At 73.5% G+C, this 56153-nt stretch carries 52 protein-coding genes and 1 pseudogene (1 of these 53 running past the window's edge); 35 read left to right on the top strand and 18 right to left on the bottom strand.

All coding sequences use genetic code 11. From position 1 onward, the window contains the following. From prcA to AB0D10_RS27940, 19 genes are all read left to right on the top strand, one after another. Positions 1–726, top strand: the 3' portion of a protein-coding gene (gene prcA / locus AB0D10_RS28030) for a proteasome subunit alpha (protein ID WP_360261618.1). 30 nt of this gene lie to the left of the window's left edge; the window shows 726 of its 756 coding nt (coding positions 31–756); its start codon lies off the left edge, out of view; the stop codon is at positions 724–726. Between the two features lie 121 nt (positions 727–847). Further along, positions 848–2209: a Pup--protein ligase gene (pafA, locus tag AB0D10_RS28025; RefSeq protein WP_350523844.1), complete on the top strand. Its 1362-nt coding sequence runs from the start codon at positions 848–850 to the stop codon at positions 2207–2209. Between the two features lie 134 nt (positions 2210–2343). Then, the gene (locus tag AB0D10_RS28020) at positions 2344–3330 is read left to right on the top strand and encodes an FKBP-type peptidyl-prolyl cis-trans isomerase (RefSeq protein WP_360261616.1); all 987 of its coding nucleotides are present in this window, start codon (positions 2344–2346) and stop codon (positions 3328–3330) included. A 204-nt stretch (positions 3331–3534) separates the two neighbouring features. Then, positions 3535–4848: an FKBP-type peptidyl-prolyl cis-trans isomerase gene (locus AB0D10_RS28015; protein WP_360261614.1), complete on the top strand. Its 1314-nt coding sequence runs from the start codon at positions 3535–3537 to the stop codon at positions 4846–4848. Between the two features lie 176 nt (positions 4849–5024). After that, complete coding sequence (locus AB0D10_RS28010) at positions 5025–5408, top strand: FKBP-type peptidyl-prolyl cis-trans isomerase (protein WP_360261612.1); 384 nt, start codon at positions 5025–5027, stop codon at positions 5406–5408. A 245-nt stretch (positions 5409–5653) separates the two neighbouring features. After that, positions 5654–6634, top strand: coding sequence for a WYL domain-containing protein (locus tag AB0D10_RS28005; RefSeq protein ID WP_360261609.1), 981 nt, complete (start codon positions 5654–5656; stop codon positions 6632–6634). Further along, entirely contained in the window at positions 6631–7587 is a 957-nt protein-coding gene (locus AB0D10_RS28000) for a WYL domain-containing protein (protein ID WP_360261606.1), read from the top strand. Before AB0D10_RS28005 ends, AB0D10_RS28000 begins: the two co-directional genes overlap by 4 nt. 54 nt (positions 7588–7641) lie before the next feature. Further along, the gene (locus AB0D10_RS27995) at positions 7642–7821 is read left to right on the top strand and encodes a hypothetical protein (protein ID WP_360261603.1); all 180 of its coding nucleotides are present in this window, start codon (positions 7642–7644) and stop codon (positions 7819–7821) included. Between the two features lie 21 nt (positions 7822–7842). Further along, positions 7843–8022, top strand: a complete 180-nt coding sequence (locus AB0D10_RS27990; RefSeq protein ID WP_360261601.1) for a hypothetical protein — start codon at positions 7843–7845, stop codon at positions 8020–8022. Between the two features lie 196 nt (positions 8023–8218). Next, entirely contained in the window at positions 8219–8518 is a 300-nt protein-coding gene (gene tatA, locus AB0D10_RS27985; RefSeq protein WP_360261599.1) for a Sec-independent protein translocase subunit TatA, read from the top strand. Positions 8519–8639: 121 nt separating this feature from the next. Next, positions 8640–9584, top strand: coding sequence for a twin-arginine translocase subunit TatC (gene tatC, locus AB0D10_RS27980; RefSeq protein WP_360261596.1), 945 nt, complete (start codon positions 8640–8642; stop codon positions 9582–9584). Between the two features lie 132 nt (positions 9585–9716). Next, complete coding sequence (locus tag AB0D10_RS27975) at positions 9717–10877, top strand: FAD-binding oxidoreductase (protein ID WP_360261594.1); 1161 nt, start codon at positions 9717–9719, stop codon at positions 10875–10877. Positions 10878–10971: 94 nt separating this feature from the next. Then, positions 10972–11292, top strand: coding sequence for a (2Fe-2S)-binding protein (locus AB0D10_RS27970; protein WP_360261754.1), 321 nt, complete (start codon positions 10972–10974; stop codon positions 11290–11292). Further along, a complete protein-coding gene (locus AB0D10_RS27965; RefSeq protein WP_360261591.1) occupies positions 11273–12712 on the top strand; it encodes an NAD(P)/FAD-dependent oxidoreductase in 1440 nt (479 codons plus the stop codon). Before AB0D10_RS27970 ends, AB0D10_RS27965 begins: the two co-directional genes overlap by 20 nt. Positions 12713–12799: 87 nt before the next feature. Then, entirely contained in the window at positions 12800–13708 is a 909-nt protein-coding gene (locus AB0D10_RS27960; RefSeq protein ID WP_360261589.1) for a dihydrodipicolinate synthase family protein, read from the top strand. Between the two features lie 98 nt (positions 13709–13806). Next, positions 13807–14811 (top strand): proline racemase family protein, encoded by a 1005-nt coding sequence (locus AB0D10_RS27955; protein WP_360261587.1) that lies wholly within the window; start codon positions 13807–13809, stop codon positions 14809–14811. A 38-nt stretch (positions 14812–14849) separates the two neighbouring features. Continuing rightward, a complete protein-coding gene (locus AB0D10_RS27950) occupies positions 14850–16223 on the top strand; it encodes an aldehyde dehydrogenase family protein (protein ID WP_360261752.1) in 1374 nt (457 codons plus the stop codon). Then, positions 16223–17251 (top strand): proline racemase family protein, encoded by a 1029-nt coding sequence (locus AB0D10_RS27945; protein WP_360261584.1) that lies wholly within the window; start codon positions 16223–16225, stop codon positions 17249–17251. The genes AB0D10_RS27950 and AB0D10_RS27945 overlap by 1 nt, the downstream gene beginning before the upstream one ends. Positions 17252–17280: 29 nt before the next feature. After that, entirely contained in the window at positions 17281–18195 is a 915-nt protein-coding gene (locus AB0D10_RS27940; protein WP_360261581.1) for an ornithine cyclodeaminase family protein, read from the top strand. Positions 18196–18199: 4 nt separating this feature from the next. Here AB0D10_RS27940 and AB0D10_RS27935 read toward each other — a convergent pair whose 3' ends face one another. Continuing rightward, a complete protein-coding gene (locus AB0D10_RS27935; RefSeq protein ID WP_360261578.1) occupies positions 18200–18526 on the bottom strand; it encodes a hypothetical protein in 327 nt (108 codons plus the stop codon). A gap of 152 nt (positions 18527–18678) precedes the next feature. Continuing rightward, positions 18679–19278 carry a TetR/AcrR family transcriptional regulator gene (locus AB0D10_RS27930; protein WP_360261575.1) on the bottom strand — a complete coding sequence of 200 codons (600 nt, stop codon included), beginning with the start codon at positions 19276–19278 and terminating at the stop codon, positions 18679–18681. Between the two features lie 374 nt (positions 19279–19652). Here AB0D10_RS27930 and AB0D10_RS27925 point away from each other — a divergent pair, with 374 nt between their 5' ends. After that, the gene (locus tag AB0D10_RS27925; protein ID WP_360261572.1) at positions 19653–20363 is read left to right on the top strand and encodes a GntR family transcriptional regulator; all 711 of its coding nucleotides are present in this window, start codon (positions 19653–19655) and stop codon (positions 20361–20363) included. 100 nt (positions 20364–20463) lie between these two features. Beyond that, entirely contained in the window at positions 20464–20931 is a 468-nt protein-coding gene (locus tag AB0D10_RS27920) for a Uma2 family endonuclease (protein WP_360261569.1), read from the top strand. 105 nt (positions 20932–21036) lie between these two features. Here AB0D10_RS27920 and AB0D10_RS27915 read toward each other — a convergent pair whose 3' ends face one another. Both AB0D10_RS27915 and AB0D10_RS27910 read right to left on the bottom strand, forming a co-directional pair. Continuing rightward, positions 21037–21720, bottom strand: a complete 684-nt coding sequence (locus AB0D10_RS27915; protein WP_360261566.1) for an ABC transporter ATP-binding protein — start codon at positions 21718–21720, stop codon at positions 21037–21039. After that, positions 21717–22793, bottom strand: coding sequence for an ABC transporter permease (locus AB0D10_RS27910; RefSeq protein ID WP_360261563.1), 1077 nt, complete (start codon positions 22791–22793; stop codon positions 21717–21719). The genes AB0D10_RS27915 and AB0D10_RS27910 overlap by 4 nt, the downstream gene beginning before the upstream one ends. A gap of 163 nt (positions 22794–22956) precedes the next feature. Between AB0D10_RS27910 and AB0D10_RS27905 the strand changes: the two genes are divergently transcribed. Genes AB0D10_RS27905 through AB0D10_RS27895 form a run of 3 tightly spaced genes read left to right on the top strand, consistent with a single transcriptional unit; the run spans position 22957 to position 25857 of the window. Next, on the top strand, positions 22957–24162 hold the full coding sequence (locus tag AB0D10_RS27905; RefSeq protein ID WP_360261560.1) for a sensor histidine kinase: 1206 nt from the start codon (positions 22957–22959) through the stop codon (positions 24160–24162). Beyond that, a complete protein-coding gene (locus AB0D10_RS27900) occupies positions 24159–24791 on the top strand; it encodes a response regulator transcription factor (protein ID WP_360261557.1) in 633 nt (210 codons plus the stop codon). Before AB0D10_RS27905 ends, AB0D10_RS27900 begins: the two co-directional genes overlap by 4 nt. Before the next feature lie 43 nt (positions 24792–24834). Further along, positions 24835–25857, top strand: coding sequence for a nitronate monooxygenase (locus AB0D10_RS27895; RefSeq protein ID WP_360261554.1), 1023 nt, complete (start codon positions 24835–24837; stop codon positions 25855–25857). 169 nt (positions 25858–26026) lie between these two features. On the opposite strand, the gene AB0D10_RS27890 is transcribed toward AB0D10_RS27895, so the two are convergent. After that, positions 26027–27478: an aminopeptidase P family protein gene (locus tag AB0D10_RS27890; RefSeq protein ID WP_360261551.1), complete on the bottom strand. Its 1452-nt coding sequence runs from the start codon at positions 27476–27478 to the stop codon at positions 26027–26029. A gap of 165 nt (positions 27479–27643) precedes the next feature. On the opposite strand from AB0D10_RS27890, the gene AB0D10_RS27885 reads away from it, so the two are divergent. The 5 genes from AB0D10_RS27885 to AB0D10_RS27865 all read left to right on the top strand — a co-directional run bounded on the left by AB0D10_RS27885 (position 27644) and on the right by AB0D10_RS27865 (position 33406). After that, positions 27644–29395, top strand: a complete 1752-nt coding sequence (locus AB0D10_RS27885) for an ABC transporter substrate-binding protein (RefSeq protein ID WP_360261548.1) — start codon at positions 27644–27646, stop codon at positions 29393–29395. Between the two features lie 13 nt (positions 29396–29408). Further along, positions 29409–30371, top strand: coding sequence for an ABC transporter permease (locus tag AB0D10_RS27880; protein WP_360261545.1), 963 nt, complete (start codon positions 29409–29411; stop codon positions 30369–30371). After that, positions 30368–31354, top strand: a complete 987-nt coding sequence (locus AB0D10_RS27875; protein ID WP_360261542.1) for an ABC transporter permease — start codon at positions 30368–30370, stop codon at positions 31352–31354. Before AB0D10_RS27880 ends, AB0D10_RS27875 begins: the two co-directional genes overlap by 4 nt. Continuing rightward, entirely contained in the window at positions 31354–32355 is a 1002-nt protein-coding gene (locus tag AB0D10_RS27870) for an ABC transporter ATP-binding protein (RefSeq protein WP_360261539.1), read from the top strand. Before AB0D10_RS27875 ends, AB0D10_RS27870 begins: the two co-directional genes overlap by 1 nt. 73 nt (positions 32356–32428) lie before the next feature. Continuing rightward, positions 32429–33406: an oligopeptide/dipeptide ABC transporter ATP-binding protein gene (locus tag AB0D10_RS27865; protein WP_360261536.1), complete on the top strand. Its 978-nt coding sequence runs from the start codon at positions 32429–32431 to the stop codon at positions 33404–33406. Between the two features lie 161 nt (positions 33407–33567). Here the strand turns inward: AB0D10_RS27865 and soxR are convergent, their stop codons facing one another. The 5 genes from soxR to AB0D10_RS27840 form a co-directional block, all read right to left on the bottom strand. After that, the gene (gene soxR, locus AB0D10_RS27860; RefSeq protein ID WP_360261534.1) at positions 33568–34020 is read right to left on the bottom strand and encodes a redox-sensitive transcriptional activator SoxR; all 453 of its coding nucleotides are present in this window, start codon (positions 34018–34020) and stop codon (positions 33568–33570) included. 263 nt (positions 34021–34283) lie between these two features. Continuing rightward, entirely contained in the window at positions 34284–36653 is a 2370-nt protein-coding gene (locus AB0D10_RS27855) for an immune inhibitor A domain-containing protein (protein ID WP_360261531.1), read from the bottom strand. Between the two features lie 191 nt (positions 36654–36844). After that, positions 36845–37222, bottom strand: a complete 378-nt coding sequence (locus tag AB0D10_RS27850) for a YrdB family protein (RefSeq protein WP_360261529.1) — start codon at positions 37220–37222, stop codon at positions 36845–36847. 156 nt (positions 37223–37378) lie between these two features. Next, positions 37379–37756 (bottom strand): YrdB family protein, encoded by a 378-nt coding sequence (locus AB0D10_RS27845; RefSeq protein ID WP_360261527.1) that lies wholly within the window; start codon positions 37754–37756, stop codon positions 37379–37381. Positions 37757–37841: 85 nt separating this feature from the next. After that, positions 37842–39908 (bottom strand): prolyl oligopeptidase family serine peptidase, encoded by a 2067-nt coding sequence (locus AB0D10_RS27840; RefSeq protein ID WP_360261524.1) that lies wholly within the window; start codon positions 39906–39908, stop codon positions 37842–37844. 96 nt (positions 39909–40004) lie between these two features. Here AB0D10_RS27840 and AB0D10_RS27835 point away from each other — a divergent pair, with 96 nt between their 5' ends. Continuing rightward, the gene (locus AB0D10_RS27835) at positions 40005–41177 is read left to right on the top strand and encodes an aminotransferase class V-fold PLP-dependent enzyme (protein WP_360261522.1); all 1173 of its coding nucleotides are present in this window, start codon (positions 40005–40007) and stop codon (positions 41175–41177) included. 161 nt (positions 41178–41338) lie between these two features. Here AB0D10_RS27835 and AB0D10_RS27830 read toward each other — a convergent pair. Together AB0D10_RS27830 and AB0D10_RS27825 are read right to left on the bottom strand one after the other, a co-directional pair. Continuing rightward, positions 41339–41656: pseudogene (locus AB0D10_RS27830) on the bottom strand (metalloregulator ArsR/SmtB family transcription factor); the annotation flags it as partial. 31 nt (positions 41657–41687) lie between these two features. After that, positions 41688–42062, bottom strand: coding sequence for a hypothetical protein (locus tag AB0D10_RS27825; RefSeq protein ID WP_360261519.1), 375 nt, complete (start codon positions 42060–42062; stop codon positions 41688–41690). A 354-nt stretch (positions 42063–42416) separates the two neighbouring features. Between AB0D10_RS27825 and AB0D10_RS27820 the strand changes: the two genes are divergently transcribed. Beyond that, on the top strand, positions 42417–45272 hold the full coding sequence (locus AB0D10_RS27820; protein WP_360261750.1) for a DEAD/DEAH box helicase: 2856 nt from the start codon (positions 42417–42419) through the stop codon (positions 45270–45272). Between the two features lie 55 nt (positions 45273–45327). Here AB0D10_RS27820 and AB0D10_RS27815 read toward each other — a convergent pair whose 3' ends face one another. The 3 genes from AB0D10_RS27815 to AB0D10_RS27805 all read right to left on the bottom strand — a co-directional run bounded on the left by AB0D10_RS27815 (position 45328) and on the right by AB0D10_RS27805 (position 48313). Further along, positions 45328–46230, bottom strand: coding sequence for a 5'-3' exonuclease H3TH domain-containing protein (locus AB0D10_RS27815; protein WP_360261748.1), 903 nt, complete (start codon positions 46228–46230; stop codon positions 45328–45330). Between the two features lie 59 nt (positions 46231–46289). After that, positions 46290–47360, bottom strand: a complete 1071-nt coding sequence (locus AB0D10_RS27810; protein ID WP_360261517.1) for a cation diffusion facilitator family transporter — start codon at positions 47358–47360, stop codon at positions 46290–46292. A gap of 194 nt (positions 47361–47554) precedes the next feature. Next, positions 47555–48313: a gamma-glutamyl-gamma-aminobutyrate hydrolase family protein gene (locus AB0D10_RS27805; RefSeq protein ID WP_360261515.1), complete on the bottom strand. Its 759-nt coding sequence runs from the start codon at positions 48311–48313 to the stop codon at positions 47555–47557. 175 nt (positions 48314–48488) lie between these two features. On the opposite strand from AB0D10_RS27805, the gene AB0D10_RS27800 reads away from it, so the two are divergent. The 3 genes from AB0D10_RS27800 (at position 48489) to AB0D10_RS27790 (ending at position 52187) form a co-directional block, all read left to right on the top strand. Further along, the gene (locus tag AB0D10_RS27800; protein ID WP_360261513.1) at positions 48489–49919 is read left to right on the top strand and encodes a glutamine synthetase family protein; all 1431 of its coding nucleotides are present in this window, start codon (positions 48489–48491) and stop codon (positions 49917–49919) included. 129 nt (positions 49920–50048) lie between these two features. Next, on the top strand, positions 50049–50849 hold the full coding sequence (locus tag AB0D10_RS27795) for a 3-oxoacyl-ACP reductase (protein ID WP_360261510.1): 801 nt from the start codon (positions 50049–50051) through the stop codon (positions 50847–50849). 111 nt (positions 50850–50960) lie between these two features. Further along, a complete protein-coding gene (locus AB0D10_RS27790) occupies positions 50961–52187 on the top strand; it encodes a DUF2510 domain-containing protein (protein ID WP_360261508.1) in 1227 nt (408 codons plus the stop codon). Positions 52188–52335: 148 nt separating this feature from the next. Here the strand turns inward: AB0D10_RS27790 and AB0D10_RS27785 are convergent, their stop codons facing one another. The 3 genes from AB0D10_RS27785 to AB0D10_RS27775 form a co-directional block, all read right to left on the bottom strand. Continuing rightward, the gene (locus AB0D10_RS27785) at positions 52336–53250 is read right to left on the bottom strand and encodes a lytic polysaccharide monooxygenase (protein ID WP_360261506.1); all 915 of its coding nucleotides are present in this window, start codon (positions 53248–53250) and stop codon (positions 52336–52338) included. Positions 53251–53492: 242 nt separating this feature from the next. Beyond that, entirely contained in the window at positions 53493–53912 is a 420-nt protein-coding gene (locus AB0D10_RS27780; RefSeq protein ID WP_360261503.1) for a hypothetical protein, read from the bottom strand. 62 nt (positions 53913–53974) lie between these two features. Continuing rightward, a complete protein-coding gene (locus tag AB0D10_RS27775) occupies positions 53975–55186 on the bottom strand; it encodes an amino acid deaminase/aldolase (protein WP_360261501.1) in 1212 nt (403 codons plus the stop codon). 91 nt (positions 55187–55277) lie between these two features. On the opposite strand from AB0D10_RS27775, the gene AB0D10_RS27770 reads away from it, so the two are divergent. Further along, positions 55278–56051 carry an SseB family protein gene (locus AB0D10_RS27770; RefSeq protein WP_360261499.1) on the top strand — a complete coding sequence of 258 codons (774 nt, stop codon included), beginning with the start codon at positions 55278–55280 and terminating at the stop codon, positions 56049–56051. Positions 56052–56153 lie beyond the last annotated feature (102 nt).

Here is a 56153-nt window from a genome sequence, read left to right as displayed (position 1 = left end):
CAGGCCATGGCGGACCGCGCGGAGTACGCCCGCAAGGGCATCGCGCGCGGCCGCAGCGTGGTCGTGCTCACCTACGCCGACGGCATCGTCTTCGTCGCGGAGAACACCTCCAGGGCGCTGCACAAGGTCTCCGAGATCTACGACAAGATCGCCTTCGCGGCGGTCGGCCGCTACAACGAGTTCGAGAACCTGCGCATCGGCGGCGTCCGCTACGCCGACCTGCGCGGCTACTCCTACGACCGGGCCGACGTCACCGCCCGGGGCCTGGCCAACGTGTACGCCCAGACCCTGGGCACCATCTTCTCCTCGGTCGGCGAGAAGCCGTACGAGGTCGAGCTGATCGTGGCCGAGGTCGGCCGCGGCAGCGACAACGACCAGATCTACCGGCTCACGCCGGACGGCTCGGTCGTCGACGAGAAGAACTACGTGGTGGTCGGCGGCAACGCCGACTCGATCGGCAACTACCTGGGCCAGCGCCACCGCGTCGGGCTGAGCCTCACCGAGGCGGTGAAGGTCGCGGTCGACTCGCTCGCCCGCGACCCCAACGGCGGCAGCCCGCGCAGCCTCACCCCGGAGCAGCTGGAGGTCGCGGTCCTCGACCGGCAGCGGTTCCAGCAGCGCAAGTTCAAGCGGATCCTGGGCAACCAGCTCAGCCGGCTGCTCGACGGGGACCAGTCCGCCGAGGCGGACGACGAGGACGACCCGGCGCACACCGCGCCGGAGTAGCAGTGCCTGCGGAGTCCCGTACGGCGGCCGGACCGCCGTCGTACGGGGGCTCCGGTGCCCCTGCGGCGGCCCAGTCGTCGTGGAGGCGGTTTCGGACAGCTCCGACCAGAATGGAGTGCTCATGGACCGCCGGATTTTCGGGCTGGAGAACGAGTACGGCGTGACCTGCACGTTCCGCGGGCAGCGACGGCTGTCGCCGGACGAGGTCGCGCGGTACCTGTTCCGCCGGGTCGTCTCCTGGGGCCGCAGCAGCAACGTCTTCCTGCGCAACGGCGCCCGGCTCTACCTCGACGTCGGCTCCCACCCCGAGTACGCCACGCCCGAGTGCGACGACGTGGTCGAGCTGGTGACGCACGACAAGGCGGGCGAGCGCATCCTCGAAGGCCTCCTGGTGGACGCCGAGCGGCGCCTGCACGAGGAGGGCATCGCGGGGGACGTCTACCTCTTCAAGAACAACACCGACTCCGCCGGGAACTCCTACGGCTGCCACGAGAACTACCTGGTGGCCCGGCACGGCGAGTTCTCCCGGCTGGCGGACGTGCTGATCCCCTTCCTGGTCACCCGCCAGCTGATCTGCGGCGCGGGCAAGGTGCTGCAGACCCCGCGTGGCGCGGTCTACTGCGTCAGCCAGCGGGCCGAGCACATCTGGGAGGGCGTCAGCTCCGCCACCACCCGTTCGCGGCCGATCATCAACACCCGGGACGAGCCGCACGCGGACGCCGAGCGCTACCGTCGGCTGCACGTGATCGTCGGCGACTCCAACATGTCCGAGACCACCACGCTGCTCAAGGTCGGCGCCACCGACCTGGTGCTGCGGCTGATCGAGGCCGGCGTGGTGATGCGCGACCTGACCCTGGAGAACCCGATCCGGGCGATCCGCGAGGTCAGCCACGACCTCACCGGCACCCACCAGGTGCGGCTCGCCAACGGCCGCGAGGCCAGCGCGCTGGACATCCAGGAGGAGTACTACTCCAAGGCCCTGGAGTTCGCCGACCGCAAGGGCATCAACACCGGCACCATCGCCCGGGTCCTCGACCTGTGGGGCCGCACCCTGGAGGCCGTGCGCTCCGAGCGGCTGGACGGGGTGGCCACCGAGATCGACTGGATCATGAAGTACAAGCTCATCGAGCGGTACCGCGAGAAGCACCAGATGAGCATGTCCAACCCGCGGGTGGCCCAGATCGACCTCGCGTACCACGACATCCACCGTCGCCGCGGCCTGTTCTACCTGCTCCAGGGCAAGGGCCAGGCGCAGCGGGTGACCACCGACCTCAAGACCTTCGAGGCCAAGTCGATCCCGCCGCAGACCACCCGGGCCCGGCTGCGCGGGGACTTCATCCGCCGGGCGCAGGAGCAGCGCCGGGACTTCACGGTGGACTGGGTGCACCTGAAGCTGAACGACCAGGCGCAGCGCACCGTGCTGTGCAAGGACCCGTTCCGTTCGGTGGACGAGCGGGTGGAGAAGCTCATCGCCGGGATGTAGCCCGGTCAGCGATCGAGCCGTCGTGATCACGGCGGCGTCCGGCCCCGGTGGTGCCTACCGGGGCCGGACGCGTGCCGGGCATACGCTGTCCGTCGAGTCAGGAGAGCCGACTTCGACCGACAGTTAGGACCACCGTGCGCCGCACCGCCGGTTTGCTTCTCACCCTGCCGCTGCTGCTGGCGGTGGCCTGCAGCAGTTCCCCCAAGGCGGCCGGTCCGGCGACGCCGTCCGCGGCGAGCGCCGCCCCGACGGTGCCGGCACCGGTGTCCGAGGCGTCGCCGATGCCCACTCTTTCGGGTGGCGGTTTCGGCAGCAAGGCCACCATCACGATCCCCGACGGCCAGCCCAGCGGGCAGTTCGTGGTGAACACGGTCAGTGAGGGCGATCGGGCGACCGTCAACAAGGGCGACTGGGTGACGGTCAACTACAGCGCGAAGGACTGGACCACCGGCAAGGAACTGCCCAGCTCGTACGACCCCAACGGCAAGCCGCAGCTCTACCAGGCCGGCAGCGGGCAGCTGGTGCCCGCGCTGGACCAGAGCGTGATCGGCAAGAAGGTGGGCAGCCGGCTGCTGGTGGTGGCCCCGCCGGCGGCCGCCTTCGGCGACCAGGGCTCCGGCCAGCTGGGCGTCAACAAGAACGACACCGTGGTGTTCGTGCTGGACATCATGGAGAGCCTGCCGCAGGACTCCACGCTGAGCGGGAACATGACCCAGCCGCCCGCGACGCTGCCCCAGGTCAAGGACAACGGCAAGGCGCCGGTGACGATCACCATCCCGGCCGGGCAAGCCCCGCCCACCGACCTGCAGCAGGCGGTGCTGATCAAGGGCGAGGGCAAGCCGGTCAAGAGCGGGCAGACCCTGGTGGTGCAGTACACCGGGGTGCTGTGGAGCAACGGCCAGCAGTTCGACTCCTCCTGGACGCACGGCGGCGCGCAGGCGGTGCAGATCGGCACCGGCAGCGTGATCGAGGGCTGGGACAAGGGCCTGGTCGGGCAGACCGTCGGCAGCCGGGTCATGCTCGTGGTGCCGCCCGCGCTCGGCTACCAGGACAAGGCGCAGGGCGCCGTCCCGGCGAACTCCACGCTGGTCTTCGTGATCGACATTCTGGAAGCGGTCTAGGAAGTGACCCGGGGGATTCCGTACGCTTGGGCGGACGCTCGTACAACGAAGCGTCCGCCCTCATCCTGAGCTGTCATAATGCCCTCGCGCTGTGGCAGGTGCCGTCCGGCGCCGAAGGTCCGGGGCGGGCGGTGCGACGGCAGGCCGGCGTTCAGCACGCCGGGCGCAGACCTGGAAGACCTGTGGCGAGATGGATGGGGAGTCATGACTGAGAAGACGCCGAGCCCGGGCGGGGCCGGCACCGCGGCGAACGACAGCCCTGCGGGTGACCCGGCCGCCTCCCGTCCCGGCGGCCCGCTTCCGGGGGACGGCGAGTCGATCGTCGTCCCGCCGTCGATCCTGAAGCAGCAGGCCGGCTGGGCCCAGCCCGGTGAGGCGCCGCGTGCCGCGGGCGGGACGAAGACCGACGACACCCCGCAGATCTTCGCCTCCACCGTGCGGCGGTCCGACACCTCCGAGGCCGGGTACGACGAGAACCCGCCCGGGGTCGGCCGGCTCGGTGTGATCCTCGGCACGGTGCTGACCCTGCTGCTGGCCGGCAGCGCCGTGACGCTGTACCTGGTGAACAAGGACGGCGGCAAGGACACCAGCGCGGCCAAGCCGGACGCGGCGAAGACCGCGCCGCCCACGCCGAGCGCCGAGCCGGTGCCGCCGATCAAGGACAGTGCCAAGGTGCTGCCGACCGTCACCGGTGACTTCGGCAAGAAGGCCGACATCCAGGTGCCGGGCGAGGCCTCCGACGGCTCCTTCGTCGTCAAGGTGCTCTCCGAGGGCTCCGGCGCCAAGGTGGACAAGAACTCCTGGGCCTCGGTGGACTACACCGCCAAGGACTGGAACACCGGCAAGGACATCCCGAGCTCGTACGACGCCAACGGCAAGCCGCAGATCTTCCAGGCCGGCACGGACTCGCTGATCCCGGCGCTGGACCAGGCCGTGCTCGGGAAGAAGGCCGGCAGCCGGCTGCTGGTGGTGGCCCCCCCGGCCGCCGCGTTCGGCTCGCAGGGCAAGGCCGACATGTCGATCGGGGCGAAGGACGACCTGATCTTCGTCATCGACATCCGCAACGCCAACGCGCCCGACTCGGTGGTCAGCGGCACGGTCACCCCGCCGCCGGCGGACTTCCCGCAGGTCAAGGACAACGGCAAGAAGCCGGCCGACATCACCCCGGTGGCCGGCGCCAAGGACCCGACGGAGCTGAAGTCCCACGTCCTGATCAAGGGCACCGGGCCGAAGGTGGAGAAGGGCGAGAAGGTCGTCGTCCAGTACACCGGCGCGCTGTTCAAGGACGGCAAGGTGTTCGACTCCTCGCTCAGCAAGGGCCAGGCGTTCACCTTCCCGGTCGGCGGTGGCCAGGTCATCCCGGGCTGGGACCAGGGCCTGGAGGGCCAGACCGTGGGCAGCCGGGTCGAGCTGGTGATCCCGGCCGCGCTGGGCTACGGCGACAAGGGCCAGGGCGACATCCCGCCCGCCGCGACGCTGGTCTTCGTCGTGGACATCCTCGACGCGGGTCAGGGCTGATCCACTTTCGGGTGACAATGGTGTGCGTGTGACCTTCGGGTCCGGCCGCGTGGCCGGACCCGGACGGGCGGCGGACGCCGGTACCGTGGTCCGCCCGCACTGTCGTCCGGGTGGACCGAGGTGCGGGCGTCCGCCGCTTGGTCGTGAATGCAACGCGCAACGTGAGAAGAGGGACTGTGAGCGTCAACCTCAACGAGAAGCCCGAGATCGACTTCCCGATCGGCGACGCCCCGGCGGAGCTGCAGATCCGCGACATCGTCGTCGGTGACGGCGAGGAGGCCAAGAAGGGCCAGAACGTCAGCGTCCGCTACGTCGGCGTGACCTTCGAGACCGGCGAGGAGTTCGACGCCAGCTGGAACCGGAGCCCGAACGAGTTCCGCTTCCCGCTCGGTGGCGGCCGCGTCATCAAGGGCTGGGACCAGGGCGTCGTCGGCATGAAGGTCGGCGGCCGCCGCGAGCTGACCATCCCGGCCCGCCTGGCGTACGGCAACCAGTCGCCGACCCCGGCCATCCCGCCGGGCTCGACCCTGATCTTCGTGGTCGACCTGCTGGCCGTCTGAGCCCGATCGCGCCGTGGGCCGGACCCCTCCGGGGGCCCGGCCCACGGGCGTGTCCGGGCCCGGCGGGCACCGCCCGGCGGCCGGGCGCGGACCGGCTCGGGGACCGGGTGCGGCACGGCTGCGGGACCGGGTGCGGGACGCCGCTTTTGCAGTGCGTACCGCGACCGGTACGGTCGGTCCCGCCGGGTGGTGATCGCCCGGTTGGCGCACCCCGCGCGCGGCGCGGCACACCGGAAGGGTCAGCGATGGCGATCGCCAAGGCAGAGCGGCTGATGAATCTCGCCCTGTGCCTGATGAACACCAGACGTCCGCTCTCCAAGAAGGAGCTGCGGGAATCCATCGAGGCGTACCGCGAGGCCTGGCAGGGCAGCAGCGAGGACGCCTTCAACCGGATGTTCGAGCGGGACAAGGACGACCTGCGCGAGCTCGGCCTGGTGATCGACGTCGACGAGAGCACCCTGGACGGCGAGCTCGGCTACCTGGCCCGCGCCGACCGCAACCGGCTGCCGGAGATCGCGCTGGACGCCGAGGAGGCGGCCGCGCTGACCCTGGCCGCCCGGGTCTGGCAGCAGGCCAAGATGTCCGGAGCGGCCAGCGGCGCGCTCCAGAAGCTGCGCGCGGCCGGTGTGCCGTTCGCCGAGGCCGAGGGCCGAACCGCCCTGGAGCCGCGCATCCCCGCCCGGGAGGCCGCGTTCGAGCCGCTGCTCACCGCCGCCCGGGACCGCCGTCCGGTCGGCTTCGAGTACCGCAAGGCCGGCGCCGCCGCCGTCGAGCAGCGCAGCGTCGAACCGTGGGCGCTGGAGTGCTGGCGCGGGCACTGGTACCTGGCCGGGTACGACCGTGACCGGGGCGACGCCCGGGTGTTCCGGCTCAGCCGGATCACCGGCAAGGTGCGGGCCAGGAGCGGGGCCTTCCTCGGCACCGTGCCCGAGCACGTGGACGTCCGGGCGACCGTGGCGAAGTTCGCGGGGGAGGGCGCCACCGCCACCGCGACCGTCCGGGTCCGCCGGGACGCCGGCTTCCCGCTCCGCACCAAGGCGCTGACCAGCAGCCGGGTCGACGAGGCCTGGGACGAGCTGGAGATCCCCTACGGCAACGGGCTGGGCGCCGACCTGGCGGAGTTCGGGCCGGACGTGCTGGTGCTCGGGCCGGAGGAGCTGCGGGCGGATGTGGTCGACCGGCTGCGGGCGGTCGCGGGGCTGGATGTGGAAGGCGTGCGGGCATGAGCAATGCGATCGACCAGACGCGACGGATGCTGTCGCTGGTCACCTATCTGCGCGAGCGGCCCGGGGCCGAGGTCGCCGAGGTCGCCCGGGCCTTCGGGATCAGCGAGCGCGAGCTGATCGGGGACCTCAACGTGCTGCCGATGTGCGGCACCAGTTTCCGCGGCGGCGACCTGCTCGACATCGACACCGACGGCGAGCGGATCTGGTGGCACAACGTCGACGACGTGGCCCAGCCGCTGCGACTGGCCGCCGACGAGGCGACCGCCCTGCTGGTGGCCGCCCGCGCGGTGGCCGGCCTGCCCGGGCTGCGGGCCGGTGACCGGGAGGCACTCACCCGGGCCGTTGCCAAGATCGAGAACGCGGCGGGCGAGAGCGCCGAGGGCAGCGCCCGGGTCGGCGTGACCTTCGAGGCGGAGAGCCACGTCTTCGCGGACATCGACCGCGCGCTCAGCGAGGGCCGCCGGCTCTGGCTGCGCTACTATTCGCACGGGCGCGGCGGGATGACCGAGCGCGAGGTCGACCCGATCCGGCTGCTCACCGAGGGCCACACCTACCTCGAGGCCTGGTGCCGCACCTCCGAGGACCACCGGATGTTCCGGCTCGACCGGGTCGCCGAGATCCGTGTCCTGGACGTCCCGGCCGACCCGCCCCGGCGCGAGCCGCGCGACCTGAGCGGTGGACTGGTCAACCCGGCGGCCGACGACCCCGAGGTGGTCGTCGAGGTCTCCTCCGGCGGGCGCTGGGTGGCCGAGTACTACACCCACGACCGGGCCGAGGAACTGCCCGACGGCGGACTGCGGATCACCCTGCGCAGCGCCGACCCCTCCCAGCTGCGCCCGCTGGCGCTGCGGCTGGGCCGGGACGGCCGGATCGTCTCGCCGCGCGAACTGGCCGAGCAGGCGCGCTCGGCCGCGCGGGAGGCGCTGGCCGCCTACGGGGAGGGGCAGGTCTGAGCGGTGGAACCCGGGACGAGATTCAAGGTGTACTGCTCGGAGTGCCGGGAGAAGGTGGAGCTCCCGGCTGAGGCGTTCCGGCTGACCCTCGGTCGCACCCCGGCCCAGGCGCACTACAGCTTCGGTTGCCCGCTGTGCGGGGCGGCGGTGCGCAAACCGGCCGGGGAGAAGATCGTCGAGGCGCTCACCGCGGCCGGAGTGCGCACCATGCGGCTCGTCCCGGCCGAGGGGTAGGGCCCGTATAGGGTGGGGCGCATGTCCTGGATGCTCGTCGCCGCCGTCCTGCTCGCCACCGCGGGCCTGCTGGTCCTCGGGGTCCTCGCGATCCGGCTCTGGCTCGACGTGCGGGCGCTCGCCAAGGGCGTGGACACGGCCTCGCGGGCGCTGGCCGCGGCGGCGGAGGAGCTGGCCGACGCGGTGCCGAGCCGGGCCTGACGCCCCTCCCCGCAGCCCCCGCCGTACGGGGGCTGCTGTGTGCGGGCAGGGGCGGGTTACGCTCTCAGTCGGCTCCTGGATCCGAGTGCCGGGGGCCGTTGTCCTGTTCGGGCGGCCGTCGTCGTGGCGTCATCCGCAGCGGTTACCATCCGCAGCGGACGGCCCGTCGGGCCGCCGTGACTGAAGGTGGTCGCGCATGCGCATCTCGATGACCGCGATCGTGGTGATCGTGGTACTCGCCATCGTGCTGTTCGGAGCCAAGCGGCTGCCGGAGGTGGCGCGGTCGCTGGGGAAGTCGCTGCGGATCCTGAAGAGCGAAGCCAGGGCGATGCGCGCGGACGGCGCGTCCGAGCCGCCGGAGCGGCCCGCTCCGGCGCCGGTGGACGGCTCCTCGGCCAGGACCGTCCAGGCGGCTCCGGGGGCGTCGGCCACGGCCCGTCCGGTGACCGAGCCCGCGGCCGGGTCGTCCGCGCCCGACGGCGACCGCCCGCACTGAGCACGGCGCACGTGAGGCACGCGACACACGTGAGACGTGCGACGTCTGCGACGCACGCGGCGTACACGACCATGGAGGCCCGCCGCCCGGCGGGCCTCGACGCACGAGTTGAGGACCGGGGTTGAGCAAGCTCTCCAAGGCGCCGAAGGCGTCAAAGGATCCTGAGGGGCGGATGGCCCTCGCCGACCACCTGCGGGAACTGCGCAACCGCGTGGTCAAGTCGGTCCTGGCGATCGTGCTGATCACCATCGTGGCCCTGATCTACCACAAGCAGCTCGAAACCCTTCTCCTCAAGCCGCTTCCGCAGTGCACCAAGGAGACCGCGGGCCAGTACCACGGCAAGTGCGCCCAGGTCTCGACCATCGGTCTGACCTCGGGTTTCACCTGGATGCTCAAGGTCGCGCTGACGGCCGGCGTGGTCGGTTCGGTGCCGATCTGGCTGTGGCAGGTGTGGGCGTTCGTGGCGCCCGGTCTGCACCGGCACGAGAAGAAGTACACCGTGATCTTCATGCTGTGCGGGGCGCCGCTGTTCCTGGCCGGTGTGGGCGTCGCGTTCCTGGTGCTGCCCGCCACGATCGAGGTGTTGATCTCGTTCACGCCGGACACCACCACGCCGATCCTGCCGCCGGACGACTACTTCGACATCGCCACCCGGATGGTGCTGGTCTTCGGCCTCGCCTTCGAGTTCCCGCTGCTGCTCGTGATGATGAACCTGGTCGGCATGGTCAGCGGCAAGCGGCTGCTCGGCTGGTGGCGCGGGATGATCATGGCGATCACGGTGTTCGCGGCCTTCGCCACGCCGAGCGCCGACCCGCTGACCATGCTCGCGCTGGCCGCGCCGATCTGGGGCCTGTACTTCATCGCGGTGATCATCGCGCTGGCCTTCGACAAGCGCAAGGCGCGCCGCAACCCGGACGCCCTGCTGGACGACGAGGAGGCCTCGCACCTCGACCTGTCCGTGCAGCCGGTGGCCGGGGCGGAGTCCGTCCGGGCCTCGGCGGCCCCGGCGGCCTCCAGCGCCCCGGTGCCGGCCGCGCGCCACGAGCAGATGGACGACATCACCTGAGCCGGTGGGTCCTGAGGGAGCCCCGGTCCGTCGCTGCGAGCGGCGGGCCGGGGCTTTTCGCTGGTCGGGGGCTTCCTGGGGTTTCGGTGGGGTGCCCTTGGCAGGGTGGATGGCATGTGACATATTACTGACGTGCTGAAGACCGAGAGACCTCCCCTGGATGTCGTCGTGGTCGGCGCCGGTGTGGTCGGCGCCGCCTGCGCCTACTACGCCGCCCGTGCCGGGCTCACCGTCGCCGTCGTGGACCGCGGGCCGGTGGCCGGTGGTACCACCGGCGCGGGCGAGGGCAACCTGCTGGTCTCCGACAAGGAGCCCGGACCCGAACTCGACCTCGCCCTGCTCAGCACCCGGCTCTGGCGCGAACTCGCCGAGGACCTCGGCGCGGCCGTCGAGTACGAGGCCAAGGGCGGTGTGGTGGTCGCCTCCACCGCAGCCGGGCAGGAGGCCCTGCGGGCCTTCGCGGCCGCGCAGCGCGCCGTCGGGGTGGTCGCCGAGGAGGTGCCCGGCGAGCGGCTGCGGGAACTGGAACCGCACCTGGCCCCCGGCCTGGCCGGCGGCTTCCACTACCCGCAGGACGCCCAGGTCCAGCCCGCCCTGGCCGCCGCCCACCTGCTGCGCGCGGCCCGGCGCGGGGGCGCCGAGCTGATCACGGGGGAGACCGTGACGGCCGTCGACCGGGGGCCCGACGGCGCCGTGTGCGGCGTGCGGACCGACCGCCGCCGGCTGGCCGCGCCCGCCGTGGTCAACGCGGGCGGCACCTGGGGCGGCGAGCTGGCGGCCCTGGCCGGGGTGCACCTGCCGGTGATGCCCCGGCGTGGCTTCGTCCTGGTCACCGAGCCGCTGCCGAGGGTCGTCCGGCACAAGGTCTACGCCGCCGACTACGTGGCCAACGTGGCCAGCGGCTCGGCCGGACTGGAGACCTCCGCCGTGGTCGAGGGCACCCCGGGCGGGCCGGTGCTGATCGGCGCCAGCCGGGAACGGGTCGGCTACGACCGCACGCTCTCCCAGGAGGTGCTGCGGCGGCTCGCCGGCCAGGCTGCCGACCTCTTCCCGGTGCTCGCGGACGTCACCGTGCTGCGCGCCTACCGGGGCTTCCGCCCGTACCTGCCGGACCACCTGCCGGCCATCGGGGCGGACCCCCGGGTGCCCGGGCTGTACCACGCCTGCGGCCACGAGGGAGCCGGGATCGGGCTGGCCCCGGCGACCGGGCTGCTGATCAGCGAACAGCTCACCGGAAAGCAGCCGGAACAGGACCTCACGCCGTTCCGCGCGGACCGGTTCCCCGCCGCCTGAGCCCGCCCGGCCCGCCGGGCGAGGCCGTCCGCCCGGGGCTCCCGCCCGGGTTCCGTTCCCCATGAGATTCCGTCCTGGATTGGAGACGCCGCCGATGCGCCGCCGCCGCACCCCCGCCGGGCTGGTCGAGGCCGAGCCCGGGCCCGCCCACCACATCGAGTTCGACGGCCGGCCCGTCCCCGCGCTGCCCGGGCAGTCCATCGCCGCCGCCCTGTGGGCCGACGGCGTGCTGGCCTGGCGCACCACCCGGGTCGGCGGGACGCCGCGCGGGGCGTTCTGTGGCATCGGCAGCTGCTTCGACTGCCTGGCCACCGTGGACGGCCGTCCCAACCAGCGCACCTGCCTGCTCCCCGCCGAGCCGGGCACCACCGTCACCACCCAGGAGGGCCACGGCCGTGCCGACCTCGCCGTCTGACCCCGCGCCGATCGACCGCGCGCCGTTCGACCTCGCCGTGGTCGGGGCCGGCCCGGCCGGGCTCGCCGCCGCCGTCACCGCCGCCGACCTCGGGCTGCGCTGCGTCCTGCTGGACGGCGGACAGCAGACCGGCGGGCAGTACTACCGCCACCCCGCGCCCGGCCTTGGCGCGGCCCGGCCGGACCGGCTGCACCACCACTGGTCCGCCTACACCGGCCTCGCCGACCGGCTCGCCGCCCACGAGCGGGCCGGGCGGGCCGTCTTCCGGGGCGGACACCAGGTCTGGGCGCTGGAGCGCTCCGACGGCGGCTTCGCGGTGCACGTCACCCGCGGGCCCGGGAGCACCGACCGGGCCACCGTCCGGGCCCGGTCGGTGCTGCTCGCCACCGGTGCGTACGAGCGGCAGCTGCCGTTCCCCGGCTGGACCCTGCCCGGGGTGGTGACCGCGGGCGGCGCGCAGGCCATGCTCAAGGCCGGACTGGTGCTGCCCGGACGGCGGATCGTGGTCGCCGGGAGCGGGCCGTTGCTGCTCGCCGCGGCGTCCTCGCTGGTCACCGCCGGGGCCGAGGTGCCCGCCGTGGTCGAGGCCACCGCCTACCTCGGGTACGCGCGGGGGCCCGGTGTGCTGGCGGGCGTCCCCGGCAAGCTGGTCGAGGGCGCCGGGCACGGCGGGGCGCTGCTGCGGCACGGCGTGCGGCTGCGCCCGCGCAGCGCGGTGGTCGAGGCACACGGGACGGACCGGGTCACCGGCGTCACGGTGGCCCGGCTGGACGCCGACTGGCGCCCGGTGCCCGGCACCGGGCGGCGGATCGACTGCGACGCGCTCGCCGTCGGCCACGGTCTGCTGCCACAGATCGACCTGGCCACCGAGCTGGGCGCGCGCACCCGGACCGGGCCGGACGGCGCGGTCTCGCTGGAGGTCGACGCCCGGTTGCGCACCAGCGTGCCCGGCCTGTGGTCGGCCGGGGAGACCAACGGCGTCGGCGGCGCCGACCTCGCGCTCGCCGAGGGTGAACTGGCCGCGCACGCGGTGGCCGGGGCGCTGCCGGAGGCCGCGCTGCTGCGCCGCCGCTCGCGGCTGCGGGCCTTCGCCGAGCTGATGGCCGCCGCCCACCGGCCCGGGCCGGGCTGGACCGGGTGGCTGCGTCCGGACACCGACGTCTGCCGGTGCGAGGAGGTGCCGGTCGCGGCGATCCGGGAGGCCGTGGACGAACTGGGCGCGGGGGACCCGCGCACCGTGAAGCTGCTGACCCGGGCCGGGATGGGCTGGTGCCAGGGGCGGATGTGCGGTCCGGCCGTGGCCTGCCTGGCCGGTCCGGCTCCGGGGTCGGCGTCGGGCGGTCCGGGGCCCGACCGGCGGCCGCTGGGCTGCCCGGTGCCGCTCTCGCAGCTGGCGGCGGGGCCCTCCCCGGAGTCGTGACGGCCCGTCCTCGAACCGGTGGGCCGGGGACCTTGTCTCCGGCCTGCCCCCACCTATAAAATGTCACACCTCACCAAGGAGTACACCGTGTCCATCACCCCGCACGACACCACCCGTCCCTGGCGCGGCATCATGGTCGCCACCACGATCCCGCTGCGCCCGGACCACTCCGTCGACTACGACGCGTACGCCGAGCACGTCCGCTGGCTGATCGACTCCGGCTGCGAGGGCGTCGTCCCCAACGGCTCGCTGGGCGAGTACCAGACGCTCACCGCCGAGGAGCGCGCCCGGGTCGTCGAGGTGGCCGTCGAGGCGGCCGGCGACGGCTCCCGGGTCATGCCCGGGGTGGCCGCGTACGGCAGCGCCGAGTCCCGCCGCTGGGCCGAACAGGCCGCCGAGGCCGGCGCCGGCTCCGTCCTGCTGCTCCCGCCGAACGCCTACCGGGCCGACCACGCCTCGGTGCGCGCGCACTACGCCGAGGTCGCCCAGGCGGGCCTGCCGATCGTCGCGTACAACAACCCGATCGACACCAAGGTGGACCTCGTCCCCGCGCTGCTCGCCCAACTGCACGGCGAGGGCTCGATCGTCGCCGTCAAGGAGTTCAGCGGGGACGTCCGCCGGGCGTACGAGATCGCCGAACTGGCCCCCGGGCTGGACCTGCTGATCGGCGCCGACGACGTGCTGCTGGAACTGGCGCTGGCCGGCGCGGTCGGCTGGATCGCCGGCTACCCGAACGCGCTGCCGGAGGCCTCGGTCGCGCTCTACGACGCCGCGGTGGGACACGACCTGGAGACCGCGCTGCCGCTGTACACGTCGCTGCACTCGCTGCTGCGCTGGGACTCCAAGACCGAGTTCGTCCAGGCCATCAAGCTCTCCATGGACATCGCCGGGCGCCCCGGCGGTCCGGTCCGGGCCCCGCGCCAGCCGCTCACCCCGGAGGTCGAGGCGGCCGTCCGCGCCGCGACCGAGAAGGCGCTGGCCGAGGGCCTCGCTTAGGGCTTGTCGGCCAGTACCCCTCCCGGCCGGCTGCGGGAGCAGCCGGCCCGGCCCCCTGAACCCACCGACCATCCGAACCTGTACGGGAGTTGTGACCCATGCGCAGCCGTCACGTGTTCCACGCCGTCGACTCGCACACCGAGGGCATGCCGACCCGGGTGATCACCGGCGGCTTCGGCGTCATCCCCGGCGCCACCATGGCCGAGCGCCGGGTGCACTTCCAGCAGCACCTGGACCACTTCCGCACCCTGCTGATGTACGAGCCGCGCGGCCACGCGGCGATGAGCGGCGCCATCCTGCAGCCGCCCACCCGGCCGGACGCCGACTTCGGCGTGCTCTACATCGAGGTCTCCGGACTGCTGCCGATGTGCGGGCACGGCACCATCGGCGTCGCCACCGTCCTGGTCGAGACCGGGATGGTGCCGGTCGTCGAGCCGGTCACCACCGTGCGGCTGGACACCCCGGCCGGACTGGTGGTCGCCGAGGTGCACGTCGAGGACGGCGCCGCCAAGGCGGTCACCATCCGCAACGTGGCCTCCTACTCCGTCGCACTGGACCGCAAGATCGAGGTGCCCGGCTACGGCACGGTGACCTACGACCTCGCGTACGGCGGCAACTTCTACGCCATCCTGCCGCTCGCCGAGTTCGGGCTGCCCTTCGAACGCGAGCGCAAGCAGGAGATCCTGGACGCCGGCCTCGCGATGATGGACGCGATCAACGCGGGCCCCGACCGGCCGGTGCACCCGGAGGACCCGTCCATCCACAGCTGCCACCACGTCCAGCTGCTCGCCCCCGGCTCCACCGCCGAGCACTCCCGGCACGCGATGGCCATCCACCCCGGCTGGTTCGACCGCTCGCCCTGCGGCACCGGCACCTCGGCGCGGATGGCCCAGCTGCACGCGCGTGGCGAACTCCCGCTCGGCCAGGACTTCCGCAACGACTCCTTCATCGGCACCACCTTCACCGGGCGGCTGGTCGAGGGGACCGAGGTGGCCGGGCGGCCCGCCGTCGTGCCGACCGTCACCGGGCGGGCCTGGGTCACCGGCACCGCCCAGTACTTCCTCGACCCGAGCGACCCGTTCCCGGCGGGCTTCCTGCTGTAGGCCGGGCCCCGAGCCTGCTCCGAACCTCCCCTGAAGGGCTGCCAGTCGTGACCATCACCTCGTACAACCCCGCCGACCCGGACGACCTCGTGACCGCCGTCGAGGAACCCGGCGCCGACGCCGTCCGGGCCGCCGTCGGGCGGGCCCGGAGCGCCCAGGCCGGCTGGCTCGCGGCCGGCGCGGGCGCCCGCGCGGCGGCGCTCGGCCGGATCGCCGACGCCGTCGAGGCGCACGCGGAGGAACTGACCGCGCTGATCGTGCGCGAGGTCGGCAAGCCGCTCGCCGAGGCGCGCGGCGAGGTCGCCCGGACCGCGGCGATCTGGCGCTACTACGCGCAGGCGCCGTACGCGGCCTCGGGGGCGGTGCACGAGCCCGCCGCCGGGCCCGGGCTGCTGCTCACCCGGCGCCGCCCGTACGGGGTGGCCGGGCTGATCGCGCCGTGGAACTTCCCGCTGGCGATCCCCAGCTGGAAGGCCGCGCCGGCGCTGGCGGTGGGCAACACGGCGGTGCTCAAGCCGGCACCCGAGGCGACGGCGTGCGCGCTGCGGCTGGCGGAGCTGACCCGTGCGGCCGGACTGCCCGAGGACGTGTTCACGGTGCTGCCCGGCGGGGCCGAGGAGGGCGCGGCACTGGTCGACGCGGCCGACGTGGTCTCCTTCACCGGCTCGACCGGCGTCGGCCGGGCCGTGGTGCGCGCCGCGACCGGGCGCGGAGTGCCGGTGCAGGCCGAACTCGGCGGGCTGAACGCCGCGCTGGTGCTCCCGGACGCCGACATCGACCAGGCCGCCGGCCACCTCGCGGCCGCCATCGCGGGGTACGCCGGGCAGAAGTGCACCGCCACCAGCCGGGTGATCGCGGTCGGCGCCGCGTACGAGCCGCTGCGTGACGCCCTGGTCAAGGCGCTGGCGGCGGTCGACGACGCGGTGTGCGGGCCGGTGGTCGACTCCGGCGCCCGGGACCGGCTGACGCTCGCGGTCGCCTCGGCCGTCGAGGCCGGGGCGAGCGTGCTCACCGGCGGCGCGGTGCCCGAGCGGGCCGGCTGGTACGTCGAGCCGACCCTGCTCGCCGAGGTGCCGGCCGAACACCCGCTGGCCCGCGAGGAGTTCTTCGGCCCGATCGCCGTGCTGCACGCCGTCGCCGACCTCGACGAGGCGATCGCGCTCGCCAATGACACCCCGCACAGCCTCGCCACCTCGGTCCACACCCGCAGCCTGGACGTGGCCCTGGCCGCCGCCGACCGGCTGGACGCGGGCATGATCCGGATCAACGCCCCCTCCAGCGGCGTCGACTTCCACCTGCCCTTCGGCGGCGCCAAGGGCGCGAGCCACGGCGACCGCGAACAGGGCCAGGCCGCCCTGGACTTCTACACCGTCAGCCGGACGGTCAGCGTGCTGCCGGGCGGAGGTGCCTGATGTTCGTCCGCACCGTCGACTACCACACCGCCGGCGAGCCGTTCCGGATCGTGCTGGACGGCACGCCGGCCATCCCCGGCGACACCGTCGCGGAACGCCGGGCCATCGCGCTCGGCGCGGGCGGCAGCGCCACCGCTCCCCGGCCCAGCGCACTGGACGACGTCCGGCGGCTGCTCACCCGCGAGCCGCGCGGACACGCCGGGATGTACGGCGGCTTCCTGGTGCCGCCGGACGACGACGAGGCCCACCTGGGCGTGCTGTTCTGGCACAAGGACGGCTACTCGACGGCCTGCGGGCACGGCACCATCGCGCTCGGCGCCTGGGCGGTCGAGTCCGGACTCGTCGCCGCCCCCGCGGACGGCGTGGCCCGGGTGCGGATCGACGTGCCCTCGGGCCGGGTCACCGCGCTGGTCCACCGGGCCGGCGGGCGCACCACCGGCGTCACCTTCCGCAACGTGCCCAGCCGGGTGAGCGCGCTGAAGCTGCCGGTGCGGACCTCGCGCGGAACGGTCGAGGTCGCGGTCGCGCACTCCGGCGCCTGCTACGCCTCGGTGCCGGCCGCTTCGTTGGGGCTGGCGGTGGAACCGGCGCAGCTGCCCGAACTCACCGCCGTCGGGCGGGAGATCCGGGCGGCGCTGGCCGGCGAGGACGCGGTCGAGCACCCCACCGACCCCCGGCTGTCCGGCGTGTACGGGGTGATCCTGCACGACGAACTCCCCTCCGACCACGACGTGTTGAACCAGCGGAACGTCACCGTGTTCGCGGACGGGCAGATCGACCGCTCGCCCTGCGGCTCCGGCACCTCCGCCCGGCTCGCGGTGCTCACCGCCGAGGGCCGGCTGGCCCCGGGGGAGCCGCTGCGGCACGAGTCGATCATCGGCACGGTGTTCACCGGCCGGGCGCTCCCCGGCGGGGATCCGCTCGGTGGGGGCGTCGTCACCGAGGTCGGCGGAACCGCCCACCGCACCGGCGAGCACGGCTTCGTCCTGGAGCCGGGCGACGAGCTGGGGACGGGGTTCCTCCTGTGAGACCGACCGCACCGCCCGGAACGGCTGTTGTGCCGCTCCAGTACGCCGTACCGGGCACCGGCGGAGTCGGGCCCGCCGGTGCGGTGGGGGCGATCGAGCGGGTGCTGCTGGACGGGTTCGACCCGGAGGCGGCACCCGCCCGATCGGCCGTGCCGGTGCCCGCCGGCGAACTGCTGCTCATGCCCGCGGCCGCCGGGCCGTACGCCGGAGTCAAGATCGCCGGGGTTGCGCCCGCCAACCCCGGGCACGGGCTGCCCCGGATCACCGGCAGCTACCTGCTGCTCGACGGGCCCACCCTGCAGCCGATCGCCCTGCTGGACGGCGCCGCGCTCACCGCGCTGCGCACACCCGCCGTCACCGCTGCGGCGCTGCGGCGACTGGCCGTGCCGGAGGCGGCACACCTCGTCCTGTTCGGCTCCGGGCCGCAGGCGTACGGGCACCTGGACGCCCTGCTGGCCGTCCGGCCGCTGACCCGGCTCACCGTGGTGGCGCGCCACGCCGGGCGCGCCGCGGCGCTCGCCGGGTACGGGCAGCGGCTCGGGCTGGCCGCCGCCGTCGCCGGGCCGGAGGCCGTCGCGGACGCGGACCTGGTGGTCTGCTGCACCACCGCCCGCACGCCGCTGTTCGACGGCGCGCTGGTGCCCGCGCACGCGGCGGTGGCCGCCGTCGGCTCGCACGAACCGGACGCCCGGGAGGTGGACGGGACGCTGGTCGGGCGCGCCGAACTGTACGTCGAGGCCCGGTCGGTCGCGGGCCGCGAGGCCGGGGACCTGCTGATGGCGGGCGTCGCCGGGCGGCAGCTGTGGAACCTGGCCGAGCTGGTGCGCGGCGACGCGCCGGTGCCGACCGGGCGGCCGCGGTTCTTCAAGAGCGTCGGGATGGCCTGGGAGGACCTGGCGGTCGCGGCGGAGGTGTACCGGGCGGGCCGCGTCGCGTCGCCGTAGCGGCTCAGTCGCCGATGAAGCAGATCCAACTGCCCGGGATCGCGGCACAGTTCGCCAGCAGGTTCCGCAGGTCGCGGACGGCCGCCCGCTGCGCCTCGGTGGTGCAGCGGGCGAGCAGTGCGGTGGCTTCCTCGAAGGTGGCGGCCGCGTCCTGCTCGTTGAACCAGGTGTCGCCGTACGGGTCGACCCGGCCGAGCCGGTGGTCGGGCGGGCGGGCGTGCTCGGCCAGGGCGTCGGCGAGCGCGTCGCCGTGGTCGTACGAGAGGTGCAGCATGCCGCTGCTCCGGCCGCTGCCGGGGCGGCCGTCGTACAGGGCGAGGTCGATGCCCAAATCCGTGGCTCCTGACGGTGTTCGGGAGTGGTGAGGCCGGAGCCGGCCCGGTGGGAAGGGATCCCCCGTCGGGCCGGCTCCTTCGCGTTCCGGTGCCGGCGCCCGCTGGTCCGGCGCCGGTCGCGGGTGTCCGGAGGCCGGTTGCGGGTGTCCTAGCGCTGCGCGCCGGTGTAGGTCCCGAGCAGTCGGGCCAGGTGTTTGCCGCTGACGAGCAGGGGCTCCTCGCTGCAGGCGATCCGGGCGGCGAGCTCGGCGCCCTCCAGGGTGCAGATGACGGTGCCGGCCAGCTCGGCGGCGTCCTGCGTGCCGATGCCCGCCGCGACCAGGTGGTCCACCACGATGGCCCGCCAGTTGGCGTAGGCCGCGGCCACGGCCCGCTCGATCTCGGGTGCGCGGCCGGCCGTCTCCAGGGCGGTGGTGCTGACCGGGCAGCCGTCCTGCCAGTCGGAGGCGCGCAGCTCGCGCGCGAGCATCCGGGTGCAGACGAGCACCGCCTCGCCGGGGTCGGGCGAGGAGCCCAGTCCGGCGCGCAGCAGGACGGCGAACTCCTCGTCCCCGTGCCGGATCGCCTCGGCGGCCAACTCCTGCTTCCCGCCCGGGAAGAAGTGGTAGACGGAGCCGAGGGTGGCCTCCGCCTCGCGGGAGATCTGCTTGACCCCGGTGCCCTCGTACCCCTGGCGCTGCAGCAGCCGGGAGGTGGCCCGGACGATCCGCTCGCGGGTGCCGACGGTGGTCCTCTCGGGCGTCTTCACGGCGTGATCGTAGCCGATGACATGAATAGAGCGTTCGTTCCAGAGCTGTGTCAGCGTCAGCCCCGTCGCTCTGGATGGAGCGTTCGTTCCGGGGAAGGGGTGGGCGCATGCCCGTCGAGCAGCGACAGTCGGGGCGTTCCCGGCGCGGCGTCGGCCGGGCGCGGGTGCGGCGAGCCCGAGTGCGATGGTGGGGCGGTTGCGCCGGGGGTGGGCCCCGCGGTGGCAGATCGTGTGCCGTCGGCCGTTGTCACGGCCGACGGCCGCTGCCACCATGGCTTTCGACGCCCGGCAGAGTGCTTGAATCGCGGACTGTTGCCTACGCAACGTAACGTGACATTGTACACTGGTGTTCTGCACCCACCCGGAGGAACACCATGGCCGACCTCAAACCCCGCACCCTGATCTCCGTCCAGGAGCGGCTTCGCGACCAGGTCGCCCACGCGCTCCGCGCGGCCCTGATCTCCGGCGAACTGCGCCCCGGCGTCGTCTACTCCGCCCCCGCCCTCGCCGCCGACTTCGGCGTCTCCGCCACCCCCGTCCGCGAGGCCATGCTCGACCTCGCCCGCGAGGGCCTGGTCGAGGCCGTCCGCAACAAGGGATTCCGGGTCACCGAACTCACCGAACGCGACCTCGACGACTACACCGAGATCCGCGCCCTGATCGAGGTCCCGACCGTGGGCCGGGTCACCCGCAGCGCCACCAAGGACCAGCTGGAGCAGCTGCGCCCGCAGGCGGTTGCCATCGTCGCCGCGGCACGCAAGCACGACCTGATCGGCTACCTGGAGGCCGACCGGCAGTTCCACCTCGACCTGCTCGGCCTCGCCGGCAACGCCCGGCTGGTCGACGTCGTCGGCGACCTGCGCAAGCGCTCGCGGCTCTACGGGCTCAACCGGCTCGACGAGCGCGGCGAGCTGGTGTCGTCGGCGGAGGAACACCTGGAACTGCTCGACCTGATGATCTCCGGCGACGCGGAGGCGGCCGAGGCCTGCATGACGCGGCACCTCAGCCACGTGCGGTCGCTCTGGGCCGGGCAGGGCGAGGCGGCCGAGCCGGAGCGGCCGGCGCTGCGGCTGCGGGCCCGGTAGGGGCCAAACCGCTCGTTCGGGTGAAGACTGGGGATCGGGCGTCGGGGGACGCCCGGGTCCTACGATGATGCTCTCGACATCGGCAGCCAGGAGGAACTCCATGTCCGCCGCGGCAGTGGAAGAGCCTTTCGAGCAGATGACGCTGCTCGAAAGCGCGGAGCTGATCTCGAAGCAGCTCCCCGGCCACCGGGTCGAGATCATCGGGAGCGAGATCACCGTGACGCCCACCCCGGACATGTCACATGACCGATCGGTGAGGCGCTTCGACCGTGCGTTCAACCGGGCTGGGCTCGACGGCGGCGAGACCGAGGTGTGGCAGAACATCGGCATCTGGCTGCCTGACGGACCGTTCGACTACGCGCAGCCGGATCTGGCGATCACCGACGCGGATTGCGACGACCGGGTCCTGGACTACGGGGCCTACGACCCCGCGATCTTCCGGCTCGTGCTGGAGGTGACCTCGGCGGCGCTGTGCAGTGACCTCACCAGGAAATCCGCCGCGAACGCGATGGCCGGGGTGCCGCCTACGTGGTCGTCGACCGGATCGGCCGGCGGGTGCTGGTGCTGACGGAGCCCCGGGACGGGGAGTACCGGAAGCGGGTGGTGTGCGGTCCCGGGCAGTCCTTCGTGCTGCCCGGGACACGGTGGTCCTGGAGGTGGACGACCCGTTCGCCTAGCCGACCGCCGCGGGCAGGGTCAGCCGCCCGTCGTGGACCTCGGCGACCTGGTCGACGGCCGTCAGGTGGGTGCGGTCGTGGGTGACCAGGACCGTCGCCGTGGCCCGGCGGTGGGTGAGTTCGGTGATCAGGTCCAGGACGGCGGCGCCCCGTTCGTGGTCGAGGGCGCTGGTCGGCTCGTCCACCAGGAGGACCGTGGGGTCGTTCATCAGGGCGCGGGCGATGTTGACGCGCTGGCGCTGGCCGCCGGAGAGCTGGTGCGGGCGGCGGCCGGCCTGGTCGCGCAGGCCGACGGCGTCCAGCAGCTCCAGGGCGCGGGGGAGCGCCTCGCGGGGGGAGCGGCCGTCGAGGTGCGCCATCACCTGGAGCTGTTCGGCGGCGCTGAGCGAGGGCAGCAGGTTGGCCTGCTGGAAGACGATGCCGATCCGGGTGCGGCGCAGGGCGGTGAGGTCCGCCCGGCCGAGGCCGGCGGTGTCGGTGCCGTCGACGACGACCCGCCCGGAGTCCGGGGCGATCAGGGTGGCGGCCACCGCCAGCAGGCTGGACTTGCCTGAGCCGGACGGGCCGACGACGGCGGTGATCGAGCCCTCGGGGACGGTCAGCGAGACGTCGTCGAGGGCGGTGAGCCGGCCGTCGCCGTCCGGGTAGGTCAGGGTGACGCGGTCGAGGGTCAGGGTCATCGGGCGCTCCCCAGGGCGGTCAGCGGGTCGACGGAGGTGATCCGGCGGATGGACAGGGCCGCGCCGACCGCGCCGAGGGCGATCATGACGGCGGCGGGCAGCAGCAGGGTCGGGGCGTCCAGGACGAACGGCACCGCGGAGCCGATGAGCGAGCCCGCGCCGAGCGCGATCGCGGTGCCGGCGGCCGTGCCGAGCACCAGCAGCAGGACGGCCTGGCCGAGCGCGTCGCGCAGCAGGTAGCGGGTGGACGCGCCGAGGGCCTTGAGGACGGCGATGTCGCCGCTGCGCTGGATCGTCCAGACGGTGAAGAACGCGCCGATCACCAGCGCCGAGATGGCGAACAGGAAGCCGCGCATCAGCTGCAGGGAGCCGTTCTCGGAGGTGTAGGAGCCGATCGCGGCGAGGGCGTCGTCGCGGGTGCGGCTCTGCGTGCCGTGGCGGGCGTCGGCGGCGGCGAGGTCGGCGCCCTTCGCCGTGGTGAGGGCGATGACGGTGGCGTGGCCGGTGCCGCCGGGGGCGAACTGCTGCCAGTCGGTGAGGCTGGTCCAGATCACCGGGGTGTGGCTGTACGCGACGTCGCCGTCGACGGCCGCGACCCGCAGCGGGTGCCCGGCCAGGGTGAAGTCGGCGCCGGGGGCGAGGCCGCCCAGGTTCTCGGCGGCGGTCCTGGACAGCACCGCCTGGCCGGGGGCGATCCGGGTGCCCTGCGGGGCCAGCCCGGAGCCGTCGGGGACGCCGAAGGCGGAGAGCGCGGCGGTGCGGCTCCCGGCGGCGGCCTTGGTGGTGGTGATGCCGAGCGGCTGGGCGGAGGTGACGCCGGGCTCGCGGGCCCAGGCCTGCCACTGCTCGGGGGTGACCTGGGAGTCGGTGAAGGAGAGCTCCTGCCCGTCGGCGGGTTTGCCGAAGACCAGGTGGTCGGCGGGCAGGCCGGTGATCGCGGAGATGTTCTGCCGGCCGAGTCCGGCGGTCAGTCCGGACAACATCCCGACCAGCACGGTGATCAGCACGATGACGGTTCCCATCAGGGCGAACCGCCCCTTGGCGAACCTCAGGTCCCTCCAGGCGACGAACACGGTGGCCTTCCTCTGCACAGGTGATTTCCGACGTTCCCACCGTCGTGGACCGCAGGGCCCCGGGGCATCGCGCCGGGGATTGCATCCTGGGCATCAAAGGACAGAAGCGGAGTTCAACCTTTTGATTGATGCCGGGCCCGGGGAAGGAACTTAGGCTGGACGGATGGCGACCGAACGATCCAGAACCATCCCCGTCGCCCGCGTACTCCAGGTCTGCCTGCACCTGCTCGTGGCGGGCCTGCTCGTCCTCGCCGTCGCCAGGGCCGTCCTCGGCGACCACGGCGGCGACCCGGCGGCCGTCGCCGCCGCGGCCACCGCGATGGGCGCGGTCTACGCCGTCGGGCCGCGGCTGGCCGCCGTCCGCCGCTCGCGCCGGGCGGCCGCGCTCTGGCTGGCCCTGCTCGGCGTCACCTGGGCGGGCGTGCTGCTCGCCACCCAGGACGGGGTCTGGCTGGCGTTCCCGCTGTACTTCCTGGAACTGCACCTGCTCGGGCGACGCGGGGGGCTGGTCGCCGTCGGGCTGACCGCCGTCGCGGCGATCGCCGCGTGGTCCTGGCACCAGCACAGCTTCAGCATCGCCGCCTCGATCGGGCCCGCCCTCGGCGCCGCCGTCGCCACCGCCACCGTGCTCGGCTACCAGGCGCTCTACCGCGAGAGCGAGGAACGCCGCCGGCTGATCGACGAACTCACCGCGGCCCGCGCCGACCTCGCCGCCGCCCACCACACCGCCGGGGTGCTGGCCGAACGCGAACGCCTCGCCCGGGAGATCCACGACACCCTCGCGCAGAGCCTCAGCTCCATCCAGCTGCTGCTGCGGGCGGCCCAGCGGGCCCTGCCCGAGCGCACCGAGGCCGCCGCCGGGTACGTCGAGCAGGCGCGGCAGGCCGCCCAGGACAACCTGGACGAGGCCCGGCGCTTCGTCCGCGCGCTCACCCCGCCCGCGCTGGAGAGCGACCCGCTGCCGGTCGCCCTGGAGCGGCTGTGCGCGACCACGACGGCGCACGGCGCACTGCCCGTCCACCTGCACGTCTCCGGCGACCCGGTACGGCTGCCGGTCGCGCAGGAGATCGCGCTGCTGCGGATCGCGCAGTCGGCGCTCGGCAACACCGTCCGGCACGCGAAGGCCTCGCGGGCCGAGGTGACACTCAGCTACATGGAGGGCGAGGTGGCGCTCGACGTGTTCGATGACGGGGCCGGGTTCGACCCGGCGGCGGTCGCGGACCGCACCGGCGGGGACGGCGGGTTCGGGCTGCCCTCGATGCGGGCCCGGGCCCGGGCGCTCGGCGGCACCTTCACGGTGGAGGCCGCGCCCGGGGAGGGCACCGCGGTGGCGGTGCAGCTGCCGGTCACCCCGGAGGCCGGGTCGTGATCCGGCTGCTGATCGCGGACGACCACCCCGTGGTCCGGGCCGGGCTGCGGGCCGTGCTGGAGGGCGAACCGGACTTCGCGATCGTCGCGGAGGCGGCGACCGCCGAGCGGGCCGTCGAACTGGCGGCCGGCGAGGGCGTCGACGTGGTGCTGATGGACCTCCAGTTCGGGCCCGGCTCGGCGATGAACGGCGCGCAGGCCACCGCGGCGATCACCGCCCGGCCGGGCGCGCCGCGGGTCCTGGTCGTCACCACGTACGACACCGACGCCGACACCCTGCCCGCCCTAGAGGCCGGCGCCACCGGGTACCTGCTCAAGGACGCGCCGCCGGAGGAACTCGCCCAGGCCGTGCGGGCCGCCGCGGCCGGCCGCTCGGCGCTCGCGTCCAGCGTCGCGGACCGGCTGCTGGAACGGATGCGCACGCCCGCGGCCGCGCTCAGCGCGCGGGAGACCGAGGTGCTGGGGCTGGTCGCCGACGGGCTGACCAACCAGCAGGTCAGCCAGCGGCTGCACCTGAGCCAGGCCACCGTGAAGTCCCACCTGGTGCACATCTACACCAAGTTGGGGGTGGACTCGCGCACCGCGGCGGTGCGGGAGGCGCGCGGGCGGGGGCTGATCCGCCGGGCGTAGGGTGGGCGGGGTCCGAACCTTCCGGTGGAGTGGAGGAACCCCGATGGCCGTGCGTCTCGACGAACTCGCCGTACCGGTGATCGCCGCACCGATGGCGGGCGGGGCCTCGACCCCGGAACTGGTCGCCGCGGTGAACCGGGCCGGCGGACTGGGCTTCCTCGCGGCCGGGTACCGGAGCGCCACCGCGATGACCGAACAGGTCGCACTGGTACGGAAGTCCGGCGACCGGCCGTTCGGGGTGAACCTCTTCGTCCCGGCACCGCCCGGGGACCGGGCCGCCGTCGCCGCCTACCGGGAGCGGCTGCGGCCCGAGGCCGAGCAGTGGGGGGTTACGCTGCCGGACGACATCGGGCCGGACCGGGACGACTGGGAGGCCAAGCTCGCCGCGCTGCTCGCCGACCCGGTACCGGTGGTCTCCTACACCTTCGGCCTGCCCACGGCCGAGGAGGCCGCGGCGCTGCGAGCCGTCGGAACGCTGCAGATCGGCACCGTCACCACGCCGGAGGAGGCGCAGGCAGCGCAGGCGGTGGGGATGGACGCGCTGTGCGTGCAGGGCCCGGAGGCAGGCGGGCACCGGGGCACCCACCGGGTCGCGGACCCGCCGGGCGGGCTGCCGCTGCTCGAACTGCTCCCCGCCGTGCGGGAGGTGACGGCGCTGCCGCTGATCGCCGCCGGCGGGATCGGCGACGGCGCGGCGATCGCGGCGGCGCTGCGGGCGGGGGCGGTCGCGGTGCAGCTGGGCACGGCGCTGCTGCGCGCCGACGAGTCCGGCGCCTCGGCGGCGCACCGGGCGGCGCTCACCGGACTCCCGGAGACGACCGTCACCCGCGCCTTCACCGGCCGCCCCGCGCGCGGGCTGCGCAACGCCTTCATCGACCGCCACGGCCCGTACGCCCCGCCCGCCTACCCCGAGGTCCACCACCTCACCGCCCCGCTCCGGGCCGCCGCCACCCGCCGCGGCGACACCACGGCCATGCACCTCTGGGCCGGCACCGCCCACCACCTGGCCGAGCCCGGTCCGGCGGAGGCCATCGTCGCCGACCTGTGGCGCGCCGCCCGGGGGTAGTGCGCCCGGCGCGCGCCGGGCACGGCGGCGTGTTGTCCCTCGCGGGAGAGGATCGAGCTGGACAACCTCCGCGCCTACGCCGCCGCGATCGGTGGCGAGGTCGAGGTGACCGTCCGGCAGGGCGAGCGGACGATCAAGGTGGCCTGACCGTCCGCTCGGCCCGGAGCGGTCACGCCAGCAGGTCGGACATCCAGGACTCGACGTCCTTGACCGTCCTCGGGAGGGCGCCCGACATCAGGTGGGCGCCCTCCGCCGTGATCACCAGGTCGTCCTCGATGCGGATGCCGAGGCCGCGCAGCTCGACGGGGAGGGTCTCGTCGTCGGGCTGGAGGTAGAGGCCGGGTTCGACGGTGAGGACCATGCCCTCCTCCAGGACGCCGTCGAGGTAGCGGTCGGCGCGGGACTTGGCGCAGTCGTGGTAGTCGAGGCCGAGCATGTGGCCGCTGCCGCAGAGGGTGTAGCGGCGGTACAGGCCGTTGTCCTCGGCGAGGGCCTGTTCGGCGGGGACGCGCAGGACGCCCCAGTCGGCGAGGCCTTCGGCGATGACCTGCATGGCGGCGCGGTGGAAGTCGCGGAAGCGGGCGCCTGGGCGCAGGGCGGCGATGCCGGCGCTCTGGGCGGCCAGGACCAGTTCGTAGGCCTGGCGTTGGACGGGGGTGAAGGTGCCGCCGAGAGGGAGGGTGCGGGTGATGTCGGCGGCGTAGAGGGTGTCCGTTTCGACGCCGGCGTCCAGCAGGAGCAGGGAGTCCGGGTCGAGGGCGCCGTCGTTGCGGATCCAGTGCAGGACGCAGGCGTGGGCGCCGGAGGCGGCGATGGTGGTGTAGGCGGTGCCGTTGCCCTCGGCGCGGGCGCGCAGGTCGAAGACGCCTTCGATCCAGCGTTCGCCGCGGTGGTGGCGCAGGGCGGCGGGCAGGGCGCGGACGACGTCCTGGAAGCCGGTGGTGGTGTGGTCGACGGCGAGTTGCAGCTGGCCGATCTCCCACTCGTCCTTGACCAGGCGCAACTCGGAGAGCAAGGCGGCCAGTTCACCGTCCTCGGCGGTGGCGGTGCGCCGTCCGGCGGCCTCGTCGACGAGGGCGTCGGTGCCGGTGAGGACGCGGGTGGGCGGCTGGGGGCCGGAGAGCAGTGCGCCCAGGTCGTCGAGGTGTCGGGTGCGGATGCCGGTGAGCAGGGCGGCTTCGGCGAGGTCGGGCCGGGGGCCGACCCAGAACTCGCCGTAGCGGCGGTCGCGGTAGAACTCGCCGCCGTCGCGCGGGGACCGGGGGCGCAGGTGGAGGACGGGTTCGTGGCCTTCGGGGCCGGCCGGTTCGAGGACGAGGACGTGGTCGGCCTGGTCCTCGCCGGTGAGTCCGGTGAGCCAGACGTACGCGCTGTGCGGGCGGAAGCGGTGGTCGAGGTCGTTGCAGCGGACCTTGAGCCGGCCGGCCGGGACGATCAGCCGTTCGCCGGGGAAGGCGGCGGAGAGGCGGGCCCGGCGGCCGGGGAAGCGGTCGTACCCGGGGACGCGCAGGTCGGTGGGGAGCGGGGTGGCGGCCCAGCGGGTGCCCATGAAGGCGGCGAGGGCGGGGGTGACCGGGAGGTCGTGGCTCCCGGTGCTGAGGCCGGTCTGGGGGAGGGTCACCGGTGAACTCCTAGGCGGGGCTGGGGAGATGCGTGGCGGGGGTGCGGGCACGGACACAGCTCGGTAACGGGCGGCGTCACCTCTTGTGCAGTGCAATTTCACATTACTATGTTACGGGTCACACAGCGGAGCGGCCGGATCAGGCCCCCCACAGCGGAGTTGCACATGACCAGGCGCACCCACGCCGCCCTCGCGGCGGCCCTCGCGGCGACCCTCACCCTCGGCCTCGGGGCCTGCAAGAACGACAAGAGCGACAGTGGCGGTGACGCGGCCCCCTCCAGCACCAAGGGCCCGGGCGCGGAGAGCGGCTCGATCGTCGGCGGGACCCCGGCCAAGGGCGGCACGCTCACCGTCCTGACCAACCAGGACTTCGCCCACCTCGACCCGGCCCGCAACTGGGTGGTGCCGCACATGGACTTCGGGACCCGGCTGCTCTACCGCACCCTGACCACTTTCAAGTCCGAACCGGGCGCCGCCGGCAGCGAGATCGTCCCGGACCTCGCCACCGACCTGGGCACGTCCTCCGAGGGCGGCAAGGTGTGGACCTTCACCCTCAAGGAGGGCCTGAAGTACGAGGACGGCAGCCCGATCAAGTCCGCCGACATCAAGTACAACGTCGAGCGGTCCTTCTCCCCGGACCTCACCGGCGGCCCCGACTACGCGGCGCAGTACCTGGCCGGCGGCGAGAACTACAAGGGCCCGCTGACCGGCGAGCACCTGGCGAGCATCGAGACGCCGGACGACAGGACGATCGCCTTCCACCTGAAGCGCCCGGTCGCCGAGTTCTCGGACACCGTCACCCTGCCGACCTTCTCCCCGGTGCCGCAGTCCCAGGAGAAGGGCACCCAGTACGACTCCCGGCCGTTCTCCTCCGGCCCGTACAAGATCGAGACCTACGACCGCGGCAAGCAGCTGGTGCTGGTCCGCAACACCAACTGGGACCCGGCCACCGACACCGTCCGCAAGGCCTACCCGGACAAGGTCGTGGTCACCCAGGGCATCAAGGGCGGCCAGGCCGACGACCGGATCATCGCCAGTGACGGCGCCGACGCCAACGCCGTCAACATGCCCTGGATGCAGCACGAGACCGTCGCCAAGGTACTGCCCAAGGCGGACGTCAAGTCCCGCATGGTGGCCGAGCGGACCGGCTGCACCGACATGCTCTACATGAACACCGCCAAGGCCCCCTTCGACGACCCGAAGGTGCGCGAGGCGATGATGTGGGCGGTCGACCGCGAGGCGCAGGTGACGGCGTTCGGCGGCCCGGCGGTGACCGACGTGGCGACCTCCTACCTGCCCCCGTCCCTGACCGGCGGCGTCACCTCCGACCCGCTGAAGATCCCGGCGGCCGGCGACCCGGAGAAGGCGAAGACGCTGCTCAAGGAGGCGGGCAGGGCCGACCTCAAGGTCGCGCTCACCGTCTCGCTCGGCGACAAGACCCGCGCCGAGGCGATCCAGCAGTCGCTGGCGAAGGCCGGCGTCCAGGTCACCGTCAACACCACGGACCCGTCGGCGTTCGCCGACACCATCGGCGACATCAAGAACGCCCCCGAGCTGACCATCAACGGCTGGTGCCCCGACTACCCGTCCGGTGCCACCTTCCTGCCGTTCCTCTTCGACGGCCGCACCATCAAGGAGAAGGGCAACCAGGGCAACTACAGCCAGTTCCGGGACCAGGCCACGATGGACCGGATGGACCAGATCGCGGCCATGACGGACGTCAACGAGGCCAACAAGGCCTGGCAGCAGCTGGACCAGGACCTGATGAAGAAGGCCCCGGCCGTCCCGCTGATGTGGCAGCGCCGCCCCCTGCTGGTGGGCACCAACGTCGCCGGCGCGTTCGGCAACTCCGGGTACGCCGGCATGATCGACCTCGCCGTGGTCGGCCTCAAGGACCCCGCCAAGGGCAAGGGCTGAGGGGCCGACACCGATGAGTACCACCACTGAGCCCGCCGCTGTGGCCGGCGCCACGGCGGCGGGCGCCGAGAACGGGGCCGGGCGGGGGCCGTGGCGGCTGGTCTGGGACCAGCTGTGGGCCAAGGGCCCGGCCCGGTTCGGGCTGATCACCGTCGGCGTGCTGCTCCTGGCCGCCGCGCTGGCCGGACCGCTGAGCTCGCTCGGCGGCTGGACCCCCGAGGAGTTCGACAAGCGCGCCGTGGACCCGTACCTGGGCGGCCTGCCCCGGGGCGACTTCGGCGGCATCAGCACCCGGCACTGGCTGGGCGTCGAGCCGATCACCGGGCGCGACCTGTTCGCCCGGGTGCTGCACGGCGGGCAGGTGTCCCTGCTGATCGCGTTCACCGCGACCGCGGTCGTCGTGGTCGCCGGCACCCTGGCGGGCATCGCGGCCGGCTACTTCGGCGGCCGCACCGACACGCTGCTGTCCCGGCTGATGGACCTCACGATGTCCTTCCCGTCGCTGATCTTCATGATCGCGATGATGTCGGTCGCCAAGGACGTCAACCGGATCCTGCTGATCACCCTGGTGATCGGCCTGTTCACCTGGCCCGGCATCGCCCGCGTGGTCCGCGGACAGACGCTGTCGCTCAAGCACCGCGAGTACGTCGAGGCCGCCAAGGTCGGCGGCGCCCGGTCCTGGCGGATCCTCACCAGGGAGATCCTGCCGAACGTCTCCGGCCCGATCATCGCGTACACCACGCTGCTCATCCCCGGCATGATCGCCACCGAGGCCGCGCTCAGCTACCTCGGCGTGGGCGTGCGCCCGCCGACCCCGTCCTGGGGGCAGATGATCGCCGAGAGCATCGTGCACTACGAGACCGACCCGACGTACTTCCTGATCCCGACGGCCTTCCTGTTCCTCGCCGTGCTCGCGTTCACCCTGCTCGGGGACGCGCTGCGCGACATCCTCGACCCCCGGGGAGGCCGGTCGTGATCCTCTACCTCGGCCGCCGACTGCTCGGCGTGGCGGGCATCCTGCTCGCCATCTGCGCCATCACCTTCACCATCTTCTACCTGCTGCCCAACGACCCGGCCGCGGCGGCCTGCGGCAAGACCTGCAGCCCCGAGCGGCTCGCCGACGTCAAGGCGGCGATGGGCCTGGACAAGCCGGTCTGGGACCAGTTCCTCGCCTACCTCGGCGGCATCTTCGCCGGCCGCGACTACGGCACCGGCCCCAGCGCCGTGCACTGCGGCTTCCCGTGCCTCGGCTACTCCTACGAGTACGGGCTGCCGGTGTGGGACCTGCTGACCGACCGGCTGCCGGTCTCCGTCTCGCTGGCCCTCGGCGCGGCCGTGCTCTGGCTGATCCTCGGCCTCGGCGCGGGCGTCACCTCGGCGCTGCGCAAGGGCCGGCCGGTCGACCGGACGCTGATGGTGCTCTCGGTCGGCACCGCCTCGCTGCCGGTCTACTTCACCTCGATCATGCTGATCTGGGGCGTCGTCAGGACGGCCGGGCTGCTGCCCTACCCGGCCTACCACCAGTTCACCGAGAACCCCTTCGCGTGGGCCTCCAACCTGCTGCTGCCGTGGATCGCCCTGGCCCTGCTGTACGCGGCCATGTACGCCCGGCAGAGCCGCAACGCGATGATCGAGGCGATGGCCGAGCCGTACATCCGCACCGCCCGGGCCAAGGGCCTGCCGGCGCGGACGGTCACGGTCAAGCACGGGCTGCGCGCCGGGATGACGCCGATCCTCACCATCTTCGGCATGGACCTCGGCGGGCTGCTCGCCGGAGCCGTCATCACCGAGTCCATCTTCGGACTGCCCGGTGTCGGCCGGCTGTTCTACGACGGCCTGGGCCGCTCCGACCAGCCCGTCATCCTCGGCGTCACCCTGCTCGCGGCCTTCTTCATCGTCGCGGCGAACCTGCTGGTCGACCTGCTCTACGCGTTCGTCGACCCGAGAGTGAGGTACTGATGACGAGCTTGTTGGAGGTCGAGGACCTCAGGGTCGCCTTCGACACCCCGCGCGGCACGGTCCGGGCCGTGGACGGCATCTCCTTCGCCGTCGAGGCCGGACGCACCCTCGGCCTGGTCGGCGAGTCCGGCAGCGGCAAGTCCGTCACCTCGCTCGCCGTCATGGGCCTGCACCGCGGCGCCGCCGTCACCGGCTCGATCCGGCTGCACGGGCAGGAGCTGAACGGGCTCGGGGAGAAGGAGCTGGGCGCGGTCCGGGGCCGCCGGGTCGCGATGATCTTCCAGGACCCGCTGTCCAGCCTGCACCCCTTCTACACCGTCGGCGAGCAGATCGCCGAGCACTACCGGGTGCACTTCAAGGCCAACCGCAAGGCGGGCCGGGCCCGCGCGGTGGAGATGCTGGCCGAGGTCGGCATCCCCGAACCGGCCCGCCGGGTCGACGAGTACCCGCACCAGTTCTCCGGCGGCATGCGCCAGCGCGTCATGATCGCCATGGCGCTGGCCTGCGAGCCCGACCTGCTGATCGCCGACGAGCCCACCACGGCGCTCGACGTCACCGTCCAGGCCCAGATCCTCGACCTGATCGCCCGGATCCAGCAGGAGCGCGGCCTCGGCGTCGTGATGATCACCCACGACCTCGGCGTGGTCGCCCGGGTCGCCCACGAGGTGCTGGTCATGTACGGCGGCCGGGCGGCCGAACAGGCCCCGGTGACAGCGCTGTTCGCACGGCCAGCGCACCCGTACACGCGCGGCCTGCTGGACTCGCTGCCGCGCCTGGACGACGCCGACGACGCCCCGCTGCGGGCCATCCCCGGCAGCCCGCCGTCGCTGATCGCCCCCGCCCCCGGCTGCTCCTTCGCCCCGCGCTGCGCCCGCACCACTGGCGCGTCCGCCGAGGAGCACGCCCGTTGCCTGGCCGAACGCCCCCTGCTCGGCGCGCTCGCCCCCGGCCACCAGGCCGCCTGCCACCTGCCGCTGGTGCCGGAAGGGGTGCTCCCGTGAGCGAACGAAGCGAACACACGACCAACAGGCGCGAGCGGGCGGACGCCCCTGCCGAGCGAAGCGAGGTGGGCGCATGAGCGAACCGCTGCTGTCCGTACGGGACCTGGTGAAGACCTTCCCCGGCCGGCGCGGCCGCACCGGGCGGCCGGGCGCACCGGTCCGGGCCGTGGACGGCGTCAGCTTCGACGTCGGCGCGGGGGAGACGCTCGGCCTGGTCGGCGAGTCCGGCTGCGGCAAGTCCACCACCGGCCGGATGATCGTCCGGCTGCTGGACCCGACCTCGGGCACCGTCACCTTCGACGGCACCGAGATCGGCGGGCTCTCCCAGGCCCGGCTGCGCCCGCACCGGCGGGACCTGCAGATGGTCTTCCAGGACCCGTACTCCTCGCTCAACCCCCGGCAGACGGTGTCCCGGATCATCTCCGAGCCGCTGCTGGTCCAGGGCGAGAGCGCGACGGCCGCGCGCAAGCGGGCGGCCGAGCTGATGGAACTGGTCGGGCTGATCCCCGAACACCTGGACCGCTACCCGCACGAGTTCTCCGGCGGCCAGGCGCAGCGGATCGGCATCGCCCGCTCGCTGGCCACCTCGCCGCGGCTGGTGATCGCCGACGAGCCGGTCTCCGCGCTGGACGTGTCCATCCAGGCCCAGGTGGTCAACCTGATGGAGCGGCTCCAGCAGGAGCTGGGACTGGCGTACGTGTTCATCGCGCACGACCTCTCGGTGGTCAAGCGGGTCTGCGACCGGGTCGCGGTGATGTACCTGGGCCGGATCGTGGAGATCGGCGACAAGGCCGAGGTGTACCGCAGCCCCGCGCACCCGTACACCCGGGCGCTGCTGTCCGCGGTGCCGCTGCCGGACCCGGAGGCGGAGCGGACCCGGGAGCGGATCGTGCTGCTCGGCGACCCGCCGAGCCCGGCCGACCCGCCACCCGGGTGCAGCTTCCACCCGCGCTGCCCGAAGGCGCAGGAGCTGTGCCGGACGGAACGGCCGCTGCTGCGGATCGCCGGCCCGGGCAGTCGGCAGGCGGCCTGTCACTTCCCGGACGTGTGATCCGGGACCGCCCGGAGGTGTGATCCGGGCGCCGAGACCCCCGGTCGGGCGCGGCGGGGAACCCTTCGAGGGCCGCGTCCGACCGGGTTCCACCCGTGCCGCCTGGTGTTCGCCGTGCCACCGGGTGTTCGCCGGGCCGGGTGCGCACGGCGCCGGGGTGTTCAGTCCTCCGGCAGCAGCAGGCGCGGGCCGGGCCCCTCGGCGGCCAGTTCGTCGCCGGGGTTGAGCACCCGGCAGCGGCGCAGCGACACGCAGCCGCAGCCGATGCAGCCGGTGAGCTCGCCCTCCAGCCGCTCCAGTTCCAGCCGGCGGGCGCGCAGTTGTTCGGCCCAGCGCAGGGAGATGCGCTCCCAGTCGTGCTTGCCGGGCATCCGGTCCTCCGGGAGGCCGGCGAAGACCTCGGCGACCTCGCTGAGCGGGATGCCGAGCCGCTTGGCGACCAGGATGAGCGAGATCCGGCGCAGCACGTGCCGGCGGTAGCGGCGCTGGTTGCCGGCCGACCGTTCCGAGGTGATCAGCCCCTGGTCCTCGTAGAAGCGCACCGCCGAGGTGGCTATCCCGGCCCGCCGGGCCACGTCGCCGACGCTCAGCAGGTCGACCGGTGCGGTGCTCATGACGGCTCCTGGACGTCAAGCTCTCTTGAAGTTCTACGGTACTCGACATGACCGGATCAGCTGCCGTGAAGAGCGACACGACCGTTGCGGAGCTGGACAGTCACCCAGCGGAGCCGTCGCCCGGGGAGGCCTCCGGCGGATGGCGCGAACTCTTCTCCCGCCGGTACACCGCCGCCGCGGAAGAGCCCCGGATCCCCGTCGTCGGGGGGATCCGGGGCCCACTCGTGCGCGGCCGGCCCACATGCGGGCCGGCCGCGGGCGGCTCAGGAGGCCGGGCCCACCCGGACGGTGGTGATCCGCCCGCCCTGGGACTCCCGGACGACCTCGATCCTGGTGTTGGTGTCCGGGACCTTCACCGTCAGCTGCGGCGTGGCCGGGTCGGCGTACACCCCGCTGTGGTCGTTGAACACCGGGACGGCCGGCTCGGCCGGGATCCGCACCGCGACCCCGCCCTTGTGCAGGGTGAACGGCGTGGTCGGCTTGAGCGAGAAGGTGGCGTCGAAGGTCTGCGCCCGCGCGTTGACCAGGGTGCCGTCGGCGAAGCGGATCGGCGCGGGGTGGGCGTCGATCGGCAGGATCAGCCCGCCGCCGGGGTGGTCCTTGGTGTTGTTGTCGCCGTACGAGGTGTCCCACAGCCAGAGCAGGACGCCCTCCTGGTACGGGTAGGGGTCGACCACGTTGGCCTTGCCGGTGACGCCGGTGAAGCCGAAGTTGTACGGCCCGGTCCTCAGGAACGCCCCGTAGCCGGTGTAGCGGCGGTTCTCGGCGATGTAGGCCCGCGGGTGCTGCTTGACGGCGGTGCGGCCGGTGATCACCGTGAAGCCGTTGGCCGTCCAGCCGCCGGCTCCGTTCTCCGCGCCGTCGGCGAACAGCTCCGTACCCGCGGCGGTGGCGCGCACGGCGTCCACCAGGACGCCCTTGCCGTGGGTGTTGCTGTCCGAGGTGACGTGGAAGCGCAGCCGGACCTGCTGTCCGAGGTAGCCGTCGAGCGGGATGTGGAGCTTCCGGTAGGTGCCGGAAGTGCCGCTCAGCCCTGGGGTGTTGGCGCTGGTGTTGCCGATCGGCGCGCCGTCGACGGTGCCGCCGAGGGCGGTCCAGTGCTTGCCCTGGTCGGTGGAGGCCTCGACGGTCAGGAAGTCGTAGTCCTGCTCGACGTCGTACCAGGCCGCGGCGTCCAGTGCGGCCGGTCCGGCGGCGGTGCGCAGGTCGACGTCCCGGGCGAGGGAGTTGTCGAGGTTGTCGCCGGTGTCGCTCCACCACTGTCTGCCGCCCTCGTAGGGGTCGGCGAGGTCGGTGCTGGTGGTGCCGTCCGGCAGGTGCACGAGGACCGCCTGCGCCTGGTCGGTGTTGTAGCTGCTGACGCCGAGGGCGTGGCTGGAGCGGGTCGCGGCCTGCGCCTCGTCGTAGTTGAGCCAGCCGAACTGCAGTTTGCTCCAGGCGTCGAGGTCGCCCGGGTAGCCGCCGGTGGTGTTGGGGCCCTTGCCCAGGTACGAGCCGGAGGACATCAGCGACCAGAAGTTGACGCTGTTGTCGCCGCCGTTGGTCGGGTAGAGGTCGGGCAGGCCGAGATTGTGGCCGTACTCGTGGGCGAACAGGCCGACGCCGCTGTTCTCGCCCGCCTGGACGTAGTCGTAGACGTACAGGCCGGTGTCGCCGACGGGGGCGCCGCCGATCTTGTCGCCGGCCGGGCCGGTCTGGCCGGTCGCGTCGGGGAAGGCCCAACTGCGGTGCGCCCACAGCGCGTCAGCGCCCTGGGCGCCGCCGCCCCAGGTCTCGTCCACGCCGGCGTGGACCACGATGACGTTGTCCAGGTAGCCGTCGGGCTGGGCGAACTCGCCGTCCTTGTCGTGGTCGTAGCGGTCGTAGACGTCGTACTGGGCGAGCTGTGCCTTGATGTCGGCGGTGGAGCGGCCCTTGGCGACCTCGCCGTCGTACCAGGCCTTGACGGCGTCCCGGACGAACTCCTGGGCCTGGGTCCAGGCGCCGGAGCCCTGCGGGCCCTTGTTGCTGCCGTAGCGGGCCTCGTTGTACGGGACGGTGACCCAGTCGCTGACGGTGCCCTCGACGTCGTACCGGCCGGAGGACTGGGTGCGGTAGTAGTTGCGCATCGACACGGCGCCGGGCGAGTCGTCGAAGAACATCTTCTGGTAGTACGTCCGGTCGAAGTCCGGTGACCACAGTGTGTGGTTGTCGTCCTTGCCCGGCTTCGGGATCTGGTTGTGGCGCGGGCCGGGGGTGCCGCCGTAGCGGGCCTGGCCGTTCCACTGCGTGGAGTCGTCGACCTCGTCGCCGAACTGGGCGAGGATCACGAAGACCTTGTCCGTGCGCTGGTGGGCGAGTTGGACGTAGTCGTTGCCGATCTTCACCTTCGCCGGGGCCCGTTTGTCGGCGCTCTTGGCGACGGCGCCCTTGTTGAGCTGCTCCAGGGCCTTGCTGCGGAGCGCCTGGCGCTCGCGTTCCTGCGGGACGAGCGGTGCGGGCGGGCCCTCGGCGCCCTGCTGGGCGGCCTCGGAGGCCGCGGCGGTGACGGCGAGGGGTGCGGGGGGTGCGGCCTGGGCGGGCGTGCCCAGCAGGGTGGCCGCTATCGCGCTCGTGGTGAGCGCGGCTGCGAGGGCCGCGGACAGTCTGCGCAACTGACCGGTCCTTTCCGGAGGATGGGGTGCTTCGGGTCGTCGGTCGGTGAAGCGCAGGTAATATTTCACATGTCACCGGTCACGTGGAAGGGGTCCGGCGCAAGCGGAAGGGGCGCCGCACCCGAAAGGTGCGACGCCCCTTGCGGCGCGGCCTCGTGCCGCTTCGTCAGGCGTGCGGGCGGCCGGACCCGTCAGCCGTTGGCGAAGTCCAGCACCAGGCTGAACACCACCAGTGCCGCGAACACCGCCGCCAGGGTGGCCGGCCCGGTGGCGTACAGCGCGACCGCGGCCGCGCCCAGCAGCACCAGCTTGAGCGCCAGCCGTGCGGCGAGCGGCAGTTCGACCTTCGCCCGGCGCTCGGCCAGGAACACGTCCCAGACCGCGCGGGCCGCGGCCGGGACGCCGAGCCCCAGCAGCAGCCGCAGGGCCAGGCCGTCACCGGTCCGGAAGCCCCAGTAGCAGAGCGCCGCCAGGCTCGCGAGCTGCACCCCGAAGCCGAGTTCGGTGCCGGCCTTGGCCAGTGACTTGCGCAGTCGCCGCTCCGTCGGGCCGGGTCTGTCGATCGTCATCCGTGCGCTCTCCCCGCCTCGGTCCCCGCCCGCCGGGCCGCCCGGGCCGGCAGGCCGTCAAGCGGAGTGTCGCAGCCCGGCAGGGCGAACTCAACGGATCTTCCTGCGGCTGCCGGTCGATGCCTCCGACCTGCCGGTTCGTCAGCGGTCCTGCCGTCAGCGGGTGGTGTACTCGACGGCCACGCTGACCACCACCAGCACGGCGTAGACCACCGCGAGCGTGCTCCGCCCGGCGGCATACAGGGCGAGCGCGGCCGTGCCCAGGGTCAGCAGCTTGAGCACGATCTCCGCGGCGACCGGCAGCCGGAACGTCGGCCCGCCCGCGGCCAGGAACAGGCCCCAGACGGTGGCCGCCAGGGCCGGTGCGCCGAGCCCCAGCAGCAGCCGGGTGCCCAGGGTGGAACCGGTCCTGAAGCCCCAATAGCAGAGCGCCGCCAGCATGGCGAGCTCCAGCCCGAAGGCGAGGCCGGCGTTGCCGGCGGTCAGCGGGGTCCACTGCCGCTGTCCGACCGGGCCCGGTCTGTCGATCCTCATCCGTGCTCTCCCCGTTCGACTGCCCCGCCCGGACCGGACGGCGGTCACGCGGAGTGTCGCAGTCCGGCCCGGGCGGCGCAACGGATCAGCCCAGGGAGGCCTTCAGGAAGGCGCGTTCGGCCAGGCTCAGCCGCTCGTTGGTCCCGTCCGGGGTCATGTGGGTGACGCCCGGCAGCGGCAGTACCGCGTGCGGACGGCCGGCCGTGGTGAGGGCCTGGGAGAGCAGCAGGGTGTGCGAGGGGTGGACGTTGTCGTCGGCCAGGCCGTGGATCAGCAGCAGCGGCCTGGTCAGGCCGGGCGCGTCGGTGAGCAGGCAGTCGCCGGCGTAGCCCGCGGGGTTGTCCTGCGGCAGGCCGAGGTAGCGCTCGGTGTACGCGGTGTCGTACTGCCGGAAGTCGGTGGGCGGGGCGCCCGCGCAGGCGGCGTGGAAGACGTCCGGGCGGCGCAGCACGGCGAGCGCGGCGAAGTAGCCGCCGTAGGACCAGCCGCGCACGCCGACCCGGCCGAGGTCGAGGTCCGGGTGGCGCGCGGCGAGCGCGTGCAGGGCGTCGACCTGGTCGTCCAGGGCGGCCTGGGAGAACCGGCGGAAGATCGCCCGGGTGAAGTCCGGGGACACGAACGGGGTGCCGCGGTTGTCGGTGGTGACCACGGCGAAGCCCTGGTCGGCCCACCACTGGCGGAGCTGCCAGCGGCGCGGTTCGGCGGCCACGGCCTGGTGTCCCGGCCCGCCGTAGACGTCCAGCAGGACGGGCAGCCGACGGCCGGGGACGTGGTCGCGCGGGTACACCAGAGCAGTCGGCAGGTCGCGTTCGGTGACCCGGGCGAGCAGCGGGCGGACCCGGTACGGCAGCGCGGCGGAGTGGTCGGTGAGCGCCGTCTCGCGGCCGTCGCGCAGGACGCGGCGGTGGGTCCCGTCGGCGGAGGCCGAGGTGAGCAGCAGAGTGTCGGCGGCGGCCAGGGCGGAGTGCACGCCGGGGCCGGTGGTGAGGAGTTCCGGTGCGCCGCCGTCCGGGTCGACCAGGTGGACGTACTGGTCGGCGGGGTCGCCCTGGCCGGTCTCGCAGAGCAGCCGGCCGTGCAGTCGGCCGACCACCCGGCGGATCTGCAGCCCGGTGGTGTCCAGCGGCTTGCCGTCCAGGGCGAGGCCGCGGGCCTGCGGGGTGTCGTGGACGGTGAGCAGCCGGCCGTCGGGCAGCCGGTCGGGGGTTCCGGGCAGCTCGTCCACCCAGAACTCGTCGGTGGTGCGGGAGAGTTCGCGGGTCTCGCCGGTGGCGGGGTCGGCGCTGAGCAGCAGGACGTTCTGTTGCAGCCGGTCGGCGACGGTGAGCAGCACCTCGTGGTCGGAGGCCCAGGAGGCGGCGCAGAGGTACGGGAAGCCGTCGGCGTCCCAGTGCAACCGGGTCCGGCCGCCGTCGAGGCCGAGGACCCAGAGCTGGACGTCCGCGTTGGGGCCGCCGGCCTGTGGGTAGGCGAAGTCCTCGGGCGCCTCGGCGGGGCGGGCCGGGTCGGCGAAGTGGCGGCGGGGGAGGGCGGATTCGTCCACCCGGGCGGCCAGCAGCGCGCCGCCGTCCGGGCGCCACCAGTGGCCGCGGGCGCGGCCGAGTTCCTCGGCGGCGGCGAACTCGGCGACGCCCCAGCGGGCGCCGTCGGAGGGGGAGAGCGGTTCGAGGCCGGGGGTGACGTACAGGGCGTCGTCGGCGACGTAGGCGACGCGCTGGCCGGTGGTGTCCGGGCGGGGGTCGAACGCGGGCCCGGCGACCGGGAGTTCGTCGCTGGTGCCGGCGGCGGTGTCGGTGCGGAACAGCCGGCCGTCGAGGGTGAAGGCGACGATCGCGAGGTCGGCGGTGGCCGCGTAGCCGCCGATCCCGGCGGCGACCAGCCGGGTGCGCTCGCGCAGGCGGCGCTCGACGGCGGGCAGGTCGTCGCGGCGGCCGGTGCGGCCGGGCAGCAGCGCGGCCGGGTCGGCGACCGGTCGTTCCTCGCCGGTGGCGGTGTCGAGGAGGTGGAGGCGGTCGACCGGGTCCTCGGGACCGGTCGAGCGGAGCAGCAGCAGCCGGGTACCGTCCTCGGCGAGGGTGTACGCGCGCGGCGCGCCGTAGGTGAACCGGCCGGTGCGGGCGCTGAGGGCAAGGAAGGCGTCGGTGATGGTCACGGCCCGATCGTGGTCGCGCGGTGCGTGCCCCGACCAGTAGTCTGTCATGTGAAATGTCACACACCACGTAGAGGTGTGCCATCGAGCGGAGGAAACGTGATCGAGGACCTGCCGGCCGCCGGACCCCCGGCCCCGCTGCCCGCCGCCGAAGGCCTGTTCAGCGTGTCGGCGGACGCGGCGCACCTGAACCACGGCTCGTACGGCGCCGTGCCCGTCCCGGTGCAGCGGGCGCAGGAACGGCTGCGGACCGAGCACGAACTCGACCCCGACGGCTTCTTCGCCGACCTCCCGGCCCGGATCGCCGCCGCCCGGACCCTGATCGCCGCCGGGCTGGGCACCGCCCCGGAGCGGCTCGCCCTCGTCGCCAACGTCACCGAGGCGGTCGCGATCGCCCTGGACAGCCTCCCGCTCGCCACCGGCGACCGGATCCTGGTCACCGACCACGGCTACGGCGCCGTGACCCGGGCCGTCGAGCGCAAGGCCGCCGAGACCGGGGCCGAGGTGGTCACGGCCCGGATCCCGCTGGACGCCCCGGACGAGGACGCCGCCCGGGAGGCCGTGCTCGCCGCCGTGGACGCGCGCACCACCGTCGCCGTCCTGGACCAGCTCACCTCGCCCACCGCCCGCCTGGTGGCCGGCCCGGCCCTGCTCGCCGAACTGCGCCGGCGCGGCGTGACCACCGTCGTCGACGGCGCCCACGCGCCCGGCATGCTGCCCGCCCCGGCCGAGCCGGACGCGGACTTCTGGTTCGGCAACCTGCACAAGTGGGCCTTCGCCCCGCGCGCCACCGGCGTGCTCGCCGTCCGACCCGAGTGGACCGGCCGGGTGCGTCCGTTGGCGCTGTCCTGGGAGCACGACAAGGGCTTCCCGGGCAACGTCGAGTGGCGCGGCACCTGCGACTACACGCCGTGGCTGGCCGCCCCGGCCAGCTTCGAGCTGATGCGGGCGCTCGGCCCGGCGGCGGTGGCCGCGCACAACACCGCGCTCGCCGCGTACGGCCAGCGGGCGCTCGCCGAGCGGGCGGGGCTGGCGCCGCTGCCCGCGACGCCCGGGGTGTGGATGCGCACCGTCCGGCTGCCGGCCGGCCACGGCGAGACCGAGGAGCAGGTGCGGGCGCTGATGGCCGAGACCTGGCGGCGGCTGCGCACCCGGATCGCGGTCCGCCCCTGGGACGGCGGCGGGGTGCTGCGGATCAGTGCGCAGCTGTACAACCGGCCGCAGGAGTACGAGCGGCTGGCGGACGGGCTGGCCGGCGTGCTCAAGGCCTAGCCCGGACCTGGCCGGTACCGCTCGGGGGGCGGGTCCGGACCCGGATCCGGCTCGGTCCCCGGACCGGAAATCGGACTCCCGGGCCCCGGATCCGGAATCGGACCCGGCTCGGTCCCCGGGTCCGGCCCCGCATCGGGGTCCGGATCCGGGTCCGGGTCCGCCCGCAGTTCCGCGAGCAGCAGGTTCCGGTCCGCGAGCAGCCCGGTGAGGATCCGCCGGGCCGCCCGCAGCAGGTCGGCGACTTCGACGCCGGCCAGTGCGTAGACCACCGTGCTGCCCTCCCGGGTGGCGGTCACGATGCCGGACCGGCGCAGCACCGCGAGTTGCTGGGACAGGCTGGAGGGCTCGATCTCCAGCTCGGCGAGCAGGCAGCGGACGGGCGTCGGTCCGGCCTGGAGCAGTTCCAGCACCCGGATCCGGACGGGATGGCCGAGCATCCGGAAGAACTCGGCCTTGGCCTGGTAGAGCGCGACCGTCACGATGCCCCCCTTCCTGGTGTCCGTCCCGGGTTCAGATCTCCAGCGAGAGTTCGATCCGCTTGAGCTGGTGGCGGGCCATCGCGAGGTTGGAGCGGTTGCGGTTGAGGGCCAGGAAGAGGAACAGGCCCCGCCCGCTGGGCGTCGTGATCGGCCGGACCATGTGGTACTGGTTCGTCAGGCTGATCAGGATGTCCTCGATGTCGTTGTCGTGCAGGTTGAGCATCTCCATCGCCCGCATCTTCGCGCGGACCACGTCGGTGTTCCCGGCCGCGGCGACGTTGAGGTCCAGTTCGCCGCCGTCGCCGAGGCTGCCGAGCGCCATGCCGCTGCCGTAGTCGACCAGCGCGACGCCGATCGCGCCTTCGATCGACATGGCGTCCTTGAGGGACGTCTCCAGGTTCGCCATCGTGGCTGTCCTCCCGTGATTGGTGGCTGTGACCTCGAAGGTAAGGAGATCGGACGACGGTTCACCGGCGATGATCGAAGTCGCCCGAATTCGGCTCACTTTTGATCACTTGAAGACATTTGCAACTATGGATCTGAGAGAGAACTGATCCCGTGACGGTCCCGCGACCGGTCCGCGACCGATCCCGGGGCGGGTCCCGGGAGTTCCCGCGGCGAATCCCGCGGCTACTCCGGCGGTGATCCGGCGGTGATCCGGCGGTCGACCGCACCCCGGAAAAAGGGTGCTATCGATGTCGGTCCACCCGGGTAACCTCTCGCTGAGATGCGAGATCACACCAACCACACCCGGACGGCGATGAACACCCCTGATCCAGAGCCCCAGGACGACCGGGAGCTCAGCCCCGCCGAGGCGTACGCGGCCAGCCGCCGCCGGGCCAAGGAGCAGGCCACCGCCCTGTACGGCTTCCAGCAGCTGTACGACTTCCCGCTGGATGAGTTCCAGCTGGAGGCCTGCGAGACGCTGGAGGCGGGCTCGGGCGTCCTGGTCGCCGCCCCGACCGGCTCCGGGAAGACCATCGTCGGAGAGTTCGCCGTGCACCTGGCCCTGGCCGCCGGGCGCAAGTGCTTCTACACCACGCCGATCAAGGCGCTGTCGAACCAGAAGTACGGCGACCTGGTCAAGCGCTACGGCGCCGCCAAGGTCGGCCTGCTCACCGGCGACAACACCGTCAACGGCGACGCCCCGGTGGTGGTGATGACCACCGAGGTGCTGCGCAACATGCTCTACGCGGGCTCCAGCACCCTCGACGGCCTCGGCTACGTCGTGATGGACGAGGTGCACTACCTCGCCGACCGCTTCCGCGGCGCCGTCTGGGAGGAGGTCATCATCCACCTCCCCGAGTCGGTCACCCTCGTCTCGCTCTCCGCGACCGTCTCCAACGCCGAGGAGTTCGGCGACTGGCTGGACACCGTGCGCGGCGGCACCAAGGTGATCGTCTCCGAGACCCGCCCGGTACCGCTGTGGCAGCACGTGATGGCCGGCAACCGGATGTACGACCTGTTCGCGGACCCCGACCGGGACGGCCGCCCCAAGAACAACCTGAAGAACCCCGGCAAGGCCGTCAACCCCGAGCTGGTCCGGCTCGCGCGCTCCGAGGTCGACCGCAACCCCCGCGACCGCTTCGGCCGCGGCCGGGGCCGCTCGATGCCCAACGGCCGTCCCGGCCGGGTCTGGACGCCGGGCCGGGTGGACGTCATCGACCGGCTCGACGCCGAGGGCCTGCTGCCCGCGATCACCTTCATCTTCAGCCGGGCCGGCTGTGAAGCCGCCGTCCAGCAGTGCCTCAGTTCCGGGCTGCGGCTCAACAAGGAGGCCGACCGCGCCACGGTCCGGGCGATCGTCGAGGAGCGCTGCGCCGACATCCCCGACGAGGACCTGCACGTCCTCGGCTACTTCGAGTGGCTGGACGGGCTGGAGCGGGGCATCGCCGCCCACCACGCCGGGATGCTGCCCCGGTTCAAGGAGGTCGTCGAGGAGCTCTTCGTGAAGGGCCTGGTCAAGGCCGTCTTCGCGACCGAGACCCTGGCCCTCGGCATCAACATGCCCGCCCGCTCGGTGGTCATGGAGAAGCTGGTCAAGTGGAACGGCGAGACCCACGCCGACATCACCCCCGGCGAGTACACCCAGCTCACCGGCCGGGCCGGGCGGCGCGGCATCGACGTCGAGGGCCACGCCGTGGTGCTCTGGCAGCGCGGCCTCGACCCGGAGGCGCTGGCCGGTCTGGCGGGCACCCGCACCTACCCGCTGAAGTCCTCGTTCCGGCCCTCCTACAACATGGCCGTCAACCTGGTCTCGCAGTTCGGCCGGCACCGCTCGCGCGAGCTGCTGGAGACGTCCTTCGCCCAGTTCCAGGCGGACCGCTCGGTGGTCGGCATCGCCCGCCAGGTGCAGCGCAACGAGGAGGGGCTGGAGGGCTACCGCGAGTCGATGACCTGCCACCTCGGCGACTTCGACGCGTACATGGAGCTGCGCCGCCGGCTCAAGGACCGCGAGAACGAGCTGGCCCGCGAGGGCACCAGCCAGCGCCGCGCGGCCGCCGTCGAGTCGATCGAGCAGCTCAAGCCGGGCGACGTCATCCACGTCCCCACCGGCAAGTTCGCCGGCCTCGCGCTGGTCCTCGACCCGGGCCTGCCCCCGGTCGACCGCTCCGGCCGGGGCGACCGGCGCCACCCGGACTTCCAGGACGGCCCGCGCCCGGTGGTGCTCACCGCCGAGCGCCAGGTCAAGCGGCTCGCCATGATCGACTTCCCGCACCCGGTCACCGCGATCGAGCGCGTCCGCATCCCGAAGTCCTTCAACCCGCGCAGCCCGCAGTCCCGCCGGGACCTCGCCTCCGCGCTGCGCACCAAGGCCGGCCACCTGGAGCCGGACCGGTTCCGCCGCGGTCGCGCGGCCGCCGCCGACGACCCGGAGATCACCCGGCTGCGGACCGAGCTGCGCCAGCACCCCTGCCACGGGTGCTCCGACCGCGATGACCACGCCCGCTGGGCCGAGCGCTACCACCGGCTGCACCGCGACACCGAGCAGTTGGAACGCCGGATGCGCTCGCGCACCCACACCATCGCCCGCACCTTCGACCGGGTCTGCGGCCTGCTCACCGACCTCGGCTACCTGAGCGGCGACACCGTCACCGACGACGGCCGACGGCTCGGCCGGCTCTACGGCGAACTCGACCTGCTCGCCTCCGAGTGCATCCGCGAGGGCGTCTGGAGCGGCCTGGCCGCCGCGGAACTCGCCGCCTGCGCCTCGGCGTTGGTGTTCGAGGCCCGGCAGGCCGACGACGCCGGCGCCCCCCGGGTGCCGGAGGGCGCGGCCAAGGAGGCGCTCGGCAAGATGGTCCGGATCTGGGGCCACCTGGACGCCCTGGAGGAGCAGCACCGGATCAACACCGCCGAGGGCGTCGGCCAGCGGGAGCCCGACCTGGGCTTCGCCTGGGTCGCCTACCGTTGGGCGCTCGGCCACAGCCTGGACCAGGTCCTGCGCGACGCCGAGATGCCGGCCGGCGACTTCGTCCGCTGGACCAAGCAGCTGATCGACGTCCTCGGTCAGATCCAGGACGCCGCCGGCGAGGACGCAGAACTCCGCAGGACGGCCCGCAAGGCCGTCGACAGCCTCCGCCGCGGCATCATCGCCTACTCCTCGGTGGGCTGACACGACGGAGCGGGGCCCGTACGTCCGCGTCGGACGTGCGGGCCCCGCTCCGTGTTCAGCGGGTGGCCAGGGCCTCCAGGACGCGGTCCAGGGAGGTGCCGAGGCCCCAGCGGGCGGAGAGCTCCTCCAGGGTCATCGGGTCGAGGGGTTCGCGGGGGAGGTCCGGGTCGAAGTCGGGCAGGGGGGCGTCGTCGGCGACCCGGACCACCTTCGGGGCGACGTCGAGGTAGGCGGAGCCCTCGACGATGTTGCGCCGGCGGGCCGGGGTGAGCTTCGAGCCGATGTCCAGCGCCGCGGCACGGATGCCCGGGAGGTCCCCGTACTCGTCGATCAGCTGGGCGGCGGTCTTCTCGCCGATGCCCTTGACGCCGGGAAGGCCGTCCGACGGGTCCCCGCGCAGGGCGGCCATGTCGGCGTACCGGGCGCCGCGCACGCCGTACTTCTCCAGCAGCAGCGCGTCGTCGGTGACCTGCAGGTTGCCCATGCCCTTGACCGGGTAGAGCACGGTGATCCCGCGGGCGTCGTCCACCAGCTGGAAGAGGTCGCGGTCGCCGGTGACGATCTGCACCGGCCCCTCGGCGCAGGCGGTGAGAGTGCCGATCACGTCGTCCGCCTCGTAGCCGGGGGAGCCGACCCGGGCGATGCCGAGCGCGTCCAGCACCTGCTCGATCACCGGGACCTGCGGGGCCAGCGTGTCGGGCACCTCCTCCTCGCCGTCCACGGCGGCCTCGGCGACCCGGTGGGTCTTGTACGAGGGGATGAGGTCCACCCGCCACTGCGGGCGCCAGTCGGCGTCCATGCAGGCGACCAGCCGGTCGGGGCGGTGGTCGTGGACCAGCCGGGCGATGAAGTCCAGCAGGCCGCGGACGGCGTTGACCGGCTCGCCCTGCGGCGAGCGCAGGGTGTCCGGTACGCCGTAGTAGGCCCGGAAGTAGAGGCTGGCGGAGTCGAGCAGCATCAGTCGCGGTGCGGTCACGTCACAGATCATGCCGTACCGCACCGACGGACGGGGGCTTCTCAGTGCTCGTGCGGCCCGGCGCGGTGGACGGGGCCGTGGGCGTCGGCGCAGTGCTCGGCGGCGGTGTCGCCGGGGGCGGCGATCTGCAGCAGCGCGCCCGCCTCGTCCTCGCCGACGTGGTCGACCTGGAGGGTGCTGTGGGTGATGGCGTACTCGTCGGCGAGCCGGCGCTGGAGGCGGCGCCGGACGGCGTGGCAGTCGCCGCCGGGGGTGACCAGGATGTGCGCGGACAGCGCCGGCTGGTTGGAGGTGATCTCCCAGATGTGCAGGTCGTGGATCTCCTCGACCAGCGGCTCGGTGACCATCCGGTCGGCCACCGCGTCCGGGTCGATCCCGGCCGGGGCGGCCTCCAGGAAGATCCGTCCGGAGTCCCGGACCAGTCCGATGCCGGCCTTGAGCATCAGTGCGACGACGATCAGCGAGGCGATGGCGTCGGCCCGGGCGAAGCCGGTGAGCACCATGATCAGACCGGCGACGGCGGTGGCGATGAACGCGTACAGGTCGGTCAGGACGTGCTGGAAGGCGCCCTCGATGTTCAGCGAGCTGCGGTTGGCCTTGGACATGCACCAGGCGGCCGCGATGTTGACCACGATCCCGATCAGCGCGGTGATCAGCACCAGCGAGCCGGTGACGTCGGGCGGCGTGATCAGCCGGGTGACGGCCTCGTAGCCGAGCCAGGCCGAGAGCACCAGCAGGGTGACGCCGTTGGCCTGCGCGGAGAGGATCTCGGCGCGTTTGAGGCCGTAGGTGTAGCCGCCGCGGGCGGGGCGGGCGGCGAGCCGCATCGCGATCAGGGCCAGCACGATCGAGGCGGCGTCGGTGAGCATGTGCGCCGCGTCGGAGATCAGCGCGAGGGACTGGGCGGCGAAGCCGACCACGACCTCGCCGGCCATGAAGACGACGATCAGGGCGAGGGCGCTGAGCAGCCAGCGGCGGTCCGCGTCGGCGGCGACGCCGTGCGAGTGCCCGCCGTGGCCGCCGCCGTGCGCGTGCCCGCCGCCGTGTCCGTGCCCGCTCGACTGCTTGTGGTCATGCGCATGATCATCGTGCGAGTGCTCGTGCCCGGCCATGGAAGTCCTCTCTGGGCGCACGGATGGGAACAGGGGCGCGGCGCGACCGCCCTGCAACCGAAGTGAACCGCAGAATCGACAAAGATCCAAAGGTTGTACTGGTGACCGTTGTCGTTGCCGTTCGGGCGACCGGACCCGGTGCAGGCCGCACCCCTGCGACCAGGCGAAATCCCCTGCTCCCACGCCCAGTTGAGCTAGCCCAGCGCGACCGCGTCCAGGACCGCGGCATCCAGCGCGGTGGCGTCCAGCGCCGCGGCGGTGGCCGCCCGGACCAGGGCCCGCATCAGCCGCAGGTCGTCCCCCTGCTCCGGGTGCCACTGCACGCCGAGCGTGAACCCCGGCCCCTCCACCGCCTCCACCGTGCCGTCCGGCGCGTGGGCACTCACTCGCAGGCCCGCACCGACCCGGTCGACGGCCTGGTGGTGGAAGGTCGGCACCTCCAGCTCGCACTCCGGCAGCAGCCCGCCCAGCAGCGTGCCCGGCACCGGCCGCACCGGGTGCGAGCCGTACCTCCCCGGCGACCCGCCGTGCACGTCCGCTGCCGGCACGTCCGGCAGGTGCTGCACCAGCGTCCCGCCGCACACCACGTTCAGGACCTGCATCCCGCGGCAGACGCCCAGCAGTGGCATCCCGGCCGCCAGCGCGGCCCGCAGCAGCGCGACCTCCCAGGCGTCCCGCTCCGGCGAGTCCACCTCGCTCGCCGGATGGGCCGGCTCCCCGTAGTACGCCGGGTCGATGTCCGGTCCGCCCACGATGACCAGCGCGTCCAGCCGGGCCAGCACCTCCGGCGCGCGTTCCGGGGCGTCCGGCGGCAACAGGACGGCGATCCCGCCGGAGTCCTGGACGTACGCGGTGTACCGCTCCGGGACGAGGGCCACCCGGCGCGCCCGCCAGTCGCTCCAGCTCGCGTCGACCAGGTAGGTGCTGACGCCGATCAAAGGCCTGCGATCCATGGCGCGCATTCTCCTCCCGAACCACCTGATCCACCGTCAATCCCGCGTCCCGGCGCGCCACGTCCGTCCGCCCTCTTCCGCCCCGCGAGTCGCAGGCCGTACGGTTCGCTGTGACCGCTTGATCTCGAAGAGTGATCGAGGAATTCGAGGACATCGAGGAAGGAGGGGTTCCGCCATGTCCGAGAACACCGCACCCGAGAACGCCACCCCCCGGAACGCCGCGTCCGGGAGCACCACCGCGGGCGCGCCGCCACGGCCGCCGCTGACCCTGGACGAACTGCGCGCCCTGGTGGACGCCGGCAAGGTGCACACCGTGGCGCTCGCCTTCACCGACATGCAGGGCCGCCTGCAGGGCAAACGCTTCGCCGCCCGGTTCTTCCTCGACGAGGTCGCCGAGCACGGCGCCGAGGCGTGCGACTACCTGCTGGCCGTCGACGTCGACCTGAACACCGTGGACGGCTACGCCTTCTCCTCCTGGGCCACCGGTTACGGCGACTTCGCGATGCGCCCCGACCTGGGCACCCTGCGATTGACCCCCTGGCAGCCCGGCACCGCCCAGGTCACCGCCGACCTCGCCCGGCACGGCGGCCACCCGGTGGACGCCGCCCCGCGCCAGCTGCTGCGCCGCCAGATCGCCCGGCTCGCCGAGTACGGCCTGGCCGCCGACATCGGCACCGAACTGGAGTTCCAGGTCTTCCGGGACACCTACGAGCAGGCCTGGCTCGGCGGCTACCGCGGCCTGACCCCGGCGAACCTCTACAACGTGGACTACTCGATGCTGGGCACCGCCCGGGTCGAGCCGCTGCTCTCCCGGATCCGCAACGAGATGGCCGGCGCCGGTCTGGTGGTGGAGTCCGCCAAGGGCGAGTGCAACCTCGGCCAGCACGAGATCGCCTTCCGCTACGCCGACGCGCTCACCACCTGCGACCAGCACAGCGTCTACAAGACCGGTGCCAAGGAGATCGCCGCCCAACTCGGCTGCGCACTCACCTTCATGGCCAAGTACGACGAGCGCGAGGGCAACAGCTGCCACATCCACCTCTCGCTGCGCGACGCCGTCGGCGCCCCCGCCTTCGCCGACCGGGACGGCCGGATGACCGACACCATGCGGCACTTCCTGGCCGGCCAGCTGAGGGCGCTGCGCGAGTTCAGCGTGCTCTACGCCCCGAACATCAACTCCTACAAGCGTTACCGGCCGGGCTCCTTCGCCCCGACCGCCGTCGCCTGGGGCCGCGACAACCGCACCTGTGCGTACCGGGTGGTCGGCCACGGCCCCGGCCTGCGGATGGAGAACCGGGTGCCCGGCGGCGACGTCAACCCCTACCTCGCCGTCGCCGGGATGATCGCGGCCGGCCTGTACGGGCTGCAGCACAAGCTGGAGCTGCCCGCGCCCTGCCTGGGGAACGCCTACGCGGTCGAGGAGTACGCCCGGGTGCCCGGGTCGCTGCGCGAGGCCGCCGAGCTGTGGGCGCGCAGCGAACTGGCCCGGGAGGCCTTCGGCGACGACGTGGTCGACCACTACCTGAACATGGCCCGGGTCGAGCAGGCCGCCTACGACGGCTCCGTCACCGACTGGGAGCGCTACCGCTCCTTCGAACGGATGTGACGCCCGGGTGACGGAGGCGGCACAGGAGTGACGGACACGGCGCACGGGCGTTGGACGTGACGCAGGAGCGGCGGGCGTGACGCGTGACGACCACGAACGTCTCCATCCAGAGCGAGGAGTGACAGCCCGATGAGCGAGAAGCACGCCGCGCCGGACGGGGCGGTCTGCCGTCGGCTGGTCGGCCGGACCGCCGTCGTCACCGGCGCGGGCAGCGGCATCGGTCTGGCCGCCGCCCGCCGGCTCGCCTCGGAGGGGGCGAAGGTGGTCTGCGCCGACCTCGACGAGGAGAGCGGACGGGTCGCCGCCGAGGAGGTCGGCGGACTGTTCGTGCACACCGACGTCACCGACCCCGCCATGGTCGAGGCGCTGTTCGACGAGGCGTACGAGACCTGCGGCAGCGTGGACGTCGCGTTCAACAACGCGGGAATCTCGCCGCCGGAGGACGACTCGATCCTGACCACCGGGCTGGACGCCTGGCACAGGGTCCAGGAGGTCAACCTGACCTCGGTCTTCCTGTGCTGCAAGGCGGCACTGCCGTACATGCGCCGGCACGGGCGCGGCTCGATCATCAACACCGCGTCGTTCGTCGCCGTGATGGGCGCGGCCACCTCGCAGATCTCCTACACCGCCTCCAAGGGCGGGGTGCTGGCGCTGTCCCGCGAGCTGGGCGTCCAGTTCGCCCGCGAGGGGATCCGGGTCAACGCGCTCTGCCCGGGGCCGGTGGACACCCCGCTGCTGCGCGAACTGTTCGCCGCGGACCGGGAGCGGGCCGCCCGCCGGCTGGTGCACGTCCCGCTCGGCCGGTTCGCCCGGGCCGAGGAGATCGCCGCCGCGGTGGCCTTCCTCGCCAGTGACGACTCCTCGTTCGTCACGGCGAGCGAGTTCCTGGTGGACGGCGGCATCTCCGGGGCGTACGTCACCCCGCTGTGAGCGCCGCCGCGCGGGGACGCCGGGCCTTCTCACGGTAATCTCATCGAAAACCGGCGGAATTCCATGCCGCGCTGATTTCGCGTTTATCCGGCTGCCTTTAGATTCTCTGATGTGAGTGAGCAGATTCCCGCCGGGTGGTACCCGGATCCGAAGGACACCACCGGCGACCCGAGGCCGCAGCGCTGGTGGGACGGCAAGGGCTGGACGGCCGACACCCGGCCGGCGCCCTCGGACGCGCCGGAGCCGGCCGCCCCGGCGGCCGACGCTTCGGCTCCCGGCACCCCGCAGACCCCGGACGCCCCGGTGGCCCCGGAGACCGGCGAGCCCGGGCCGGGGACGGCCGAGCAGCCCACGGTGCTGGAGGGCGAGGTCCTGGAGAGCGGCCCCACCGTCCGGTACCCGGAGCCGCCGCCCTTCGGTGCCGCCTTCGGGTCGCCGGTTCCCCCGCGCAAGGAGCGGCGCAAGCCGTCCAAGCTGGTCGTGGCGACCGTCGTCGCCGCCCTGCTCGGCCTGGGCGCGGGCTCGGGGATCACCTACCTCGCGATGGACGACGGATCCGACTCCAAGCCCACCGCCCAGCACACCCCGCGCGGCAGCTTCGGCCCCTGGGACGGCTACCCGGGGAACGGCGGCAACGGCGGCGGCAACGGGGGCAGCGGTGACAGCAAGGGCAGCGGCAAGGGCAACGGTGGAAACGGGAACGGCAAGGTCCGGCCCGGCTCCGACGCGGCGATCGACATGGTGAACAAGCTCACCCTGCCGGTCCCGAACGGTTGGCAGGCCGAAACCACCCAGGACGGCTACGCCATGATCACCGTCGGCTCGTACGCCTGCCCCGACGGCAGCGGCGACTGCACCCTCGGCGGCGTGAACACCGGCCGGATCGACGGCGGCGGCACCGACGTCCAGGCGGCGGCCAAGGCCGACATCGCGGCCACCGCCAAGTCGTCGTACGGCGACATCACCGGGCACCAGGAGCTCAAGTCCGAGGCGGTCAAGGTCAACGGCCAGGACGGCTACCTGGTCCGCTGGAAGGTGGACGCGCCCAAGGGCAACAACGGCTACGTGCAGACCGTGGTCTTCCCCTCCGCCGACGGCAAGGCGCTGGTCTCGGTGCACTTCGGCTTCGACATCGCCGACAAGGCGCCGGACGTCGCCGTGATGGACACCGTCCTCAAGGGCATCACCGACTACAAGGGCAAGCTGCCGAGCATCCCCGGGAAGCCCGGCACCGGCGGCGCCCCGGGCTCGGGCGCGGGTGCCCGTCCCGGCGCGGGTGCGGGCCCCGGCGCGGGTGCGGGCCCCGGCGCGGGCGGCACCGGGGGCACCACCACCTGAGCCCCGCGCTCCTCACACGTCGGCGGCCCACCCGGGAGGGGAACTCCCGGGTGGGCCGCCGCCGTTCACGTCCGTACGGGGACGCCCCGTGGAGCCACGGGAACCGGGCCGGACGGGGGTGTGACCGGCCCGGCGCCCGCGTCCGGCGTCAGGAGTCGCGTCGAACAGCCTCGACGCGACGGCGCCGGAGCACCATGCCGGCCCAGCCGACGCCGATCGCGGCGGCACCGGCGAGCAGCAGCGGACCGGTGGCCGAGGTGCCGGCCACGGCGGCGGAGGTGGTCGGGACGATCTGGCCGGCCGGGGCGTTCGGGTCCCCGCCGTGGCCGTGGTGGGCGACCGTGGACTTCGGGGCGTCGGCGGCGATCTGGGCGTCGCTGGGAGCGGCCGGCGCCTGCGCGGCGAGCGCCGGGGCGGCCGCGGCGGCCGAGCCGAAGTCGACGTCGGAGCAGCTGTAGAACGCCTGCGGGCTGTCGCTGCGCTGCCAGACCGTGTACAGCACCTGGCGGCCGGTGCGCTGCGGCAGGGTGCCGGCGTAGGTGTAGTAGCCGTTGGTGGCGGTGCGGTCGACCTGCACCTTGGCCACCGGGGTCGAGTCGAGGTCCGACCACTTCAGCGGCTTGGTGGGGTCGTAGCCCGGCTTGGTGATGTAGACGGTCTGGGTGCCGATGTGCGGCGCGGTGGTGCGGAACTGGAAGGTGAACGCGCCGGCCTTGACCGCGGTGGCGGGCCAGTCCGTGCGCGGCCAGTCCAGCGCCGCGTACTTGTCGCGATTGGCGGAGCAGAGCTTGCCGTCCGGGATCAGCGTCTGGCTGTTCCCGGCGGCGTTGGCGATGTTGACCTCGTTCCAGTCGTACAGCGGCTGGGTGCCGCTCGCGGCGACGAGGTCCTTGCAGACCTGGGACACCGGGTGCTCGGGACCCTCTGCGTAGCACGCGGCGATCCGGCTGACGGGGTTGGTCATCGTGCCGTGGGCGCTCGCGGTGCCGGCGGTGGTCGCGGCCACCGCGAGGACCGCGGCGCCGACCACGCCGACGGACAGGGCACTTCGCTTGATGGACATGGGGTGGGTACTCCTTGACCGTCGTTCCGGGCGAGTGTGGGGGGAACGGGCACGCCTGCCCGTTCGGGGGTCGCCGGCCCGGCGCGCGACCCCCGGCCAGAGCGTAGGATTGGTCTGGACCAGATGGCAATAGCCGCGCGTGGACCACTTGTTGACGGACTGTAGGCCCCGGAACAGCACAAAGGCCCGACGGAAGGCTGCCGTTAGCCGTTCCATCGGGCCCCGTTAAGGCTGGGGAAAGGTCAGCGCTGCGCGTTGTGGACGATGCCGGCCTGGATCACCAGATCGCCCTTGACGGTCGAGCTCCCCGTGATGGTGTTGATGATGTACGTCCCGCCGGCTTCCCTGTTGAACTGCCCCGGCGCGAACTCGGCGAGGATGTCGAAGAGTTCCTCGGCGGCCTGCGGGTTCGCCCGGAACAGTGCGCGCAGCCGGTTGCGCAGGGCCGCGGCCTGGTCGGCGAGGACCTCCTCGTCGCCGTCGGCCTCCAGTACCTCGGCGCGGATCACCTCCAGCTCCGCGCTCGCCTCCTCGTCCCGCTCGCCGCGCCCGAACAGCCGGACGATCCTCGAACCGGCCTGGTTCCAGGCGGCGGTGGCCATCAGGCCGGCCACCGCCGTCGCCCCCGACCTCACCATCTCCTGCACGATCTCGCCGTCCATGCGACCCTCCCAGGTGTCGACACCGGTGTCGACACCACGGTAGGGCAGCGGCGGACGGAACGTCAGAGGAACGTCTTCCCTTCACCCCGGTACGTCGGGACGGTGCGGACGACGCGGTCGCCCTCGATCAGGTGCAGTTCCGCGAAGCGCTCGCACAGTTCGCCCGCCTTGGCGTGCCGGAACCACACCCGGTCGCCGATCAGCAGGTCGTCCGCGGCCGGGCCGAGCAGCGGGGTCTGTACCTCGCCGGCGCCCTCCATCGGGTCGTAGCGCAGGCCCTGCGGCAGGTACGGCACCGGCGAGCGGTCCGGGCCGGCCGCGCCGGAGGCCGGGTAGCCGCCGCCGAGGACCGTCACCACGCCGACGCCGGGGCGGCGCACCACCGGCTGGCCGAACAGGGCGGCAGGCCGGCCCCGGAACGAGCGGTAGTTGTCGAACAGCTGCGGCTGGTACAGCCCGGAGCCGGCTGCCACCTCGGTGACGGCGCGTTCGGCCACGGTGGACTCCACGCTGCCGGTGCCGCCGCCGTTGACGAACTCCAGCTCCGCCACCTGCCGCAGCCGCCGGACCGTTGCGGCGCGCCGCTCGGCCAGTTCGGTCCGGGCTGCGGCCTGCATCAGCCGGATCAGCCGCGAGCGCACCGGCCGCCCGGGCACCCGGTCGCCCACGCCGGCGACGTGCCCCTCGTACGCCATCAGGCCGACCACCCGGAAGCCCCGGCGGCGCTGGACGAGTTCGGCGAAGGCGCCGAGGTCCTCGGGGGTGCGCAGCGGTGAGCGGCGGGCGCCGACCCGGACCCTGCCGCCCAGCAGGTGCAGCGCGGTGTCCAGTTCCAGGCAGACCCGCACCTCGGCGTCGCCGGCCCGGGCCTTGTCGATCAGGTCGAGCTGGTCCGGGTCGTCCAGCACGACGGTGACCTCGCGGGCGGCGGCCGGGTCGGCGGTCAGCGCGGCGAAGCCGTCCCGGTCGGCGGAGGGGTAGGCGAGCAGGACGTCGCGGACGCCGGTGCGGGCGAGCCAGAGCGACTCGTCGAGGGTGAAGCTCATCACCCCGGCGAAGCCGTCCACGGCCAGCACCCGGTCCAGCAGTGCCCGGCAGCGCACCGACTTGCTGGCGACCCGGACCGGTTTGCCGCCGGCCCGGCGCACCAGGTCGGCGGCGTTGGCGTCGAAGGCCGCGAGGTCGACGACGGCCACCGGCCCGTCCAGGTGGGCGGTGGCGCGGTCGTACCGGAGGCGGTCGGAGACCGGGGCGGGCGCGTCGAGGATCACCATGGGCGCAGGGTGCCACAGCGGGCTACCGGTGGGTAGGGGGCGCGTGCAGGGAAATCGGGTGCGTCGGGCGGGGTGGCATAGGGTCGGGCGGGTGGACCGCAAAGACTTCTCCAACCCGGCGTTCGTCGGGAAGAACATCCCGAACCCCGGCTTCGGCGACGACGACGGCACCGCTGACCCGGCGCTCGTGGAGGCCCTCGCCCGCTGGTCGCAGGACCGTGCGGCGGAGCCCGGGGTGCTGGCTGCGCTGACGCCGACCCGGCTGATGGTCCCGATCGTCGCGATCCTCGGCGAGGTCGAGGTGGACGAGCACGGGCACAAGCACGAGAAGACCAGCGACATGGCCGTCCCGGTGCTGGAGGCCCCGGACGGGCGCCGCGCGCTGCCCGCCTTCACGTCGCTGGAGTCGCTCGCCCGCTGGCGCGCGGACGCCCGCCCGGCGCCGACGGCCGCGCCGCAGGCCGCGATGGTGGCCTTCTCGGAGCGCGCCGACACCTTGCTGATCGACCCGGCCGGTCCGGTGGCCTTCACGGTGTCCGGCGCCCGGCTGCGGGCGCTCGCTGAGAACCGGCCGTTCCTGCCGCCGGCGCGGGATCCGGAGGTGCGCGAGGCGGTCCGGGCGCTGCTGGCGGCCGAGCCGCAGGTGGTCACCGGTCTGCTGGCGGCCTCCGGGGACTCGGACGGGGTGCTCGCGGTGGTGTTCGACCCGGCGCTGGACCAGCCGGGGCTGCAGGCCGCTGCGCAGCGGGTCGGGCGGGCGGTGGCCGCCGACCCGGTGCTGCGGGTGCGGCTGGACCGGGGGCTGGACCTCGCGGTGCTGCCGGCGGGCGCGGAGCTGCCGGGGGAGCCGCTGTACCGGCGGTAGCGGTGGGCCGGGCGTCCCGGCCGCGAATGATCAGGGGGCGCCGACGCTGCGCTGGATGTCGGGTGGGGCACGGACCGTCGCCCAGGCACTTCACCAGAACCG

Source organism: Kitasatospora sp. NPDC048545, assembly GCF_040651155.1.
Classification (GTDB): domain Bacteria; phylum Actinomycetota; class Actinomycetes; order Streptomycetales; family Streptomycetaceae; genus Kitasatospora.
The sequence above is the reverse complement of the archived record's forward strand: the minus strand, read 5'-3'. Positions and strand labels throughout refer to the sequence as shown.

What these genes read in the sequence shown, in the direction of transcription:
- AB0D10_RS27820 (WP_360261750.1), top strand. Translation starts at nt 42,417, where the DNA reads ATGAACACCCCTGATCCAGAGCCCCAGGACGACCGGGAGCTCAGCCCC.
- AB0D10_RS27885 (WP_360261548.1), top strand. Translation starts at nt 27,644, where the DNA reads ATGACCAGGCGCACCCACGCCGCCCTCGCGGCGGCCCTCGCGGCGACC.
- AB0D10_RS27805 (WP_360261515.1), bottom strand. Translation starts at nt 48,313, where the DNA reads ATGGATCGCAGGCCTTTGATCGGCGTCAGCACCTACCTGGTCGACGCG.
- AB0D10_RS28005 (WP_360261609.1), top strand. Translation starts at nt 5,654, where the DNA reads ATGGCGATCGCCAAGGCAGAGCGGCTGATGAATCTCGCCCTGTGCCTG.
- soxR (WP_360261534.1), bottom strand. Translation starts at nt 34,020, where the DNA reads ATGAGCACCGCACCGGTCGACCTGCTGAGCGTCGGCGACGTGGCCCGG.
- AB0D10_RS27990 (WP_360261601.1), top strand. Translation starts at nt 7,843, where the DNA reads ATGTCCTGGATGCTCGTCGCCGCCGTCCTGCTCGCCACCGCGGGCCTG.
- AB0D10_RS27800 (WP_360261513.1), top strand. Translation starts at nt 48,489, where the DNA reads ATGTCCGAGAACACCGCACCCGAGAACGCCACCCCCCGGAACGCCGCG.
- AB0D10_RS27895 (WP_360261554.1), top strand. Translation starts at nt 24,835, where the DNA reads ATGGCCGTGCGTCTCGACGAACTCGCCGTACCGGTGATCGCCGCACCG.
- AB0D10_RS27970 (WP_360261754.1), top strand. Translation starts at nt 10,972, where the DNA reads ATGCGCCGCCGCCGCACCCCCGCCGGGCTGGTCGAGGCCGAGCCCGGG.
- pafA (WP_350523844.1), top strand. Translation starts at nt 848, where the DNA reads ATGGACCGCCGGATTTTCGGGCTGGAGAACGAGTACGGCGTGACCTGC.
- AB0D10_RS28000 (WP_360261606.1), top strand. Translation starts at nt 6,631, where the DNA reads ATGAGCAATGCGATCGACCAGACGCGACGGATGCTGTCGCTGGTCACC.
- AB0D10_RS27880 (WP_360261545.1), top strand. Translation starts at nt 29,409, where the DNA reads ATGAGTACCACCACTGAGCCCGCCGCTGTGGCCGGCGCCACGGCGGCG.
- AB0D10_RS27775 (WP_360261501.1), bottom strand. Translation starts at nt 55,186, where the DNA reads ATGGTGATCCTCGACGCGCCCGCCCCGGTCTCCGACCGCCTCCGGTAC.
- AB0D10_RS27905 (WP_360261560.1), top strand. Translation starts at nt 22,957, where the DNA reads ATGGCGACCGAACGATCCAGAACCATCCCCGTCGCCCGCGTACTCCAG.
- AB0D10_RS27945 (WP_360261584.1), top strand. Translation starts at nt 16,223, where the DNA reads ATGTTCGTCCGCACCGTCGACTACCACACCGCCGGCGAGCCGTTCCGG.
- AB0D10_RS27825 (WP_360261519.1), bottom strand. Translation starts at nt 42,062, where the DNA reads ATGGCGAACCTGGAGACGTCCCTCAAGGACGCCATGTCGATCGAAGGC.
- AB0D10_RS27810 (WP_360261517.1), bottom strand. Translation starts at nt 47,360, where the DNA reads ATGGCCGGGCACGAGCACTCGCACGATGATCATGCGCATGACCACAAG.
- AB0D10_RS27915 (WP_360261566.1), bottom strand. Translation starts at nt 21,720, where the DNA reads ATGACCCTGACCCTCGACCGCGTCACCCTGACCTACCCGGACGGCGAC.
- AB0D10_RS27925 (WP_360261572.1), top strand. Translation starts at nt 19,653, where the DNA reads ATGGCCGACCTCAAACCCCGCACCCTGATCTCCGTCCAGGAGCGGCTT.
- AB0D10_RS27845 (WP_360261527.1), bottom strand. Translation starts at nt 37,756, where the DNA reads ATGAGGATCGACAGACCGGGCCCGGTCGGACAGCGGCAGTGGACCCCG.
- AB0D10_RS27850 (WP_360261529.1), bottom strand. Translation starts at nt 37,222, where the DNA reads ATGACGATCGACAGACCCGGCCCGACGGAGCGGCGACTGCGCAAGTCA.
- AB0D10_RS27955 (WP_360261587.1), top strand. Translation starts at nt 13,807, where the DNA reads ATGCGCAGCCGTCACGTGTTCCACGCCGTCGACTCGCACACCGAGGGC.
- tatA (WP_360261599.1), top strand. Translation starts at nt 8,219, where the DNA reads ATGCGCATCTCGATGACCGCGATCGTGGTGATCGTGGTACTCGCCATC.
- AB0D10_RS27780 (WP_360261503.1), bottom strand. Translation starts at nt 53,912, where the DNA reads ATGGACGGCGAGATCGTGCAGGAGATGGTGAGGTCGGGGGCGACGGCG.
- AB0D10_RS27815 (WP_360261748.1), bottom strand. Translation starts at nt 46,230, where the DNA reads ATGCTGCTCGACTCCGCCAGCCTCTACTTCCGGGCCTACTACGGCGTA.
- AB0D10_RS27870 (WP_360261539.1), top strand. Translation starts at nt 31,354, where the DNA reads ATGACGAGCTTGTTGGAGGTCGAGGACCTCAGGGTCGCCTTCGACACC.
- AB0D10_RS28015 (WP_360261614.1), top strand. Translation starts at nt 3,535, where the DNA reads ATGACTGAGAAGACGCCGAGCCCGGGCGGGGCCGGCACCGCGGCGAAC.
- AB0D10_RS27865 (WP_360261536.1), top strand. Translation starts at nt 32,429, where the DNA reads ATGAGCGAACCGCTGCTGTCCGTACGGGACCTGGTGAAGACCTTCCCC.
- AB0D10_RS27920 (WP_360261569.1), top strand. Translation starts at nt 20,464, where the DNA reads ATGTCCGCCGCGGCAGTGGAAGAGCCTTTCGAGCAGATGACGCTGCTC.
- AB0D10_RS27795 (WP_360261510.1), top strand. Translation starts at nt 50,049, where the DNA reads ATGAGCGAGAAGCACGCCGCGCCGGACGGGGCGGTCTGCCGTCGGCTG.
- AB0D10_RS27785 (WP_360261506.1), bottom strand. Translation starts at nt 53,250, where the DNA reads ATGTCCATCAAGCGAAGTGCCCTGTCCGTCGGCGTGGTCGGCGCCGCG.